The organism is Acidobacteriota bacterium (assembly GCA_040756905.1).
Taxonomy (GTDB): domain Bacteria; phylum Acidobacteriota; class Aminicenantia; order JBFLYD01; family JBFLYD01; genus JBFLYD01.
The window spans coordinates 1-57,671 of record JBFLYD010000023.1; the positions used below are offsets into that span (position 1 = coordinate 1).

Genomic DNA, 57,671 nt, shown 5'->3' on the forward strand with positions numbered 1-57,671 from the left:
CCTAGCCGATAGGTGGTATAAAAGGAATAAGGAGGTACTGCAGGATGAAAAGATTTTTTGGTTGCGATGCTCACAAAAGGTATTCGATGTTTGCCTCGATGAACGAAGCCGGTCATCTCCAAGGATCCATCCGCGTAGAAAACGACCGTTTTTCGTTCCAGAGCTTCTTGCGCAGGTTGCCGCCCAGATCGACGATAGCCATCGAGAGCGTTGGCAATTGGTACTGGATGATTGACGAGATGGAGAGAGCAGGACATATACCTCGCCTGGCCCATGCGGTGAAAGCGAAGCTGATGATGGGACAGATCAACAAGACGGATAAACTGGATGCCCGGGGACTCGCCCTTTTGTTGCGCAACGGAACCCTGCCTTCGGTCTGGATTCCACCAGGAGAACTCCGAGATCAGCGGGAGTTGCCTCGAATGCGCATGACTCTGGTCCACGTCCGGACGATGCTCAAGAACCGCATTCATGCTACCCTGGCTAAATATGCTCTTGACATTCCAGGGGTGAGCAACATCTTTGGTGTCACTGGACGGCTGCTTCTGAGGAATCGCCTGGAGGAGTTGCCCCCTTACACGCGTCGCTCTGTTGAAACTCAACTGGAACTCCTGGATCAAGTCGAAGCCCATATCCAGTGGTGCGAAAAACAGATCAAAGAAGTTGTGGCCACGACGCCTGCGATGAAGCTGTTGATGACTCTTCCTGGGGTGGGCCCTATCCTCGGCGTGGTGATAGCCATGGAGATCGGCGACATCAACAGATTTCCCAGTCCTCACCATCTGGCCAGCTATGCCGGAACCGTCCCCCGCATTAAGTCGAGTGGAGGGAAGACATTTTTTGGAAAAGTCCGGCCGGATGTGAATCGCTATTTGAAATGGGCCCTGGTTGAGGCGGCTAATGTCGTCACCATCCATTACCGCCGATGGCCGGGCGTTCACGTGGCCCAGCTCTACAGGCGAATCATGCAGCGCAAGGGCCATGCTAAAGCCGTTGTCGCTGTAGCTCGGCACTTGGCGGAAGCAGCATATTGGGTGTTGAAAAGGAATGAATCTTATAAGCAGCCTCAAGGGAATAAACCGATTTCGTCCACCCGGAAGTAAACGCGACAAACGCATGAGTCTGAAAGACTCGTTTATTGACTGCGGAACTTCACGGGGGAGATGCTCATGCCGCAGAGACGGCGTATACATGCATCCGACGAAAAGGTGTTTGAGCCCAGGAGACGAAATGTTTCCTTTTAGAAATAAAGGAGAAAACATGGGATAATAACTATTTAAAGCTCTTGACATAGGCAGCGCTTTCATACATGCGTTTGTATTATAGTGAACCGCATAAATAAGTTGACATTTTCTTCGTAGGGCAACCCTTTAGAGCCTGCCCCAAACCTTGCCCTGAATTTGTTTCATGGGTTGATTCGGGGGTTGCTTTTCGCAAGGCTAAAGCCTTGCCCTACGTCTATTTATTTTAACGTTCACTATGGTATAAACCCGAAATTCTTTCTGCAGTTTCTTTTCCCTTCAAAAAACTTCCTTCCATGTTTAGGTATTCCCAGCTTCCAAACCTTCCTGTTGAATAGATTCCAATACTTTCTAAATAATTTATTATTTGAGGTATGTTTTTTTGCCTTGGCTTATTATAAATAACATAAGCAACAGGAATTTTTAGAATCATTTTTTCCAAAATATCTTTCTCCGTTTGAATTATTTTAAGGTCTATCAATGATTTTGCGATTGAATTTATAAAAGTTTTTTCATCAAATTTATCTTTATGATTTAGGGAAATCTCAACAAAAATTGAAAAATTTCCTTCGGGTGCCATACAGGGAGAGAAATTTGAGTAAAAACCAATTCTGAAAAATGGATATTTTTCTTCTGGAAAATATATCCAGTGAATTTTATCAGAATAATTTCCTTTAATTCCGAGATTTAATACATAAATTGATATATAATCAAGGCTTTCTCCAAGCTTTCTTATTTTTTCTGGGATTTTCTCCAGCATGTTTAGAAATAGTTTGACTGGAATTGTGTTTATAAGGAACTTGTATTTTTCTTTTTGACCATTTTTAAAAAATATTTCTTTTTCTAAAGGGTCAACTTTTACAATTTCTGTGTTTGTTTTAATATTTTTTATACTTTTTAAAATTCCTTTGATAAGGCTTTCAATTCCGCCCTTTTCCGGATAGTGAAATTCAGGGTTATAACCCAGATTTTCAATTTTAATTCCAAGAGAACCTTTTATTATCTGCTCGAGGTCTGGTATAGGAATAGCCCATGAACACCACTCATAGGTCAATTTTTCCAAGTTTCTTCTCCAGAATTTCTTATTGTATGGAAAAAGAAAATGCTCAGCTATCTCTCTTCCGAAATTTTTCAAAATCCATTCTTTGAAATTTTTTGGTGACAGTTTTCTTTCTTCTTTTTTAATAAACCCCAAAACACATTTATAAATCACTTCCTTAGGAAGTCCATAAAGGTTCACCTGAAAAGGAAATGGGATTAATGTATCCATCATGTGTATAAAGGATTTTCTTTTATGGGAGATGATGTTTTCTCCTAAAAATTCTTTAATTTTCTGATTAAAATAGGAATTATTTCCATGGAGAAGATGGCCTCCATGATCGAATGTAAATCCATTCAGATTAAATGATTTTAAAAGCCCCCCAACTCTTTCATCCTTTTCATATATTTTATAATCAAAGCCTTTGAGATGATAGCCAGCTGATAATCCTGTAAGACCTGAACCAATTATTGCAATTTCAGGCATTTCACTCCATTTTAATTTTTGAAAGCATAATGCCAGAAAGTATAAAAATAATTAGAATTATCGAAAGAAGAATAACTGAGGAATTTAGACTTAGATAGTAATTAAAAATTGAGGCTAAGCCAAGAAAAAATGCGATAATGAAGAGGATATTTATTAGCTGCTTTGTGGAAAGATTAAATTTTTTCTTAAGTCTCAGCGGAAAATGGTCTTTACTCCCAATCAGAGGGGATTTTCCTTTTGAAGTCCTGATAAGACTCACAAAGATTATTTCGAAAAGCGGAACTCCAAGAATAAGCAACGGGTTAATAAAACCAAGGAAGTTATATTTTGTATAACTTATGGGAATCATCAATGACCCCAGGATAAACCCGATAAACATTGATCCTGTGTCTCCGAGGTAAATGTTTGCAGGAGGATAGTTATATTTTAGAAATCCTAAGATACTTCCTATAAGAGCTGTACAGAAAATCGCTATTTCAGTTTTCCCATCGATAATTGAAAAGAATAAAAGGAAAAAGGCAGCAATAATAGCTATTCCTGAGGCAAAACCATCGATTATATCGATGAAATTAAAAGCATTTATTGTGCCGATTATCCATAGAAAAGTTATTATGTAATCAAATGGGGCTGGTATAAAGATGATGTTTATGAAAACCCCACTTTTTATCAGAATATAGCCTGCAAGAATCTGGCCAAAAAATTTGATGTAAGGAGTAAGCCCGCCTATATCATCGATAAGTCCGAGAATAATGATTATACTTCCTCCCAGAAGCATTCCGAGTTCTTTTTTATTGAAATCGTAAATCAACAGTAATGGAATCAAAAAGGAAACAAAAACCGAGATTCCGCCAAGGTAGGGAATTGGCTCAGGATGAATTTTTAGAATACCATTTGGCTTATCAAGGATTCCATATCTTATCGAGATATTTCTGATTATAGGTGTTCCATAGATTGAAATTAAAAGTGATAGAAAAAATACTAATGTGCCAAGAATCATTGAATCTCTTTTAGCTTATTTTTTATTTTCTTTCTCTTTTCGATTGCCCTTTTGAATATTTTCCTATTTTTATAAATCATTGCAAAAATTGAGGGCGAAAAAAATAGTAAGTATAAGAAGAGTAAAATATCAAAGCCCATGATAAAAGGCAAATACAAGACAAAATCTTTAAGTTTTTCATTTTTTATCAGAGTAAGATAGTGATTTTTTACCACATGAAAGATTATGGGTTTCTCTCTTGAGGCTATTCGAAAGAAATTTCCCAGAATAGTTTTTCTTTTCTGGGTTCCTCCTCGGAAATGGTATGCTACTGCTTCAGGTACATAGTAACCTTTCCATCCGAATAGATTTGCTCTCCATCCTAAATCTATATCCTCCCAGAAAGAGAAAAAGTCTTCATCAAAATATTCTTCATCGATTTTTATTTGATCGAGCATTTCTTTTTTATAGAAGGCACAGGCTCCACAGGATGAAAATACAAATCCTTCTTTTTCAAATTTTCCAATATCTTTTTTACCATATCCCCTTTCTATCACCTTTCTTGTTATCGAAAGGAATTGTCCTGTTGAATCAATGGTTGCTTTATCAAACCTTAATATTTTGCCTGAAACCATGCCTATTTTTTTGTCTTTCCTAAACCCGTTCAAAGCCATTTCGAGAAAATTAGATTCTAAATAAACATCAAAATTAAGAATCAGGATGTATTCTCCTTTTGATTCTTTAATTCCCTGATTGCATGCTTTTGCAAATCCTAAATTTTGTTTGTTTTTTATGATTTTTATTGAAAAACTATTTTTTAAATTTTCAACAATTCTTAATGAATGATCTGAGGAATTGTTGTCGATAAAAATTATTTCAAAATCTTTATAAGTTTGTTTTTTTATAGAATTTAAAAGCTTTTCTAAAAAAGATACGCCGTTATAATTTACAATTATTATTGAAACCATTTGAGAGATTATATTGCATTGAGTTAATCGTAATCAATCGAGAATTTCTTTGTATTTTTCTGGAAAATTCAATATTTTCTGGAAATAATCAATTTCAAACTCCTGACCTTTTATTCTTTCAAGGATTGATTTTACTATTCTCTTTTCTTTCTCTTCACCATGTTTATCTTTTCTGAACTTGTGTATTTCGATTAACCTTAAATGGGCCCCAACAAAGTTTGGCTCTATTTCTATTGCTTTCCTGAAGAAATTTTCAGCTTTTTTATCCTCTCCTGTGACATCTAAAAAGAAATTCCCGAGGGCAAAGGGATAAAAAGGGTATTTTGGGTTGAGTTCCATCGCTTTTGTGTACCATAGAATAGTTTTTTGATAATTTTCTTCTGTTGGAAACATTTTAAACAATGAAAAGTAAAGAAAACCCAGTTCACCAGCTGCCTCATTATATTTAGGATTTAACCTTAGAGCATGCTTAAATTTCTCATCTGCATACGCTAAAATTTCAAGGTTTTTTGTCTGGATAAAAAATGAGCTGTAGATTTTACCTAAATCATAATGAAATCGAGCATTTAAAGGAGTCAAAAATATTGACCTCTTGATGTATTTTGTTGCATTTACTATATCTTTCTCTGCAAGGGCTTTGCCCGTTTTTTCATAGAAATAATAATATGTGGAAGCAGGAAAGGCAGCAGTTATAAGCCAGAGAAATATTAACGAAAACACGAGTGGTAATTTTTTCATTCTAAATTCTTTTCTTATCAACTCGGGTAATAAATTTCTTGTATTTTTAAGTATTAAAGAAAGGAAAATCATTGAATACAGTGGAATTGACGGATGGAAAAAGCAATTTTGAAAGAAAGCATTTATAAAAATTGAAAGAAGAGCCAGATATGACATAAGTATATATCCATTTTGGTCTTTCTTTATCGAGGGAAAAGTTTTTAGAATAAAGTAGACTATTCCGAAAAGAAAAACAAACCCTCCAATTCCCAATTCTGCAAGGATTTCTAAATAATTATTATGGGCCTGTCTTGCAGCGATTCCATAATGGGCGATTAAGTTTTTGTTCGGGAATATATAAGGAGGCATTGCATGGGGGAAATTGTTTGCTCCAACCCCAACTAATAGGTGATCTTTGAACATTTCAAGATCCATAAGCCAAATTTTAATCCTCGCAAAAGCAAATGGGTCGGATTTTGTAAGCTCAAAGAAAAATTTTGAGAATGGGTTTGGAATCAAGAGAAGAAGGGCGATTAAAACAGGGACGAGAACTAAATATTTTTTATTTTTTATGTAAATAAAGAGGAAAAGAAGCACAAAGAAACTCAGGAAGGCAGATCTGGATTTTACAAATAAAAGGGATACTGTCATAAAGAGGGTGAGCAGAGAATGGAGTAGTAAATTTTTCTTCTCATAAAATATTTTTATAATTCCTATGATAATTCCGAATAGCACAATAATTGCAAAATGATTGGGATTTAGAAAATTTGCACTGGCTCTTAATTCATCCTTAATAAAATATTTTAACGTGCTATAAACTGATAATACGAATATTCCGAAGTAAGAGAAATCTACAAAAAATTTTTCCTCTCTTTTATTTAAATAAGAAAAACTCAGATAAGCAATAATTATGAATGTTAAATCAAGGATTCTGATTATCGATGGGTACTTATAGAAAGTAAAAAATGAAGATAGAATAGAGAAAACTAATAAACTTAAAAAAAGTATATGAATTACATTTAACCTAAGTAAAAAGTTTTTCGATTTAATTTTTTTTGAAATGAAAAATAGAATAAGTATTGAATATATAATGAAAGTTACATAGTCATATTTTCTATCGGGGAAGAAAAATACGGCAAGGCAAAATAAAATAATAAAAAAATAACTCATTTCTTTTTAATTTCCTCAATAAGAAATTTTTGTAAGTTTAATCTTTCTTTTTTGAATTCTTCTCTTGATGGAAAGAGTCTTTCAGCTTTATATATATAGAGATAAGCTTCAATCAATTCTTTTCTTTGAAGAGAAAGATTGAAGAAATTTCGGTAGAGGGAAAACGAGTTAGGGTCAAGGTCAATCGCTCTTTTTAAATATTTATATGAATTTTCTAAATCTCCTTTCTGAAACATAATCTCTGCAATTTTATTAAAAGTTTTTGGGTTGTAAGGATTTATTGAGTTCGATGCATTAAGTATACTAAGGGCAGAATCATTATTTCTGTTCATAAGCCTCTCTTCTGCAAGGGAGTTAAGATAATTTGATACATTAATCCATATGGAAAAAACCGATATCAATATGACCAAAAGAATAAAAATTTTTCTGGATAATTTATTTAGTTGAACGTAGTTTTGATTTTTGTTGAGAATCGAGAGAAGAAAAGCTCCTAAAAATCCCATGCCTGGGAAAAAAATTCCGATGTCGATTAAATTGTAAGCTAAAAAAGCAAAAAACGTTGAAAGGTAAAATAGTTCATCTTTTGAGGAATTATTAGAATTTTTTATTTTCGAGAATAACCATGAAAATATAATCCCTATGAAAAGGATGCCCCCTAAAGCTCCTGTTTCTGCAAATATATGTAAAAATACGTTATGGGCATATTTTGAAAAGCTTTCTCCTCCAAGTGTGAATAGAGAAGAACCTATTCCATAGTTTCCCAGCCCGATTCCAAAAAATGGGCTTGAAAGAAAAATCTGTGCTGCAACCCTCCAGTTTGAAAGCCTCAAAAATAATGGTGATTCCTCATGGAAACTTGAAAATCTTTCAATTAAGATGATAAAAGAAATGACAATCACTATAAAAAGAAATAGAATCAGATTTTTATTCTTTCTTTTTTCAGAGAGTATGTAAAAAGCAAAGAGTCCGGTTCCAAGTTCAAAAGCAGCGCCAAAAGATTGGGTGAACATGATAAGTGGGAAAGAGAGAAGAATAATTATAATAGGAAAAAATTTTGAGAGTTTTCTTGTGCTTTGAGAAAAAAGCCTTCCGAGGGATATTAGAATAGTGACGGTAAGAAATGCTGCGAGAGCTGTGGGAAGTGAAAAAGTTGAAAAAACTCTTCCACTTTGAAGTCTGATTAAAGCAGCATTTTTGAAGAATTCATTTAGGTTTTGATTTGAGATAATTTCTTTGATCGCTATGTCGAATAGAAAAAATTTCTGCAAAAAGCCATATATGATGATTGAAATCGCTGTAAATTCAAATACTATCAGAAGGGTTTTTTTCTCCGAGTTTATTAATAGAATGTAAGTTGAAATAATTATCAGAAAATAGGAAAAGAATTCCAGAGAAAAAAAGGTTTTATTATTGAAGAAAAATGAAAAAATTATCAGAGAAAAAAATAAAAATGCTTCTGAAAATTTTGGGATTAATATCTCTTTCTTTAAAATAAAGAAAAAGATGAGAAGAAGAGGTATCAGAATTAATGAAAATGGTTTATTTTCAGGAGGAAAAAGAAGAAAAAAAGCAAAAATTAATGAAATACTTAATATGTTTAACGCATTTTTAAAAATTATCACCTTTTAATCATCAATTTGTTTCAATAATATATTGATCTGCGGTTATTTAAGGAATTAAGATTTTGGCTTTTTTACAAAATCTCCATTTTGAAAAATTATATCTCCTTCGAATTGGGTGGCGGGATAACCATCTGCTATCCCAGCATCTTCTGCACCATTTCTTCCATATGAAAGAATTGTATATGATTCAGGATTAGCAGCATCGCTTGCTTCATAAAGAATTGGGTTTCCCCATCCATCTGTGGCTGGTATTCTGGTGTATAGTGCTAAATCCGCTGCAATATTTGAAATATTACCTAAAGTTGCCTGTCGTGGAGCAAAGTAATAGTCTGTTATATAGGACTCAATAGCAGTTCCGATGCTTCTTATGTTTGCCATCGTCGTTTTTTGTTTGCCTTTTTGTAAGGCATTCATAAATTGAGGAGTGGCAATTGTGACGATTATCCCAATTATAGCAATAACGATTAGAAGTTCAATCAATGTAAAACCTTTTTCTTCCTTCATCCATTCCTCCTCTCAAATTTATTATATTTATATCAACCTATTTATATAAAGTCAACTTATTTTTAAGAGACCTCTGAAAAAGTCCATCTGCTGCGTTGCAGTCTCAGCTTTATCACTCCAACGTACAGAAAGTACGCCTCCGCTCAAAGCTTCACTGCGCCTTGCATCTGGAGCTTTTTAAGAGGTCTCTTCTTTTCTACAGAAGGCAAATTTATCGATTCTCAAAAATTTTTTTTATTAACATAAAATACTTTTTTCAGGCACTCTGCATGTTTAGAATACATTCTCTCTTAAGTATTAAGATGCTCAAGGAGATATCGCTCAGAAGATGGATGGTCTCTCGTTTACATAAAATATTTTTCTCGGTCACCCTTGCTGCTCAAATTTTAAAACCGCATTTTTGGTTTACAATTTAATTTTGTTAAGAATTTTAAAATTCACCGAGGAGCTTTATGAGGGGAAGGTACATCGAAATTACAATGCCTCCTATCAAAATCCCAAGAAATACAATCATCGCAGGCTCTAAAAGAGATACAAGAGTTTGAACAGTTTTTTCAACTTCATCCTCATAGAATTCAGCTACTTTATCGAGCATTTCATCAAGAGCGCCTGTTTGTTCTCCTGCATTTATCATTTGCACTACCATTGGCGGAAATGTTTTGGTAACCTTTAATGAATCACCAAGGGAGTTCCCTTCTGCCACAGACTCTCTTGACTTGTTTACCGAGTCTTCTATTATTGAATTTCCAGCTGTTTTTGATGTGATACTCATAGCTTCGAGCATTGGAACACCACTTGATATAAGAGTTGAAAGAGTTCTTGCGAATCTTGCTAAAGATATTTTTTTAATAAGCTCGCCAAAAACATAAATTTTAAGGATAAATGCATCCACAGTTCTTCTTCCTCGATATGTTTTATAGTATTGTCTGAATCCGAAAATTCCAGCAGTGATTATCAATATAAACAATAAAATATTATTGGCGAAAAAATTGCTTAATGAGATTACAACCTGAGTGAAAAAAGGCAAAGAAGCCCCTAAATCTTGAAATAAATTTTTAAAAGCAGGTATTATTTTCCATAAAATTAGGGAGAGGATGATAATCGCAACTGAAATTACTCCTATCGGGTAAGCCATTGCTGATCTAATCTGTCCCCTTAACTTTACAGATTTCTCCATATATGCAGAGATTCTCTGAAGAATCAAATCCAGATTTCCTGATGCCTCTCCTGATGCGATCATGTTGCAGTACAGTTCATTGAATATTTTTGGAAATTTTTTTAAAGCATTATTAAGAGTTGAACCTTCTTCAACACTTTTTTTGACTTCAAGAATTGCCTCTCTGAAATGCTTGTTGGTCTGCTGGGTTCCCAGGATTTCGAGGGATTGAACTATAGGAAGTCCTGCTGAGAACATTACTGCAAATTGTCTTGAAAGCACTGCTAATTCTCTTAAAGAAACCTTTTTTGGCAGGATGGGTGGGATAGGAAGCACTTTCTTTCTTTCAATGTTTATTGGAACTATTTGATCTCTGTGAAGAAGTTTTGAAACTTCTTCTATTGAAGAAGCAACTCTTTCTCCTTTTACAAATTGTCCGAATCTATTTCTTCCCTGCCAGGTATAAGTAGGCATTGTATCATCCCTTATGGTAAATTTTTAAAAAAATATTTTTTGAATTCCATCTCAGTATTTTTTCGGGTTGTATGAATGAGGAATTGAAGGAGCTTTCTGAACCGTGGTTCCCCTGTTGATTATATCGGATAGTTCATCAGGAAAATTGGATACTGATATAGCTGTTTCAAGGGAAATCAAACCCCTGAAATAAAGATTTGCAAGGGATTGGTTTAATGTTTGCATTCCAGATTTCTCCTGGCCAGTCTGCATAATTCCGTAAATCTGATGAATTTTATCTTCTCTTATTAAATTTCTGATCGCAGAGTTTGGAATGAGAATTTCCATTGCAAGGACTCTACCTTTTCCATCTACCCTCGGAAGAAGTGCTTGGGATAATATCCCTTCTAAAGTTAAAGCTAACTGGGTTCTTACCTGAGCTTGTTGATGGGGAGGGAAGATATCCACTATTCTGTTTATAGTTTGAGCTGCAGAATTTGTATGGAGAGTTGCAAAGGTAAGATGACCTGTCTCTGCAATTCTCAAAGCAGATTCTACTGTTTCCAGGTCTCTCATCTCACCTATCAATACTACATCAGGGTCTTCCCTCAACGCTGATCGAAGGGCATTGGGGAAAGAAAGGGTGTCTGTATTCAATTCTCTTTGATTTACGATTGCCCTTTTATGGGTATGGAGGTATTCGATTGGATCCTCAATCGTAAGAATATGAACAGGCCTTTCAGAATTGATTTTATCGATCATTGCAGCAAGAGTTGTGGATTTTCCTGAACCAGTTGGCCCTGTTACAAGAATCAATCCTCTTGGTTTATCGCAAAGCTTCGCCACATGAGCTGGTATTCCCAGTTGTTCAAAACTCCATATTTCATAGGGTATTCTTCTAAATGCGCCTGAAACAGCTCCTCTCTGATAGAAAATGTTTGCTCTGAATCTCGCAAGGCCCTTTATCCCGAATGAAAAATCTAGTTCCAAATTTTCTTCAAATTTATGCTTCTGAGCATCGTTCAGGATGGCGTAAATCAATTGTTTTGTTTCAACGGCAGTTAACGGAGGATGATCAAGAGACCTTAGATCTCCATGAAGCCTTATCTGGGGAGGAATATTGGGAGTTATATGAAGGTCAGAGGCTCCCATATCAACCATTATCTTTAATAATTCATGCATAGGTGCTGCCATTTTTTAATCCATTATTTTATCAATTTTATAATCATACATTTATTGTCTCCCTTAAAACTTCTTCTATTGATGTAATACCACTCTTAATTTTTTCAAGGCCACTTCTTCTCAAAGAAATCATCCCCTGGGAAATTGCTTTGTTTCTTATTTCTGAAGTGCTTGCCCCTGATATAATCATTTCCCTGAGTTCTTCAGTCAATTCCATTACTTCGAACAGCCCTATTCTTCCTTTGTATCCAGTATCATTACATTCTGGACATCCCCTGGCTTTAAAAATGGTGATTTTTTCAATTTCATCAGGGTAAAATCCAAGGTCTATTAAAGCCTGAGGTGGAACCTGAGTTTCAGTTCTGCATTTTTTACATATCCTTCGAACAAGTCTCTGAGCGACAATCAGATTGACTGATGTTGCTATAAGATAAGGTTCGATACCCATGTTTATTAATCTTGATATCGTTGTTGGAGCATCGTTTGTATGGACTGTGCTTAAAACAAGATGTCCTGTCAGAGCTGCTTTTATTGCGATATCAGCGGTTTCAAAATCTCTTATTTCACCCACTAATATTATGTTTGGATCCTGTCTTAAAAAAGACTTTAGGCAGGTTGCAAATGTCAGCCCAATCTCTTCTTTTATCTGAACTTGATTTATTCCAAAAAGATTGAATTCTATCGGGTTCTCTGCTGTTAAAATGTTTATTTCTGGAGAATTAAGAGTAGAAATTGTAGAATAAAGAGTGTTTGTTTTTCCGCTTCCAGTAGGTCCTGTTACGAGTATTATTCCCCAAGGTTTTTTTATTTGCTTTTCGAATTTTTCAAGGGAACTTAGTTCAAAACCAAGGGAACCAAGGTCGAGTTTTAACTGTTCTCTATCGAGTATTCTGATGGCAATTTTTTCTCCAAACATCGTTGGAAGAGACGAAACTCTCATATCAACTTCTTTTATGTTTTTATTCTGTGTCTTGATTCTAATATTAATTCTTCCATCCTGAGGAAGTCTTTTCTCTGCTATATCCATTTTGGCTAAAATTTTTATTCTTGATATGAATGAATCTTTCATTCGATATGGTGGTGTCATAACAGGATAGAGAATCCCATCTATCCTGTATCTTATCCTGAATTCTTTTTCATAAGGTTCCATATGGATGTCTGAAGCTCCCCGGTTAATGGCCTCTGAGATGATTAAATTAACAAGTTGGACAATTGGGCCTTCCTCAGATATTTTTTCCAAATCCACAAATTCATCTTTTGGTATTTCCTCTACCACTTGAATCTTTGCTGTGTCAAATTTCTTTGCTTTTTCTATCACCTTTTTAACTTCAACTTCATACAAGGAACCGTAATGTTTATCAATGGCTACCTTTAGAGCTGATTCTGGAGCAATAACAGGTTGTACATTTAAATTTGTTATGAATTTTACATCTTCTATCGCTGTAAGATTCGTTGGGTCTGACATTGCGACCGTAAGGATGGTTCCGATTCTGTGAATGGGAAGGATAATGTATTTTCTTGCAACATCTGCAGGAATGAGCTTTATAATTTCTGGTTCTACATCAAATTTAGAAATGTTTATCGCCGGATATCCATATTGTTTACTAAGTACATTTATGATCTCGTCTTCTGTAACAAAACCAAGTTTAAGGAGGGCACTCCCTAATTTTATCCCATTTTTTTTCTGATATTCAAGGGCTATATCAAGCTGCTCTTTTGTTATGAGTTTTTCTTTTAATAAAAAATCCCCTAATTTTACTCCCATCTTTTATAATTATACCAAAGATTCTTTTAAAATAATATTCTTCTCTGAATCTCGAATATTTCTTCAAGCCCTTTTCTGGCAAGACTGGTTAAATCAATTATTTCTTCTATTGTAAAAGGTCTGACCTCTCCTGTTCCCTGAATTTCGACAATCTCTCCAGTTTCTGTTTGAACAACATTAAGGTCAATTTCTGCTCTTGAATCTTCGTTGTAATCCATATCGAGTAATTTATTCCCATCAATGATTCCAACGGAAATGGCAGCCACCAATTTCTTCAGAGGGTTTTGTTGGATCAAATTTTTTTCTACCATTTTTTGAAATGCTAATCCAAGAGCCACGCATGATGCGGTTATCGATGCCGTTCTTGTGCCACCGTCTGCCTGAATGACATCGCAATCTATAAATATCGTTTTTTCAGGAAGAAGATTTAGGTCTACTACAGCTCTTAGAGACCTTCCTATCATTCTCTGTATTTCATGGGTTCTTCCGGATACTCTGCCCTGCGTGCTTTCTCTCACATTTCTTTTTTCAGTGGACCTTGGAAGCATTGAATATTCTGCTGAAATCCAGCTCTTTCCGGTTCCTTTTAAGAATGCGGGGACTTTTTCTTCTACTGAAACCGTAGTTATCACTTTTGTTTCACCAAGTTCAATGTAAGCAGAGCCCTCAGCAAATTTTAGGTAATTAGGTACTATATTTATAGGTCTAATTTTATCGAATGGTCTTCCATTTTGCCTCATTCAGATTATTCTTCCTTCTTCAGAACTTTTATTTCTGATTTACAATGTTTTTTGAATGTTTCCACATCATCGTAGTTTCCTATAATTGAACCCCAGTGCATTGGAATTGCTATTTTTGGTGATATCGCATTGCATGCTTCTGCGGCTTCTAAGGCATCCATGGTATAAGTGCCACCGACAGGGAAAAAAGCTATGTCAATTTTTTCAATTTTTTTCATCTCTGGAATAAAATCAGTGTCTCCTGTATGATAGAGTGTTATATTGTCGAGTGTTATTATATAACCTACCCAGTTGTTAGCCTTTGGGTGAAATTTTTTGTTGATGTTATAGGCAGGGATACCTTTTATTTTAACATTCATCACTTCTATTTCAGTATCAGGAGCGATTTCTTTTTTTTCACCTTTGTATTGGGATATTACATCTTTAGGACCCACAAGGATAGTTCCCTGTTTTTTTATTTTTTCAATATCTTCCACGGAGAAATGGTCGTAATGAGGATGGGTCACAAGAATTAAATCAGCTTTTTCTAAATTTTTAGGTAAGTTCCATGGGTCAATGTAGATTATTCTTTCCCATTTGATCATGAAGGAATCATGACCATACCAGTGAATTGAATTTAAGAAATTTTGAATTCTCTCCATGTTAGTCTCTCCATTTATATAAAATAGTGTTGTGCCACTTAAATGATTTTCGTCTCTTCCCCATATCCCTTCAGGGTGCTTTGTGAGAAATTGTTTATATGCGAAAATATTTATAGGAAAGCACATTAAACTTAATAAAAAAATTAAAATAAAAATGTTAAGAGAAATCTTCATAAAGACTCCTTTCTCCTTTCGGCCTTGTTTTCCATCTTTTATGAAACCAAAACCAAAAAGCTGGGTTCTCTTTAACTTCTTTCTCAATAATTTTAGTGCAAAACTGAGTTATTTTCAACTGATTTTTTATTGAAGGATCATAATTCTCAAATTGAATTGGAGGATATAATTTCACATAGTATTTATAGTTTGAATCGGGAACACAAAACATTGGGATAATGGGTGCTCCAGTTCTTAAATGAAATATGGCAAGAAAAGGAGTGGTTGAGGCTTTTTCTCCTAAAAAATCCACAAAAAGACCTTCTTTCTCTAAAATATTTTGATCTATAAGGATTCCGATAATGGTGTTCTTTCTTAAGTGAGAGAGCACTTCTCTTGTAGCATTTTTTTTATAAATAATCTTACTGCCGAACGATTGCCTTACTTTTGAAATAATATTCTCCAGATATGGATTATCCATTTTTCTTGCGAGCCAGCATATTGCATCATGCTCCAGAGCTAACCTTAATACAGCTATTTCCCAGTTTCCATAATGGGCTGAGAAAAGGAGGACTCCTTTTTTGTTTCTCAGAGCATTTTCTAAATTTTCTATCCCATTTATTTCTACTATTTTTAATAATTCTTCTTTTTTTATGTAAAGAGATTTAAAGATATCAGCGATTACTTTTCCGAAATGAATGAAAGTATTTTTTGCTATCTCATTTAATTCTTTTTCTGATTTTTCATTTTTGAATGCAATATAGAGATTCTTTAGAACTGTTTTTCTGTGAGCTCTATCCAAAAAATATAGAATTTTCCCTATTTGACCTCCAATTTTTAATGCGATGTATCTGGGAAAAAAATTTATTATCGTTTTTACGAGCAATATAAAAACAAATTCAATTTTAAATTTGGGCTTCATTTTGGATAAAAAGAGGTATGCATGTATTTTCGAAGTATTTCAGAAATTTTTCATTGAATTGAGCTTTAATCTTTAAGTAATACATTGGATATCTCGCCTTTAAATTTTTAATTTTAATCATATCTTTTTCTGTGGTTATAAGAAATTCAGCGTTTTTATCGATTAGAATGGATTCCATTTTTTTTATATTCTTTCGGGTATATCTGTGGTGATCGGAGAATCTTACAAAATTTACCACCTCCAATCCGATGGAATTAAGTGTTTCCAGAAATTTGGCAGGGTTTGCGATTCCACAAAAAGCGATGACTTTCTTACCGGATACATTCTCTTTAAGTAAACGATCATTACCATCATAAATTCCAATTGGCTCTATTCTGTATTCATAGATATTTCGATCGAGGAATTTTTTAATAGATTTATCATGTATTCCATTTCTTATCATAATTATATCTGCTCTTTTAAGAGATGATAGACCTTCCCGTCTGGGGGTTCTGTCTTCATGATCAAAAAGGACGATCTCGATGTCTTTTTTTATTTTTCTGTACTGAAATCCATCATCAAGAATAATTATGTTAAATCCAGAATCTTTGGCTTTCTTTATTGAATTTATTCTGTTCTTGCCGATAAAAACCCCTGCAATTTTTAAATTTTTAGCTATCATTACAGCCTCATCCCCGGCTGAATCTTCATCCAAGAGGATGCGTTCTCCATAAGAAAGAATGGCGCCTTTTTTTTCTAATTTTCCTCTATATCCTCTTATTATTACTGCCGGTCGAAAATTATAACTCAACAGAATTTTTACCAATTCAATAGAAACCGGGGTCTTCCCTGTTCCTCCGAAGGAGATATTTCCAACTGAGATGACTGGTACATCAAATTTAACCTGATCGAAAAGTTTAAGTTTATAAAAGATACCCCTTAATCGATTAAAAGTTTTAAAAAATAAACTTATGATAAAATATATAATATTTTTCATTAAATTAAATAAGACTCAGGATTTTATCGATTGTTTTTTCGGTTCCACCTTTAAGCGAGAGATATGTTTTGTATGCCCTTATTCCCATGCTTTTTAATTCTTCAGAATCAATTTTTTTGATAAAATTTACCAAGTCTTTTTCATTCTTTATCAAGATAGATGCTTTTTTCTTTAAAAAAATTTCTGAAATATTCTTAAAATTAGACATATATTTTCCAAAACAGATAGGTTTGGAGTAGAAGGCTGGTTCAAGGATATTATGGCCCCCTTTAGACACAAGGCTTCCTCCAACAAAAACTCCATTTGAAATTGCATAGAATTTGCAAAGCTCTCCTATGGTGTTAAGAAGAAGGACATCATACTCTTTATTCTGGAATGAGGTTCTTGTTTTCATTTTTAATTTATATTTTTTTATTATTCTCTCAACCTCTTCGAATCTATTCGGATGTCTTGGAGCCAGAATAAGTTTCAAATCGTCATTAGCTTTTTTTGCTTTTAAATAAGCCTCAAGGATTGTATTTTCTTCTCCTTTTGAAGTACTCCCTGCAACAAAAATTTTTTTGCCCTTAAGGTTGAATTGACTTTTAAGGATTTCAATTTCATTTTCTGTAAAAAATGGAAATGCAGTGTCAGCTTTGAGGTTTCCAGAGATTTGCAGTTTTTCTTCAGAAATTCCAAGTATTTTATACTTATTGTATGTTTCATTATCCTGAACGAGAAAGTAATCGATTTTGTTTACTATAGGTTTTATGATAGACTTGAAAAAATTAAAATATTTAAAAGTTCTATCACTCATCCTGCCATTTATCAGCAAAATCGGTATATTACGTTTCCTTGTTTCCAAAATAAGAGTTGGCCATATTTCATTTTCTACAAGGATTAGTATATCAGGAGAGATGAAATTTAAATATTTTTTAACAGAGAACCTGATGTCAAGGGGCGAGAAAAAAATTTTTTTTATTCCACTCAATCTTTCCGTTGCTACCTGGTATCCGGTTTGAGTTGTGGTTGTTATATATACGTCAAATTTCCCTAACTCTTTTATTTTTGAAATAATGGGGCTTGTAAGGAGTACTTCTCCGAGAGATACAGCATGAATCCATATTCTTTTTTTTTCTTTTTTGTCTTTTTTTAAATTGAAACCCAGCCTTCTCAAAAAAACTGGAAATTCCTTTTTCTTGAGGATTTTGTTGCACAGGAAATAGGGAAATGAAAGGAATAGTAGCAGGAGATAAATTAATTGCCATAGCATTTCCATCAAGCCTTTTTTATTAAATTTGTAAAGAGATGTCAACAATTTGACGATTTTTAAAAAAAAATTTATAATTAATTTAATTTTTTCTCAGAAGGAGGAAAAAGAACTTTGAAGGAGGATATAGATGTCTTATATTTCAGATGAAGATTCAAAAGAAATTAAAAAGATGTTTGAAAGTCTCAAAGATAAAATTCGAATAAGAATTTTTAGAGATGAAGAAGAAAATTGTCAGTATTGCAAAGAAACTATTGCTTTGATTTCTGAGCTTTCCATGCTTTCAGATAAAATAGAAATGGAGATTTTAAACTTCTCATCGGATAAAGAAATGGTGGAGAAATATTCAATTGAAAGAGTCCCTGCAATAGTACTGGAGAAAGATACTGATTTAGGAATCAGATATTATGGGGTTCCAGCAGGATACGAATTTGCTTCTCTTCTTGGGGATATAATAGATATATCCAAAGGAGATTCCGGTTTGAGCGAAAAAACAAAAGAAGAGTTGAAAAAAATTAATGTTCCAGTTCATATAAAAGTATTTGTAACTCCAAGCTGCCCATATTGTCCATCCGCAGTAAGATTAGCCCATAAAATGGCAATTGAAAACGAGTACATAAGAGCAGATATGATTGAGTCTACAGAATTCCAAGAGCTTTCAATCAATTACAATGTATACAGTGTTCCTAAAGTGGTAATTAATGAAAAAATTCAATTTGAGGGAGCACTTCCTGAACCTTCTTTTTTAAAAAAGGTATTAGAAGTAATCTAATGTACTGTATGGTAAAGGAGGTTTTATGAGGTGGGAAATATTTTTTTTGCTATTCCTTGCATTCTTTTTTGTCCTTGCATTGATATTCCTTCCAAGTCTTGGTTTCAGGATAACTTGTTTTAAATGGAAACTAAAAGGCTCTTCCTCAAAAAAATCCAAAAATGAAACAGAAGTTGATGATTACGGTTTCCGTTTAAAATAAGGCAACCAAAAATGAGAAATTTATTTGCTCCTATAATAATTGTACTATCATTATCGATGCTATTTTCTCAGGAAAAGAAAGATTCGTATTTAAGTTACTACTATTTCCTTCTTTCAAGTCAGGAAATATTTGAGGGGAATTGGGAAAGAGCTGATAAATTGCTCCAGGAATCGCTTAAATACTCTGAAGAGCCATCTGCCATTTATTATTATATTTCTGAGGTTAAAGCTCATCTGGACATGCTCGAAGAATCAGAAAAATATGCGATGAGATCAATAGAACTTGATTCGAATAATTGTGATGCTTATGTATTATTAGCCAAGATAAATCTTTCTTATATATCCAGCAATGAAAAAGAAAATGAAAAATACTTTAGAAAAGCAAAAGATTTTTTAAAAGAATCTTTAAAATGTAACCCATCCAATGTCGAATCATTATTTCTTTTAGGAAATGTATCCATAAATCTTGGCGAGATTCCAGAGGCAAAGGAGAGCCTCAAAAAATTAATCGAGATTTCTCCTTTCTCAATAGAAGGATATCTTAGTCTTGCTGATGTCTACATTCGAGAGAAAAAATATGATGAAGCAGAAAAATTATTGTTGAAAACTCTCGATATAAATCCGTATTATTATAGAGCTTTTTCCGTTCTTGGGGATTTATATGAGCTTCAGAAAAATTTTGATAAAGCAGAAAATTTATATTCAAGGGCTGTTCAAATTTATAAATCTGACTTAAATTTTGAGAAAAGATTGATTAAAATATTGATCAGAAAATCCAAGTATGGAGAAGCCCTTAAAGAAATTGAGCAAGCTCGGAAAAGAGAAAAAATTGACAAAGAGCTTTTAATTTTAAAGGCACAAATTTTAAAACAGATCAAAAAGCTTGAACAGGCAAAAGATGTTTATCAAGAGATCCTAAATCTCTACCCAGGAGATTGGGTACCAAGATATTACTTATCAGAACTCAATCTTGATACTTATTATTATCAGGAGGCGTTAAATGTATTTTTATCCCTTAAAGATGACGAGACAATTCCCCATGGATTAAAGATAACAATCCTGAAAGAGATTGGATATATTTATATAATTATGAAAGACCATGATAATGCTGAGAAGTATTTCCAGGAGGTTAGAAAAATTAACGAAAGGGATCTCCAAGCAAATTCTTATATAGCCTATATCAAAAAAGGAAAAAAGAATTACGAGGATGCATTAAAAATTGTGGATGAGTTTTTGAAGGAAGTTCCTGATGACAAATTTCTTTTTATAACTAAAATTGAAATTTTAAAAGCAGTTAATAAAAGAAACGAAGCGCTCCAGCTTGTCAAAGAAAAAATAAAAGAATACAACCATCTTGAATATTATTCTACAGGAGCATTGATTTATAACAAACAAAAGGACTGGGAAAAAGGGCTAAAATTTTTTAAGAGAGCTGAAAAAGAATTTCCTATGAAAGATGAACTTTTTCTGAGGTGGGGTGCCTATTACGAGGAAAACAATAGAATTTCTGAATCTGAGAAATATTTTAGAAGATGCTTAAGGATTAATCCGAAGAATTCATCTGCCTTAAATTATCTTTCATACATGTGGGCTGAACGAGGTTTAAATTTAAAAGAAGCTCTTGAAATGAGTAAGAAGGCAGTTAATATCGATCCTGAAAATCCTGATTATATCGATACCCTTGGATGGGTATATTTTAAGATGAAAGATTATGAGAAAGCTAAAGATTATCTGGAAAAGGCATATAGGAAAAAGAACTGGGAACCAGAAATAATAGAACATCTGGGAGATCTGTATTTTTCATTGAAAGAATATGATCTGGCCCTTGAGTTCTGGAAGAAAGCGGCAGATTATAACCCGAAGAATAAAAAAGAGTTATACAATAAAATTAAAAATGTAACCAAGATAAAAAAAGAGGGAAATAAATAAAGTTTTGCGACAAGAGAATTTAATTTAAATTTTATGAGCTGGAAAGGTGGCCTAAAACACATATTTAAATTAAGAGGTCAACCATCTTCTGAGCGAAGGGGATGGTTGACCTCTTACTTACTTACGTTTTTTTTAATAAGTTGTTTTCCCCACCATCCTGAATTGAAATTATCCGATAGAATATCCGGCTTCGGAAAATTTTATTATAAAAACAGACAGAAATTAATAAGTTTTAACTTTTTATATTATCTTGATGGATTAAATTCTGTTTTTATTAAAGGTATTCTGCCCTCTGGGAAAAATTTTGTTTCAATCTATATTGAGAATAACTCTACAAAGTTATTTTTTCCTGAAACAAAAGAATTCTGGGAAGGAAGACTCGAGGAGTTATCGGAGAATCTTTTTGGGTGTTTGATGAATGAGGATGAATTGATACAGGATATGAGGGGAATCAGAAGAGTTTCAATTTTCAAAATTAAAAAATATTTTATAGGTACTTCCTTTCCAAAAGAGATGGAATATGTAAAAGAAAATATAGCTATTAAAATAAAAATATTCAATTTTAAAATTCAAAGATTATTTCCCTCTTTTGAATTTGATTATGATATGTACACATCCATTGATATAGATAGAGTTATCAAAATTCTGGAAAGATGAGAAGCATATCGCTCAGGGCATTTGCTAAAATAAACCTGGGACTCGAAGTTCTGGGAATGAGAAAGGATGGCTATCATGAGATAAAAACAATTTTTCAGAGTGTTAATCTGTGGGATTCCATTTATATTGAGGAGATTGAAAAGGGAATTTATTTAGCTGGGAATTCACAAAAAATTCCGTGGGATAGAAGCAACCTTATTTTTAAGGCATGTGAAATATTTCTGGATACTTTCAGGATCAAAAAGGGCGTTAGAATTTATATAAAAAAAAGAATCCCTCCTGGTAAAGGATTGGGAGGTGGCTCAAGTAATGCAGCCTCTGTTCTTGTTGGATTAAAAAAAATGTGGGGTATTCCTGGAGATAATTCAATTTTGTTGCCGATTTCAAAATCCCTGGGTGCTGATGTACCATATTTTTTATGCGGAGGAACTGCCCTGGGAACCGGAACAGGTGCCAGTATAACTCCATTAGAAGATATCAAAAATTTATGGGCTTTTTTAATTTTTCCGGATATATGTTTATCAACAAGCTTTGTTTATTCTAATTTGTTATTGACTTTTCAGACAAAAGAAAGTAATATAAATAGGTTTCTGAGAAATAAGGATTTAAGCTCTTTGGAGAACGATCTCGAGAAAGTTTCATTAGAAATACATCCAGATTTAAAATACATTAAGAAATTTTTAAAAGAAGAAGGAGCTAAATTAGTGTTGATGAGCGGGAGTGGAAGTAGTATTTTTGGTATCTTTAAAGAATATTCTGAAGCTAAAAAAACAGCAAAAAAAATTGAAAATATGGATTTTAAGATAGCAAAATTTATTGAGAGAAAATATTACTGGAAATATTTATGGAATTAATGGGGTGTAGCCAAGCGGTAAGGCACTGGTCTTTGGAACCAGCATCCGGAGGTTCGAATCCTCCCACCCCAGATAGTCTCGTGGCACATAAATTTCTTTTGTTATTCCATTGTGCCACGGCACTCTACTTATGGAGTAAGGTGCCCTTTATGGGAGAGGTTGAGGATAGATGAATAATATAAAAATTTTTTCAGGTTCATCTAACAGGCCCCTTGCAGAGAAAATATGTGAATATTTGAAAATTCCTCTGGGCGAAGCTATTTTAAAAACTTTCAGTGATGGGGAGGTTAATTTTCAGATACTTGAAAATGTTCGTGGCGCAGAGGTTTTTGTAGTTCAGAGCACATCATATGAAGTTAATTTTCATTTTATGGAATTGTTGATAATGGTGGATGCATTTAAAAGAGCTTCTGTGAATTCAATAACAGCAGTAATTCCATATTATGGATATGCAAGGCAGGATAGAAAAGATAGACCAAGGGTTCCAATATCAGCAAGGCTTGTTGCAAACTTATTAGAAACATCTGGTGTGAGCAGGGTCCTCACAATGGATTTACATGCTCCTCAGATTCAGGGTTTTTTTTCAATTCCTGTTGACAATTTATATGCTTTACCGGTTCTTATTTCTTATTTTAATTCTATCAATTTAAAGAAGCCAGTTGTTATTTCTCCAGATGCAGGAGGAGTGGAGAGAGCAAGAATGATGGCAGGACATTTGAGTGCTGATTTAGCAATTGTTTATAAGAGAAGGACGGGGCCTAATGTATCAGAATCGATTTCTATAATCGGAGATGTGGAGAATAAAGATGTAATAATTTTAGATGATATTGTTGATACAGCAGGAACTCTGATTCAAACTGTTAATCTTCTGATAAAACATAGGGCATCCAGAATTTGGGCAGCCTTCACCCATGCTGTATTATCTGGAGAAGCAGTAAAAAGAATAGATAATTCTCCAATTGAGAAAGCTATAATAACGGATACAATAAATGTTAATAAGGATAAAAAATTGGGTGAAAGAATGCAGGTTTTATCCGTTTCACAATTGTTTGGAGAAGCTATAAAGAGAATATATGAACAGAGCTCAGTGAGTTCTTTATTTCAATAGGAGGATATTGTCATGGAAGAAATTTTAATACGAGCAGAAAAAAGAGATAAGGTGGGGAAAGAATATGCAAAGAAGATCAGGAAAATCGGGAAAATTCCCTCTATAATTTATGGAAGTGATGTATCTTCTATACCAGTTACTCTTGAAAAGAAAGATATAATTAAGATTATGAAAATGGGGGAAAATATCATATTTAAAGTTAACGTGGATAAAAAAACTTACAGCGTGATGATGAAGGAATTTCAGATTGATCCGCTTACAACAGAGATACTTCATGTGGATATTTACAAAGTTTTAATGGATAAGCCAGTAAAAGTTAAAGTCCCGATTAGTTTGGTAGGGACACCTATAGGAGTAGCTGAAGAAGGAGGATTTATAGAATTTCTTCACAGAGAATGCGATATAGAATGTCTTCCTAAAGATATTCCTGAAAAAATAGATGTAGAAATTTCTCCTTTGCACATAGGACAATCTTTGAAAATAGAGGATATAAAATTTGATAAAAAAATAAAAATTTTGGATGACCCTGATTCGGTAATACTTACGATTGAAGCTCCAAGGAAAGAAGTAGAAGAAGTAATTGTGGTTCCAGCTGAAGAAGCAGTTGTTGAGCCTGAAGTTATTAAGAAGAAAAAAGAAGAAGAGGAAGAAAAGAAAGAGGAGTAAATTGTGGGTACTGGTTGGATTGGGAAATCCAGGATTTTTATACAGGAATACGAGACATAATGTGGGTTTCATGTGTTTGAAAATGTTCGCAAAAAAATGGAATGTTAGATTGAATGAAAAAAAATATTATAGCTATACAGGAAAGATCAGATTATTTAATGAAGAGGTCTCCCTTGTTCTTCCTCAGACATATATGAACAACAGTGGTATTGCAGTGGAAGCAATTTTAAAGGGAGAAAAGATTCTTCCTGAAAATCTTATAGTAATTTATGATGATATGGATATACAGGTTGGAGAAATAAGAATTAGAAAAAAGGGAAGTGCAGGAGCCCATAAGGGAGTGAAGTCAATAATTGAAAAGATTGGTACTGATGTTTTTTTCAGGGTAAGAATAGGTGTAGGAAAGTCAGAAAAAGAAGCGATAAGATATGTTCTTTCTCCTTTCGGAAAAAAAGAAAAAAAATTGATAAAAAAATCTTTGGAAAAGGCAATTGAAGCAGCTGAACTCATTATCAAAAAAGAGGAAGATTTTGCAATGAATAAATTTAACAAGAGAATAAATCCTTGCTCTTCTTACATTAATGAAGGGCTATGAGCCATAAGGAGGAAAAATGAGCAATTATGAAACGTCTTTCATCATTTCACCAGAGGTAAAAGATGATGAAAGGCAGTTAATAATCAACAATGTGAAAAAAATAATTGAAGATTTTAAAGGAGATTTATTGAAGGAAGACGGATGGGAAAAGAAAAAATTAGCGTATAAGATACGCCAGTTTCAGGAAGGATATTATTGTTTCTTTGCCTACACTGGACCCCCTGGGTTGCCAAAAGAACTGGAGCGGAGATTTAACCAGAATGAAAAAATCATCAGATATCTGACCTTGAAGCTTGATGAATATTTAGAGAAGTCTGAAAAGTTAAAGCGGGAAAGAGAGAAAAAAGCGAGAAAAAAAGAAGGAATAAAATCATCGGCTGATGAAGATATAGAATTTGCCGAACAAGGTAAATGAGAGAAAAAGAATATGACAGATAAAAAAGAATCATCAGTAATAACAAGAAGATATTTTGCGCCAAAAAAGAAATACTGCAAATTTTGTTTCGAAAAAATAGACTATATTGATTTCAAAAATGTAAATTTGATAGAGGTATTCTTACAAGATCGGGGAAAAATTCTTTCAAGAAGAATTACTGGGATATGTGCATATCATCAGAGAGAACTGGCTAAAGCAATAAAAAGAGCAAGACACATGGCTCTTCTTCCATTTCTTCCCGAGTAATATTAAAATTTTATACAAAAGGGGCTCTTATGAAGGTAATGTTAAAAGAAGATATAGAAAATTTAGGAAAAAAAGGTGATGTGTTAGAGGTAAAGGCAGGTTATGGAAGAAATTATTTAATTCCAAAAAAATTAGCCATTGAAATTACAGATTCGAATATGGCTTTAATTGAATCCGAAAAAAAGAAAATTCAGAAGAGAATCGAGATGGAAAAAATTAATGCGATTGGATTAGCAGAAAAGCTGAATAATATAAATTTAAAGATATATAAAAAGGGTGGAGAAAGGGATATGATTTTCGGCTCTGTTACTGTCTCAGACATAAAAAATTCTCTTGAAGAGCAGGGAATTGAAATTGACAGGAAAAAAATAATTTTACTGGAACCAATAAAAAGAATCGGAATTTACTCAATTCCCATTAAAATTTTACCTGAGATTAAAGCTGAAATTAAGTTAGAAGTGTTAAGGGAGGAATGATTTTTATGGATGAGATTTTTTCAATTCCACGAAAACCTTTACCTCACACTGTGGAAGCTGAGAGAGCTGTAATTGGGGGAGTGGTAATTGAGAATTCTCATTTGTATACAGTTCTTTCCATAATTTCTCCTGAGGATTTCTATCTTGACTCTCACAGGAAAATAATGAAAAGGATCATGGGAATGTCAGAAAAAGGGAAAGTCGTTGACCTCCTAACCCTTTCTGAGGAGCTCGAAAGAAATGGAGAGCTTCAAGAAATTGGAGGAGCAGGATATTTAGCTTCGTTGTTAGATGGTGTCCCAAGAAGTTTAAATGTTGAATATTACGCTGAAATAATCAAAGAAAAATCTCTCATGAGAAAGCTCATTATTTCCAGCTCTAAGATAATTCAGACTACATTTGAGGGAAGGGAAGATCCGGGTGAAATCCTCGATAAAGCTCAAGATTGGATATTTGAGATAGCGGGTAAGAGAATAAAACAGGGGTTTGTTGAAATGAGAGAAATTACAAGCGAAACCTTAGAAGCAATTGAAGCTCTTTCAAAGAGAGGAGAAAGGATACTGGGAATTCCGACAGGATTTATTGATTTTGATATAAAGACCTCAGGATTGAAAAACTCAGAGTTTATAGTGATTGCAGGAAGACCCTCTATGGGAAAAACTGCTTTTGTTCTAAATACTGCTATCAATATTGCGATAAAATTAGAAAAGAAAGTAGGAATATTTTCTCTTGAAATGTCAAAAGAAAACTTAGGGCTGAGATTTTTAGGAACAGAAGCAAAAGTGGATATTCAGAAAATTCAAAGCGGATACATAAGTCAGAATGAATGGAGCAGAATACTCATGGCATCAAATGTTATCGCAAAAGCACCCATTTTTATAGATGAAAGCGCATCTCTTTCCATTCTTGAAATGAAAGCAAAAGCAAGAAGACTTAAATTGGAAAAAGGACTTGATATGTTAATCATAGACTATCTTCAGCTTATGAGAGGGGGAGGGAAATATGAAAACAGAAATCAGGAAATTTCTGCAATATCCAGAGCTATGAAAGAGTTAGCAAAAGAAATTTCAATTCCAGTTGTTGCCGTATCTCAATTGAGTCGTGCACCTGAAAAGAGAGAAAGAAGAGCTGCAAGACCTCAATTATCAGACTTAAGAGAGTCAGGCGCAATTGAACAAGATGCTGATCTTGTAGCCATGTTATACAGAGAAGAGTTTTACAATCCTAACACCCCAAAGAAAGGAATAACAGAAATTATTATCGCAAAGCAGAGAAATGGTCCAACAGGAACAGTGGAACTGGCTTTTTTAAACAAATTTGCCCGGTTTGAAAATTTAGAAAAAAGAGAGGAAATACATTGAAATTTTTTTTAAACAATCGAACATTAAAGCTTTACCAAGCCTTCGAAAATACATTGATAGATATCGGAGAGATTACACTTTTATTTTTTAAGAGCATGAACACAATTTTAAAAAGGCCATTTGAGAATAAAGTTTTTTTCAATCAGATGAAAGAGATAGGAATTAGATCAATGCCAGTTGTCACTCTTACATGTCTTTTTACTGGAATGGTGTTTTCATTACAAAGTTACATAGGATTTAAAAGATTTGGAGCTGAGATTTATACTGGGTCTATAGTTGGAATAGGTCTTACAAAAGAGTTAATCCCGGTTCTCACAGCCCTTATGATTGCAGGAAGAGTTGGTTCTGCAATGGCAGCGGAAATTGGAACAATGAAAGTAACAGAACAAATCGATGCTCTGTTAACTCTTGGAACAAATCCAATTAAATACCTTATCGTTCCAAGAATTCTTGCTGCAACAATTATGACCCCGATACTTACAATTTATGGAGATGCGATAGGGTTAATAGGAGCATATTTTGTTGCTGTATACCTTATGGGTTTAAATCCAATTGTTTATAATGAATTTCAACTTGCGTACATGGAAGTGTGGGATATTTTATCTGGTTTGATTAAATCTTTTTCTTTTGGAGTGATTATTTCTTTAATCGGTTGTTATAAGGGATTAAAGACTGAAGGAGGCGCTGAAGGCGTTGGTAAGTCCACTACATCTGCTGTTGTTCTTGCGAGTATTCTAATATTGATTACAAATTTCTTCTGGGGAAAACTTCTGCCTTTTACTTTAAAAAAATGATAAAAATAGTAGATTTATACAAAAGTTTCGATGGAAATGCTGTTTTGAAAGGGGTCAACATTGATATTTTTGATAATGAGGTAATGGTAATTCTTGGAGGGAGTGGAGCTGGAAAAACTGTGTTAGTAAAACATATTCTTGGCCTTCTTAAGCCAGACAGGGGAAAAATTTTTGTAGATGGAGTGGATATTACTGCTATAGGTGATGATGAGCTGTTGAAAATTATTAGGAAATTTGGAATGGTTTTCCAAGGCGCTGCCCTTTTTGACTCAATGAATGTATATGAAAATATTCAATTTGGATTAAAAAGATGCACTGATTTATCCCATAAAGAAATTGATAAAAGAATAAAAGATAGTTTACACAGGGTTGGCTTAAAAGGGATGGAAAGAATGATGCCTTCCCAGTTGAGCGGTGGAATGAAGAAAAGAGTGGGTCTTGCAAGAGCGATTGCCCTTGAACCTAAATTTCTCATTTATGATGAACCTACCACTGGTTTAGATCCAATAATGGCAGATGTAATTAACAATTTAATCTTAAAAACGAAAAATGAACTCTCAATAACATCAATTATTATTACCCATGATATTAAGAGTGCTTATAAAGTCGGCGATCGTCTTTCAATGCTTTACGATGGAAGAATCATTGAAATCGGGGTCCCTGAGGAATTTAAAAATTCTTCTAATCCAATAGTCCAACAATTTATTAAAGGAGAATCCTCAGGCCCTATAGAAGTTATGTGAGGTGAGGGAAATGAAATTAGAAATGAAGGTGGGTATTTTTATAACATTGGCTCTTGTCATTCTGGCTTATTTAATAATAAAAGTGGGCTCAATCACTTTTTTAATTCAGAAAGAAGGGTATGAGCTCTATGCAACTTTTAGTTCAATAGCTGGGCTTGAGAAAAGAGCTTCTGTTAAGCTGGCAGGAATTAAAATTGGAAGCGTTGAAGATATTTCTTTGAAAGGAGGAGCTGCTGAAGTTCGCATGAAAATTAATAAAGAGGTAAAGATAAGAAAAGGTTCAAAAGCTACGGTGAGTTCTTTAGGAATGATGGGAGAAAAATACATTGAAATTTTTCCTGGTCCTCCAGCTGCTCCTTTTGTTGAATCTGGTTCATATTTGGAAGGAATTCAGCCTCTTTCCGTTGATCAGCTGGGTCAGACATTTTATTCCATTGGAGAGGATCTGAAATCTCTTGGAGAGACTTTTAAAGAAGCCATATTAACTGAAAGAGGCGGAAATCGACTTCAGATGATACTGCAGGATATTCAGGTTTTTACGGGAGTTTTAAAAGAAATTTCGACTGAGAACAGAACTCTTCTGAAAGAAACTGTTTATGATTCAAGAATGGTTGTATCAAGATTAAATGATGCTGTGGAAAATTTTTCAAAAATTCTTAACAGCGTATCTTCTCAGATGGAAAGTCTTATAAAGGAAAATAGAGGTGATTTAAAGGAGAGTATTAAGAATCTGAAAGAAATATCTGACAGGACTAAATCCATGATGAATGACATAGATAGCATAATAAACAACATCAACTCAAATGATAGTACTATCGGAAGATTGATAAAGGATAGAGAAATGTATGGACGATTGAAAGATAACCTTGATCAATTAAAAATCAGTCTGGAAAAAACAGATGATGTTATTTCTCAGTTTGATTTTCCCGATTTTAAGCTTGGCATTCGTGCTGAATATCTAAACAGAGATATACTCGGAAGAGGCTATTTTTCAATATTCATCAATCCCAGGGGAAATAGATTTTTTGTTGGAGAAATCTTAAAAAATCCATGGGAGAATAAAATTAAGTTTTCTGCTGAGGGAGGAATAAAAACAGGAGATTTCGGTTTCAGAACAGGATTCATTGAATCTGAGTTTGGTTTTGGATTGGATTATTCTTTATGGAATGGAAACATTAAATTTACTTTAGAAAGTTTTGATTTCAACAGAAGACCGAGGCCAGTGTATAGATTCTCAACAAAATTTTCAATAGGTAAAAATCTCTTTATTGTAGGAGGATATGAAGATTTTGCCTTGAAGGCAAAAAGACAAGTATTCTTTGGCTTGGGAGTTGGAGAAAAGTGAAATTAGATAGTAATTATGTATGTCAAAGCTGTGGCTATGTATCCACAAAATGGCTGGGGAAGTGTCCGAATTGTTCAAGCTGGAATTCATTTCTTATAGAAACATCAGATAGAGCTGGAGAAATCATCTCATCTCCATCAGAACCAGTTCTTTTATCAGAGATACCATCAAATACAATGGAGAGGATAAAAACCGATATAAATGAGTTTGATAGATGTCTTGGTGGAGGAATTGTAAGGGGGTCTATTGTATTGATCGGAGGTGAACCCGGGATAGGGAAATCAACTCTTGCATTACAGATTTCTAATTTGCTGGATAATTTAGGGTTCAAAGTTATTTATGTCTCAGGAGAGGAATCCCAGGCTCAGATAAGAATAAGAGGAGAGAGACTTGAAATTAAGCCAAGAAATTTATTTATTTTGTGTGAAACCCTATGGGAGAATATAAAAAATAAGATAAAAGAAGTTAAACCCGATTTTCTGATTTTTGATTCCATCCAGACAATTTATTCAAAGAATATATCTTCTCTTCCCGGAACAATATCCCAGGTTAGAGAAGTTACTGGAAAAATTTTTTATCTTTCAAAAACAGAAAATATTACTTCTTTTCTGATTGGTCATATTACAAAAGATGGAAGTCTGGCAGGGCCAAAATCATTGGAGCACTTAGTTGATGTAGTGCTTTATTTTGAGGGTGAAAAATATCAGAATAGCAGAATATTGAGAGCAGCAAAGAATAGATTCGGACCTGTTTCAGAGATAGGGCTTTTTAACATGGAAGAAAAGGGATTGGTTCCAGTTCAGAATCTCTCGGAATTTTTCATTCAGTATAAGGAAGAAAGAGAATCTGGTGTAGCGGTATTCTGTGCTCTCGAAGGCTCAAGGCCGCTTTTACTCGAGATTCAGGCCCTTGTAACACCCTCACCCTATTTAGGAAATCCAAGAAGAATTACTCTTGGGCTTGATTATCTGAGGACATCGATGATAATTGCCATTATCGAAAAAAGAATGGGGTTGAGTTTTTCTGGAGAAGATATATTCGTAAATGTTGCTGGTGGCATTAACATTGAAGAGCCTTCCTCTGACCTTGCCCTTGTTTCTGCTTTGATTTCAAGTAAAAAGAACAAACCCATATCTCCTCATACAGTTTTTTTTGGAGAAATAGGGCTTGGAGGTGAGGTTAGACCTGTGAGGAATTCTGTAGCAAGAATTAAAGAAGCAAAGTCGTTAGGTTTTAAAAAAATAATCTTTCCACACAGTAATGTTTCAAAAGATAGAATAGATGGGGTCGAAATTCATGGCATAAAAAAAATTAAAGAATTAATAAATTATATCTAACAATTTTAAGGAGAATTAAAATGGGACTTATGCTATTGAGAGTGGCTTTTGTATTTTTAATGGGATTCATCGGGTTCCAGTTCCCTCCATATTTTTTTAGTGGAAATAATTTTTTTGGAGCTGGATTTGCGATGTTTCTTGCTCTTGTTGCTCTTTATGTTGAGCATCAGATAAAGAAGACTCAGTTTACAGTTATCTGGGGAGCAACGATGGGAACGATAATTGGAGTATTTCTTGGATATCTATTTTCTTTAATTTTTAGAATTCTTGCCATTGAAGGGGATAAACATACAATTGATTTTATAAATTATTTCTTTTTGATAATAATGCCTTACATGGGATTTGTGGTCGGTTCTAAAAAGTCAGAATGGTTTAACCCGGCAACTCTTTTTACTTTTTTTAAAGAAAAAAGTGCTGGAAGAAGTTATAAGATACTCGATACATCGGTTATAATAGATGGTAGAATTTCTGATATATGTGATACAGAATTTATTGAAGGAACTTTGATTATTCCCCAGTTTGTTTTGAAAGAACTTCAGCTTGTGGCTGATTCCAGTGATAATCTGAAAAGACAGAGAGGGAGGAGAGGCCTTGATATATTACAAAGATTACAGAAGACCTCAGGAATTTCAGTTGTTATATCCGAGCTTGATTTTCCAGAAAAGAAAGATGTGGATGCAAAATTGATTGAACTGGCCAAGACCCTTGATGCTAAAATAATAACAAATGATTTTAATTTGAATAAGATTGCGCAGCTCCAGGGAATTCGTGTATTGAACATTAATGAGCTTGCAAATTCTTTAAAACCTGTGGTTCTTCCTGGTGAAACGATGAAAGTATTCATCCTGAAAGAAGGAAAGGAGAAAGACCAGGGAGTTGCTTATCTTGACGATGGAACAATGGTTGTGGTCGATAATTCAAGAAAAATGATAGGCAAAAATATTGAAATCACCGTTACATCTGTTCTACAAACCACAGCCGGAAAAATGATATTTGGAAGATATAATGAGTAAAGTGATAACAATAATTGTAGCTGCAGGTGAGGGTAAGAGATTTGGTATGGAAATCCCAAAGCAATTTACCTTTCTAAAAGGAAAGCCAATTATAGAATGGAGCGTGGAGGCATTTGAAAAGAATTCAAGAGTAAAAGAAATAGTTGTTGTATTGAATAGCCTTAACTGGGGAGAGCCTTTAAAGGAAAAATTTAAGAAAGTTAAAAAAATCGTCCTGGGAGGAAAAAGAAGGGCGGATTCTGTTTTCAATGGCCTCAGGGAAATTAGAGCAAAAAATGATGATATAATATTAATTCATGATGGAGTAAGACCGATTATTGATGATAAGATTATAAATAATGTAATAAAAAAAACTGAAAAATATGGAGCTGTGGTGCCAGCAATTCCAGTTAAGGATACGGTAAAACAGGGAAAGGGAAATTATGTAATTAGAACTTTAGATAGAAAGAAAGTATTCAGAATTCAAACTCCCCAGGGTTTTAAATTCAGATGGTTAATTGATGCCTTTAATGCTCGACTAAAAAGAATAAAGAGAATAACCGATGATTCTTATCTTCTGGAAAGGATAGGGAAAAAAGTTTATATGATACAGGGCTCAGAAGAGAATATAAAAATTACAGAACCTATCGATTTAAAATTTGCTGAGGTTATAATTGAAAATAAGAGTTGGAATAGGATTTGATATACATCCTCTTGTTGGGGGAAGGGAGCTTATTCTCGGGGGGAAAAAAATTGATTTTGAAAAGGGACTTCTGGGGCACTCTGATGGGGATGTTCTGATTCATTCTGTCATAGATTCAATCCTTGGTGCCGTGGGTGAAAAAAACATAGGAGAGTTTTTTCCTGATTCTGACCCAAAATACAGAGGAATTAGTTCCTTAAAACTCCTTCAAAAAATAGCTAAGTTGCTTAAAAGAAAAAATTCATCGGTTATGAACATTGATTCTGTAATTATTGCCCAGAAGCCAGAAATTACACCCCATGTAAAAGATATGAAAAAAAATATATCAAAAGTCCTTGGCATTTCAGAGCAATTTATCGGAATAAAGGCTAAATCTCATGAAGGAATTGGAGAGATTGGAAGAGGTGAAGCAATTTCCTGTTATTCTGTTGTTTTAGTGAAAGAAAAGAAAAAATGAAAAAAATAAGAGTGAGGTTTGCTCCTTCACCCACTGGATTTATTCATGTTGGCAATGCTCGAACCGCGCTTTTTAACTGGCTTTTTTCAAGGAAGGAAAATGGAGTATTCATTTTAAGAATAGAAGATACGGATGTGGAAAGATCCACAGTAGAATCTGAAATTTCTTTAACCCAAGATTTAAAATGGCTTGGAATCGATTGGGATGAAGGTCCTGATGGGGGAGGAACCCATGGGCCATATCGTCAATCGGAACGCCTTGAAAAATATAAATACTTTGCTGATACATTACTGGATAAAGGATCTGCTTATTATTGTTTTTGTGCTCCCCAAGAACTTGAAAGGGAAAGAGAGGAAGCTTTAATAGAAAAGAGAATGCCCAAATACTCTGGAAAATGCAGAGAATTGGAACTTAGCGGGTCAATTGAAAGAGTTAGAAGGGGTGAGAAAGGTGCTTTAAGATTAAAAGTTCCTGCCGGAGAGGAAATAATTTTCAATGACCTTGTAAGGGGTGAGATAAGATTTCAAACTGATTTCATTGAAGACTTTGTCCTTATAAGGTCGAACGGCCTTCCCTCTTATAACTATGCCTGTGTTATAGATGATAGGCTTATGGAGATTACCCATGTGATAAGGGGTGAAGATCATATTCCCAATACTCCAAAGCAAATCATGGTTTATAGGGCTCTGGGATGGGAGATACCTCTGTTTGCCCATTTATCGATGGTAATGGGAAAGGATAATACACGATTGAGCAAGAGACATGGAGCAACTTCCCTCGATCAATTTAGAGAGCAAGGTTATCTACCAGAAGCGCTTTTTAACTACTTAGCGCTCCTTGGCTGGGCTCCTCCTGAGGGAAGAGAAGTTCTGACAAAAGAAGAGATGGTATCAATGTTTCAACTTGAAAAAGTTGGAAAAGCATCAGCAATATTTGATTATGATAAGTTAAATTGGATGAACAGACAATACATAAGATCAGTTCCATCTGAAAATCTTGTGAGAATGGCAATTCCATTCTTAAAGAGAGATGGTATCATTCATGGGGATATAACAGAGCTTCATTTTTTATGGCTTATCAAGGCAATTAATAGTATAATCTCAAACATTTCCATTTTGAGTGAAATACCAAAGGAACTCGATATTTTCTTTTCATTTCCCATTTCTGAAATGGATAAGGAAAGCAAGAAAATTTTAATGGATGAAACCTCAAAGAGAGTGATACTTCAGTTTGAAGAAGAATTACTTAAATATGAAAGGATAAACTGGGAAATTTTCATAGAAATTACAGAATCCATCAAAGGAAAACTCGGTGTCAAGGGCAAATCCCTTTTTCATCCGTTAAGAGTAGCAATCACTGCAAGGTCATCCGGCTTAGAACTTCAAAAGTTTGTTCCTATTGTTGAGGAAGGCGCAAATCTGAATTTTCCCAGAAAAATAAAAAGTATAAGGGAAAGAATTTCTGAAATACTGGAATTTATTACTAATTAGTGTGCTGTCCCATAAATATCTTTGCATGCAAAAGATCTCTAAGAAAGCACACTGAAGGGTTATAAGGAAGGAACTTGAGGCTGTCTAAAAAGTATGGACAGCCTCTCTTAAAGGGGACTTAAAATACCCCCTTTATAACCCCAAAAGAAAATTAAATTCTTTATCTTCATACTCAAATTTTATCTTTGGAGAGTTTGAGAGGAAATCCTCTCAAAGGAGGGGGTGTTTCCTTCTTAGACAGCCCCTCTGCTCAGCGAAGCGTCTAAGGGGCCTTGCCCCCATAGGGAAAGTATCATGTCAAAATAATATAACAAAAGATATTTAAGTGACATGATACTAACACAAACGCAATATATAATTTGTAGGGCAACCCTTTAGGGTTGCTTGATGCAAGGCTAAAGCCTTGCCCTACATGTAAAAATATTTTGTGCGTTTGTATTAGATTACTGGGATATTATCTTTTTCTTTCGTTTGTTTTTTATTCTTCCGATAAAATAGATAATTACTCCGATGCCGAATAAAATTGAGCCAAAAAACCTTGAAAAATAGTGAAAAATTGCGATGGCGCTCAATATTATTAAAATTCCTATTCCCTGAATATTTTTTCCTGATTTTAAATTCTGGTATATTATTCTATCAGCTTCAGTGAGCTGATGTCCACATTTTCTGCAATAATTAAAATCTATATCTAACTTCTGAATGTTTCCGCATTTTTTGCATTGAACCAGTGTCATGTCACTTAAAAACTTTTCGTTGTTTTGATGTGACACGACACTTTCCCTCTGGGGGCAAGCCCCCCTTAGACGCTTCGCTGAGCACCCCTTCCGAGCCATTGGTCTCGGGAGGAAGCTTCTTCCCAATACCCCTTCAGTGTGCTTTTTAAGAAATTATTCACCTTTGAAGATATATCTTGGATCGCACACTCCCATCTAATAAAATGCCGAGGAGGGGACTCGAACCCCTACGAGTTTTCACTCACTGACACCTCAAATCAGCGTGTCTACCAGTTCCACCACCCCGGCTCATTTTTTTAATTTTTGGGTAAATTCTTTTGAGGACTGGGAATACTCTGGGTTTGAGAAACCTTTTCCCCTTTCACAACTGATTCAGGTCCCCTTGCAGAAAATATCCATAGACTTAAAGAACTAATCATAAAAAGAACTGCCAGTACAGTGGTAATTTTAGATAATAGAGTGGCTGCACCTCTGGGACCAAAAAAAGTTTGACTTCCAACACCACCAAAAGCACCTGCAAGATCTGCACTCTTTCCTGATTGAAGTAGCACTGCAATTATAAGTAATATACTGATTATTATATGGAATACAGTAATCAAAACTACCAAGTCTTTCCCTCCTTTTCTCTTTGAGCTTCAATTGCTTTACGTACTATTTCACAGAAGGAATTGGATTTTAGGGATGCTCCTCCGACCAATACTCCATCAACATCCTTTTGAATTATCAATGGGTAAATATTGTCTTCCTTCACTGAACCACCGTAAATTATTATAGCACAGGATGAAGTTTCATTTCCATATCTTTTTTCAAGATTTTTTCTTATAAATAGATGCATTTCTTCTGCTTGTTCAGGGGTTGCATTTACTCCTGTTCCTATTGCCCATATTGGTTCGTATGCGATTATAATTTTCTGGATGTCTTCCCCTGTTAAATTCTTCAATGAATCTTCAATTTGGCACTCAATTTTTTCGTATAATAACCCTTTTTCTCTTTCTTCAAGAGTTTCGCCAATGCATACGATGGGTATAAGATTATTTCTTATACACGAGATAATTTTTTTATTTACTAGATCATCATCTTCTTTAAGAATAGTCCTTCTTTCTGAATGTCCTACAATAGAAAATTCACATCCTGCATCTTTTATCATCAGAGGTGATATTTCTCCTGTAAATGGCCCCCATTCATAACAGAAAACATCCTGGGCTCCAAGTTTTATGTTTCGATTCAGTATAATTTTTTCTACCTCATATAAACTTGTAAAAGGAGGTATTAATATAATAAGAGCATCTTCAACTTCTTTAAGAGATTCTGATATTTCTTTTGAAAGAGAGATGGATTCAGAAATTGTATTATGCATCTTCCAGTTTCCAGCGATTATCGGTTTTTTCATTGTTTCTCCTTGAGAACTTTTATACCAGGTAGCTCAATTCCAGAAAGGAATTCAAGGGAGGCTCCTCCTCCTGTGGATACATGGGAAATTTTTTCAGCTACCCTTGCTTTGGATATGGCAGAAACTGTATCTCCTCCTCCAACGATTGAAAAAGCAGTGGAAAATGCAATTGCTTTTGCTATTTCTGTTGTCCCTCTTGAAAAAATGTCTTTCTCAAAAACTCCCATTGGACCATTCCAGATAATCGTCTTACCCTGCTTTATCTCTTCAGAAAAATTTTTTAGTGTTTCATCTCCAATATCAAATCCCATGTATCCTTCAGGTATTGGGGTTTTAGTTTCAATTATTTCATTATCATCGATTCCTTTTGCAACTATATGGTCTATTGGAAGAAGAAATTTAATTCCTCTCTTCCTCACCAATTCAAGGATTTTACTGATATTTCCGAATTGGTCTTCTTCTACAATTGATTTTCCAACTTCTTCACCTTTAAATTTCAAAAAGCTATATGCCATAGCTCCGCCAATGATTATAGAATCAGAAAAATTAATTAAATTTTTTAACACGGGAATTTTATCTTTTATTTTGGCACCACCAAGTATTGTAACTAAGGGTTTCTCAGGCGAGACTATAGCTTTACTCAGATTGGAGATCTCTTTTTCCATCAGGAATCCAATTGCCAGCTCGGAAACAAATTTTGGTATACCCACGATTGAGGCGTGGGCTCTATGAGAAGCAGAAAAAGCATCGTTAACATAAATATCGATGTTTTTTGAAAGGTCTCTTGAAAAGTCTTCATCATTATCTGTTTCCTGTTTATAAAATCTGAGATTTTCAAGGAGTAGTATTTCTCCATTTTTTAATTTTGCTTTTTCTTCATCAACCTTAATTCCGATTACATCAGGAACAAATTTAATCTTATCTCCATAAATTTCCTTGAGTCTGTTAAAAACTGGTTTAAGTGAGAATTCATCTTTAAATATTCCTTCTGGTCTTCCAAGATGGGAGCCTACTATGATTTTAACTTGATTGTTCAGAAGATAATCAATTGTTGGAATAGATTCTCTTATCCTTGTATCATCGGTAATCATTTTTTTTTCGTCGATTGGAACATTAAAATCCACTCTAAGGAATACTCTCTTTCCAGAAATAACAATATCTTTTATTGATTTTATCATGAGTGCTCCTTTATAAATTTTTTGAAATTAAAATAACCAGATCTCTTACTCTGCAGGAATATCCCCATTCATTGTCATACCAGGCCAGAACTTTAATGAGGGTTTTATCCAGAACTTTTGTGAAAAGGCCATCAACTATTGATGAATGGGAATTTTTCATAAAATCTACTGAGACTAAAGGTTCCTCTGTGTACTGGAGGATACCTTTGAGTTCATTTTCTGCAGAGTTTTTAAAACAATCGTTAACTTCTTCCTGAGATGTTTCTTTTTCTACGAGAACAACAAGGTCAATTAATGAAACATTTGGAACAGGGACCCTTACTGCCATTCCATCAAGTTTGCCCTTTAACTCCGGCAGAACTAATCCAACAGCTTTTGCAGCACCTGTAGTTGTTGGTATCATTGATACAGCACCAGCTCGAGCTCTTCTTAAATCCTTGTGAGGCAGGTCTAAAATTCTCTGATCATTTGTATAGGCATGAATTGTAGTCATGTTTCCCTTCAAAATTTTGAAATTCTGGTGGAGAACTTTTGCTACAGGAGCCACACAATTTGTTGTACATGATGCATTTGAGATGATGTGATGGGATTTAGAGTCATATTCTTTTTCATTTACCCCAATCACAACAGTGATGTCCGGGTTGGTCGCAGGTGCTGTTATTATAACTTTTTTTGCTCCTCCTCTCAGGTGTTTTTCTACATCCTCTTTTTTTGTAAATAGCCCCGTTGATTCAATTACTAAATCCACTCCTAAATCCTTCCAAGGAATATTTGCAGGGTCTTTTTGCGAGAGGACTTTTATTTCTTTCCCATCTATTTTAATTTTTTCATTTTCAGCTTTGACATTTGCTTCAAACATTCCCAGGACTGAATCATACTTTAGAAGATGGGAAAGAGTTTTTGAATCAGTAATATCATTTACTGCTACAAATTCAATTTCCTTATTCAAATAGGAAGCTCTCAGAAGATTCCTTCCTATTCTACCAAATCCATTAATGCCAATCTTTATTGTCATATCATTACCTCCTGAATTTTTAAATTTTTAACATATAAAAGAATCATTGTAAAGAGGTTAGTCTCTTATTTTTCTTATCTAATAACTTCTTTTTTTAATTGATTTTGATATAATTTTGATATTATGAAAATATTGAACTCAGAACAGATGAGAGAAATTGACAGGAAAGCAATTGAGGAAATTGGAATACCTGGGGTAGTTTTAATGGAAAACGCGGGAAGGAATACATATCATGAAATTGTAAAAAGGATTCCTCATATCCAGAAAAAGAAGGTTTCAATCCTATGCGGGAAGGGAAACAATGGTGGAGATGGATTTGTTATATGCAGGTATTTATTGAAATCGGGTAATTCACCGAGAGTGTACCTGTTCGCTAAAAAAGAAGAATTAAGAGGAGATGCAAAAATAAACTTTGAAATTATCGATAAAATGCGCGCAAACATAATAGAAATTATAGATAAAAATCAATGGAGAAAAGAGAAAGATATTATTTTCAACTCTGATGTAATAATAGATGCTCTTTTTGGAACTGGGCTTAAAAGTGAATTGGGAAATTTCTGGAGAGAAGTTTTTGATTGTTTAAAAGATTCACCGGCTTTTAAAGTCTCAGTGGATATCCCATCAGGCTTATCATCGGATACTTTTTTACTTCAAGGACCATGCTTTAAAGCTGACCTTACAGTGACAATGGCAGCTTTAAAAATTCCCCATGTATTCTCACCTGCCTCTGAATATGCAGGAGAGGTTGTTGTAGCAGATATCGGTGTACCTGATTTTCTATTCGATAAAGAAGATTATTTTTTAGAGCTAACAGATCTAAATGCAATAAAAAGAGGAAAATTATTTTTAAAGCGTAAAATGAATTCTCATAAAGGAGATTATGGTCATCTTCTAATCGTTGCTGGATCGCTTGGGAAAACAGGAGCTGCAGTAATGGCAGGGAGGTCTGCATTAAAAATTGGGGCTGGACTTGTAACAATAGCTGCTCCCAAAAGCTGCATTCCAATAATTGCATCATCTTGTGAAGAAATAATGACCTATCCAGCAGAGGAAACTGAGGAAGGCACTATTTCAGAAAATTCTTTTGAAAACATTTTAGAGTTTTCTAAAGATAAAGATGTTTGTGTAATTGGTCCGGGTCTTTCAACAAATCCGTCTACATGCAGTTTAGTATTAAAATTGTTAGAGAAAATCGAAACCCCTCTCATTGTTGATGCTGATGGCCTGAACTGTCTTTCTTTAAAAATGCAGGAACTGAAGAACAGAAAAAGTGCAACAGTTTTAACTCCCCACCCTGGAGAGATGGCAAGGATTCTTAAATTGAGTGCAAAAAAGATTTTAGATAACAGAATAAGTATTGTGAGAGATTACTGTTTGCAAAATAGACTTTATTTAGTATTAAAAGGCTGGAGAACTCTAATTGGTTCAAACGATGGAAAAGTTTATGTCAATCCCACCGGAAATCCAGGGATGGCAACTGCAGGCTCCGGGGATGTTCTTTCAGGGATAATAGGAGGCATTCTAGCCCAGGGTGAGGATATTCTTAATGCATTGATAAAAGGTGTATACATTCATGGGTTATGCGGAGACCTTGCAGCAAAAAAATTCGGGGAAAAATCCCTCATTGCAGGAGATATAATAGACTGTATTCCTGAAGCCATAAAAGAAATTGAAAGCTGAAACCTATTTATCCTGGTCAGAAGAAGAAACAATTAAAATTGGTGAAAAAGTTGCATCTTCCCTCAAAGGAGATGAGGTAGTTTTTCTCCAGGGAGAACTTGGATGTGGAAAGACTGTTTTTGTAAAAGGTATTGCTAAAGGATTGGGTTTTAAAAAAATTGATTTTGTAACAAGTCCATCGTATGTTTTATTGAATATATACGATGCAAAATATCCAATATATCATTTTGACCTTTACAGGCTGGAGAGAAGCAGAGATATAGCAGGTTTAGATTGGGAAGATTACATCGGGAAAGGCATTGTAGTGGTGGAGTGGTCTGAAAAGATAGAATTTAAATTGAGACAGAAAATACTCCTTATAAAATTTTTCATGGAAGATGAGGTGAGGAAAATTACAATAAAAACTATTAAAGGCTGAGTGTCGTGTCACCTAAATTCTCTCAGGTTTTTGGTTTCTTCTATTATTTTCAGTAATTCTTTCGTTGCTTTATAAGGTTCTGAAGAAGCCATAATAGCAGATACAACAGCTACTCCATCAACCCCTCTTTTTATTACTTCTCTAACATTTTCTCTGTTTATCCCTCCTATCGCTATAAGAGGAGCCTTGACATATCTCCTCATTTTTTCAAGTCCATCGAGCCCGATTGGAGTTCTTATATCAACTTTTGTTGGAGTGAAGAATATTGGACCTGCTGCGATGTAATCAGCACCTTTGTTCTGAGCTTCGATTGCTTCTTCCACATTGTTTGCCGATACTCCTATTATCTTCCTTTTTCCGAGAATTTTTCTTGCATATTCAATCGGCAAATCATTCTGACCCAGATGAACTCCTTCAGCATTAACTGCAGAAGCTATATCACATCTATTGTTAATTATAAGAGGGATATTTTTTGCTGAAAGAATCTCTTTCAGTTTATTCGCTTTCGCGATAAATTCTCTATCCGAAATATTTATTTCTCTCAATTGAACGATTGTTACTCCAGCTTCTACAGCTTCTTTTATTACTTCAAAAAAATCTCTCTCCCCAATTATAGTATTGTCTGTTACCAGATAAAGGAAGAAATTTGCTTTTATTTTTCTCAAGATTATTCTAATTTAATCTCTTCCATAAAAATTTTTTCATCAAAAATTTTTTAGATGTGTATTTTAAAACATAATTCATTTTTTTCCAATTGCTCAATGAATTTATTTGACTTGGGTTAGCTTATAATTTACACTTGTATGAAGCAGGAGGAAAAATGAGTAAAGATTCAGAGGTTAAGATAAATGGAAAAGAAATTGACGTTAATGAAATCATGGATACGATAAGGAAAAGAATTGAAGAGAGAAAAGCAAAAGGAGTAATGGTTGAAAAAGATTTGGAAAAAATTGAAGAAGCAGAATTGAAGCCATGGGCTGATCATATGGAGATAATGAGTTTTTATGAACAACACATTTTTCCAGAATTTGAAAAAGAAACAGAAGAGGATACATCATTGACCGAAGTTCCTGAACCAGAATCCGGTGAGATTGAAGCTTCGAAAAGAATGGAGGAAGAAGAAAGAGTTGAAACCCAGATACCTGAGACAAGAGGAATAAAAAGTTTAATAAAAAAATTTTTTAGAATACCATCTCCACTTATTAGCCATTTTTTCATGTTTTACATGAGGCCTTATTTTCTTTCTCTCCAGCATGGGATTGAATCTTTGCAATCTGCTTTACAGGATAATGTTAACTCAATTATTAACAATATTAATTCTATAAATCGTTCAATTGAATACATAAGAAGAAATTCTCAGAGGTCTGTGGAATATATCAAATTATTACACAATCTTTCGAACAACCTGGTTGTTGAAATAAGTAAGCTAAAAGTAGAGGTTGATTCATTGAGAAATAGAATAATTACCCTTGAGAACAAAGTGGAACTCGTGGAAAAAAGAGAAAGGATTCTTGAGGATAAGATAAGAGATTAAGAGAATTTACTATTACGTAAAAATATTTAGAATGTTTCTTAAAGGCATACCAGTATTTAAGGCTTTTATTATACTAAAGAGTTAAGGTTAATAACCGATGAGAAATAAATGAGAGCAGATGAGTAAGTTGCAGGTTGCTTTTGCTGTTCAGAGGTATGGGTTGGAAGTAAATGGAGGAGCTGAACTTCATGCCAGACTTGTAGCCGAACATATGAATAGACACTGGGAGATACAAGTTTTAACATCCTGCGCCCTTGACTATATCACATGGAGAGATTTTTATAAAAAAGGCATTGATAGGGTTAATTCGATTAAAATTTTAAGATTCCCGGTGAGAAAAGAGAGAAACCTTGAGAGATTTGCTCGAATCCAGGAAAAAATATTTCAGAACGAACACAGTGTTTCTGATGAAATAGACTGGATAAACGAAAATGGTCCCTACTGTCCAGATCTCATAAAATGGCTGGAAAAACACAGAAATGATTTTAATTATTTTATTTTTTTTAGTTACAGATATTATCATTCATACTGGGGGATAAACTCTATTCCTGAGAAAAGTATTCTGGTTCCAACGGCAGAGCATGATGAGGTTCTTTACATGAGGGTTTTCAGGGATATTTTCAAAAATGCGAGAGGGATTATTTACAATTCATTAGAAGAAAAAGAATTGATAAACAATATTTCTAAAAATTTTGATGTTCCTTCTGACATAGTAGGTTTAGGAATAAACAAGTTTGCTGATATAAATCCTGAAAGATTCAGAAAAAAATACAGGATAGAGGATGAGTTTATCGTATATGTAGGAAGGATTGATGAGAATAAGGGATGCAAAGAACTTTTCGAATATTTTTTAGAATATAAAAAAAGAAAAAAAGGTAATGTAAAATTAATCTTAATTGGAAGTCCTGTGATGAGAATTCCCCAGAACAAAGATTTAATCTATTTAGGTTTTATTCCAGAAGAGGATAAATGGGATGCTCTTGCAGCTTCTTCGTTTTTAATAATGCCTTCATTCTATGAAAGTCTATCGATTGTAACATTAGAAGCATGGGCAGCAGAAAAACCTGTTCTTGTTAATGGTAAATGTGAAGTTTTAAAAGGGCAGGCTTTAAGGTCAAATGCTGGCCTCTTTTATACAAATTATGAGGAATTCGAAGAATGTATGGAATTTTTATTGAAAAATAGAGACTTTAACATTTCCATGGGGAAAAACGGGAAGGAATATTATGAGAATAATTACAGATGGGAAATCATAGAGTCCAAGTATTTGAAACTGATTGAAAGAATAACGGAGACTTGAATTTGAAAGGTATTCATCAGATATTAACCTCTCTTACGTATGGAGATGCAATTTCAGATGAAGCATTGGAAATAATGAGAATAGTTAAAGAACAGGGCCTCCAGTCATACATATTTTCTTACTATTTCCATCCTAAAATGGCCCATCTGCGATATAGAAAAGAGGATTTTTTTGGTATGGTGTCTTCTGATGACATCTTAGTATTCCATTTTTCAATAGGTTCTCCCATTTCCTCTCTTTATCTTTTCTCTCGCCAAAAAAAGATTCTAATCTATCATAATATAACCCCCTATGAATATTTTATAGATTATCAAAGGGATTTAGCTAAATTTACATACCTTGGAAGAAAAGAACTGGAAAAGTTCGCTCCTGTTACTGACCTTGGTCTTGGAGATTCTTCATTTAACAGAGAGGAACTCGAGGCCTCTGGATACAGAAAAACAGGTGTTCTTCCTGTGATAAGAGATTTTTCAAAGTTTGATAAGGCTGAAAATGTTTCAATTGAAAAAATCTATAGGAATAAGAAAACAACTATTATTTTTGTAGGAAGAATTATACCGAATAAAAAATTCGAAGATTTAATAAGAGTTTTTTATCTTTATAAGAAAATGTATAACCAGAATTCCCAGCTAATACTTATCGGAGAGCATGGTGGCTTTGAGAGATATTATTATTCTCTTCTAAATTTAATCGAAGAATTAAAATTAAAGGATGTAATTTTTCCAGGACATGTTACTTTTGATGAATTGAGCTCATTCTACAGGATTTCAGATTTGTTTCTCTGTCTGAGTGAACATGAAGGATTTTGTGTGCCAATTCTTGAGGCTTTCTATCATAGAATTCCAGTTATTGCATTCAATTCAAGTGCTGTTTCTGAGACGATGAATGGTGGTGGGACTTTAATTGAAAATAAAGATTATGAATTCATCGCTTGTCTAATCGATGTAATTATAAATAACGAAGAATTAAGGGATAAGATAATCAAATCTCAGGATGAGGCGATGGAAAAGTATAAAATGGAAAAATTAAAAAATGTATTTCTTGGTTATATAGATATAGTAGAAAATACATGATTATAAATCAATTACTACCTGCACTTCATAAAGGAGATGCTATTGGTGATGAAGCATTTTATCTAAAAGATTTTTTTAAAAGTAATGGGTATCAATCAGAAATTTATGCTATTGATATTGATTCTGAGATTTTATATCTGGGGAAGTCGGTCAAATCATTTCCCGATCCATCAGAAAGAGATACAACAATTCTTCATTACGCAATCCCCTCCCCTTTAAATGAGTTAATCAAAAGGGTAAAAGGAAAGAAAGTAATTATCTATCACAATGTAACTCCGGAAGAATTCTTTGTCGATTTTTCTAAAGAAATGGTTAACATAGCGATAGAAGGAAAAAAACAATTGAAATCATTAATGAATTATATCGATTTAGTTTTTGCAGACTCTTTTTATAATAAAATTGAGTTGGAAAATGTAGGATTTAAAAATGTTCAATTGTTGCCTCTTTTTATAAATTGGGAAAAATATGAATTAAAGCCGGATGAAAATATTATCGAGTTATTTTCTGATGAATTTGCCAACATTCTTTTTGTAGGAAGAGTTGTTCCAAACAAGAAAATAGAAGATTTGATGAAAGTGGTGGCTTATTATAAGAAGTTTATCTCACCCCTTGCCAGACTTTTTGTTGTGGGAAAAATTCACTCCTGCAGAGAATATTATTATTCTCTTCTGAATTTAATGGGAAAATTGGAATTGACCAGAGATAATCTGATCTTTTTTGATCATGTCCCTGATAATGAGCTTTTCGCCTTATATCAAATTTCTGATGTATTTCTCTCAATGAGTGAGCATGAGGGATTCTGTCTTCCGTTGATTGAGAGCATGATTTTTGATTTGCCTGTTATTTCCTATGACTCTACAGCCATTCCATATACATTAAATGGAGCTGGTATTTTATTCAATCAAAAGAATACACAGGTTGTAGCAGAACTATGCAATTTAGCTATTGAGAATATGGAATTAAGAGAGAAAATCCTGAAAACCGAGAGGGAGAGGCTAAATGAATTTAAAAAGTTAAATATTGGAGAAATAATTTTAAACAAATTTAGAGAAATTTTATGAGAGTGGCTTTTATAATTCAAAGGTATGGGAAAGAAGTACTGGGCGGCTCAGAATCTCTCTGCAGGGCAGTGGCTGAAAATTTATACAGGAGAGGAGTTGACATAGAAGTTTTTACCACCACTGCAAAAGATTACATTAGCTGGAAAAGATTCTATAAAGAAGGGGAGAGTGTATTAAATGGAGTATTAATTAAAAGATTTAACCCCGAAAGAGAGAGGAAAATAGGAGAGTTTAACAGATTCAGTGACTGGATATTTTCCAATCCGCATAGCGTTGAAGATGAAATTAGATGGCTGGAAGAGCAAGGCCCTGTAGTACCAGAATTGATAAAAAATTTAAAAGATGAGGAGTCCAATTTTGATTTAATAGTTTTCTTTACCTATCTATACTATCCAACATATTGGGGGTTGAAAAATATAGGGAGAAAGAAAGCTCTTGTTTCAACTGCCCATGATGAGCCTCCATTATATTTAGAAATCATGAAAGATGTGTTTAAAATTCCTGATGGATTTATTTTTCTTACTGAAGCTGAAAAAAATTTAGTTAATGAAAAATTTATCTTGAGCAATAAACTAAATGATGTAATCGGGATGGGAATTTCTGTATCAAAGAATATAAACCACCTCCACTTCAGAAAGAAATATTTTATTTTTTCCCCCTTTATCCTTTATTCAGGGCGTATTGATAAGGGAAAAGGTCTTGGAGAGCTTTTTGATTATTTTATAAAATTCAAAAAGAAATACTATCCGATAACTCTTGCATTGATTGGGAATCTTTCAATGAAATTACCTAATGATCCTGATATAAGATATTTAGGTTTTCTCTCTGAGGAGGATAAATTAAATGCGATTGCTTCATCAGTATTGACGATACATCCATCTCATTTAGAAAGTTTTTCAATATCCGCTCTTGAATCTTTAAGCCTCGGAATCCCTATTGTAGTTCAGGAGAGAACCAAGCCTCTTGTGGAGCATTGTAAAAAGAGTAATGGAGGGTTATGGTATTCTGATTATGAAGATTTCGAAGAAGTTCTCAATTTATTGTTGAAAGAACATAAACTAAGGAACACCCTCGGTGAAAACGGGAAAAAATACATAACAGAAAATTTTTCCTGGGAAAAAGTTTGTTCAAAATGGAAAGAGATTTTTAGAAAAATTTAATATTGGATTTCGATGTTGTTCTTTCCCACGATATTTTCAATTTCTTTAACAAAATTTGGTAGTGGGTCCACGAAGGGAAACAAGTTAGATTTGAACAAAATTTTATATGGTGGGTAGAGGACATTTAAATAAAGAGGCGTATCTCCAGGATATTCTGAAATTATATTTTTAATTCTTGATATATTGGTTTCGTTCATTAAATCTACAGTTAGTTTAATAAAAATTTTCTTTGCTAATTTTTGCGTGGCTTCATCCAATAGAAGTCCTTTTGACATTCTCATTCTTTTTATTTCTCCCTCTTCGTTTATTCTTCCAGAAATCCAGATAATTTTATCTTCCTGGAGAAGATGAGGATGTTCTTTGTAAACATCAGGAAACGCAATTACCTCTATCCTTCCAGTCAGATCCTCAAGAATAAATGTAACATATTTCTCGCCTTTTTTATTTTTTTTATTTTTTAAAGATGTTATGACTCCTGCAATGGATACCTCATTGCTTATCTCTTCTCTTTCGAAAATATCTTGGATGGAGACAGATGTAAGTTTTTTTATCTGGTTTTCGTAATTTTTTAAGGGATGACCCGTGATATAGAATCCGAGTGTTTCTTTTTCATATTGTTGGAGTGTTGATTCATCCCATTCTTTTAAAACTCTTACATCATTCATAATTGTTTCTATTTCTGATAATTTGCTTTGTTCAAAAAGGGATTTCATTTGAAAAATTTCTTTCCTGCTCTCTCTATGGGCAAGGTCTAGTATTTTATCTATGGAATGATACAATTGGGACCTTTTGATGTTCAAAGAGTCCATCGCACCAGATTTGATTAAACTCTCTAACACTTTTCTATTCACAATTCTCAAGTCCACCTCATTGATAAAGTCTCTTATACTTTTAAATTTCCCGATTTTTTCTCTTGCTTCTAATATGGATTTCACAGCAATCTCTCCAACGTTTTTTATTGCGCTCAATCCAAACCTTATTCCTTCTTTTACCACTGTAAAATAGTAATCACTTTCGTTTATATCAGGAGGAAGAATTTTTATCCCCATTTCTTTGCATTCATTGATATATTTAACTACATTATCCTGAGCTCCTCTTTCTGATTCATTAGTAAGGAGAGAGGCCATGAATGGGATAGGATAGTGAGCTTTTAAGTAGGCTGTTTTATATGCTAAGTATGCATATGCTGTTGAATGACTTTTGTTGAATCCATATCCTGCAAAATATTCCATCTGATCGAAAATTTTTTGAGCTAATTCCTTTTTCACATCTTTTTTTGTTGCTTTTTCAACAAAATTTTTTCTCTGCTCTTTCATGATTTCCGGGACTTTTTTCCCCATAGCTTTTCTTAGTAAATCAGCATCTCCCATTGTAAACCCTGCGATCTCGTTGGCTATATTCATAACCTGTTCCTGATACACGATGATTCCATATGTTTCCTCGAGAATTTTTTCCATCTGGGGAAGAGGATAGTTTATAAGAGAGGGATTGTTTTTTCGATTTACAAAGTCATCTACAATCCCGCTCATTAAAGGCCCTGGTCTGTGAAGAGCATTTAGAGCTATTAAATCTTTTAGATTGGATGGCTTAAATTTTTTTAAAATTTCCTTCATTCCGATACTTTCAAACTGGAAGACACCGTCTGTATTCCCTGAGCAGAAGAGGCTGAATGTTTGGGGATCGTCCAGAGGGATGTTATCGATGTCTATTTTTTCGCCGTAATATTTTTCAATTATTTTTATGGCATCGTCTATGATTGTCAGGTTTCTGAGGCCAAGAAAATCCATTTTTAAAAGCCCTATTTTTTCAACCTCTCCCATTGCAAATTGAGTTGTTATTTCATTTTTATTCGTGAGATAAAGAGGCATGAATTCTGTTAGAGGTTTTGGTGCAATAACAATACCAGCTGCATGAGTTGATGTATGTCTGACGAGCCCTTCAAGTTTTTTTGAAATTTCTATCATGTTGATAAACCTGGAATCACTTTCTATTTTATTCTTCAATTCCTGGGTCGAATTTATAGCTTCATCGATTGAAGTATTTCCAAAGGGAATCATTTTAGCAATTCTATCTACTTCTGCAAGGGGAACCTCCATTACCCTTCCCACATCTCTTACAACTGCTCTTGCTGCCATTGTTCCAAAGGTGATAATTTGAGCAACATTTTCCTTCCCATATTTTTCTCTAACATAGTCGATTATCTCCTGTCTTCTTCTCCCGCAGAAATCCATATCTATGTCTGGCATTGAAATTCTTTCCGGGTTAAGAAATCTTTCAAAAAGGAGGTTATATTCAATCGGATCGATATCTGTAATCTCAAGGGCGTATGCGACAAGAGAACTTACTACAGAGCCTCTGCCAGGGCCTACCGGGATCTTCTTCTTTTTTGCAAATTGGATTATATCCCATACAATCAGAAAATATCCAGAAAAGCCCATCTTTTTGATTAGGTTTAATTCATACTGGAGTCTTTCCTGATAAGCTCCTTGATTAAAATCTTTTTTTCTTTCTTTTAAAAGGCTTATTCTTTTTTCAAAATTTTCTTTTACCACTTTCTCAAAGTATTCATCTTCTTCAATTAAATCAGGGGTCTTAAATTTTGGGAGAAAATATCCTTTTTTTGGAAACCCGAAATCACACATACCTGCAATAGTTAAGGTATTATTTAGGGCATCTGGATAGTCGCCAAAAAGTCTATACATCTCCTCGGTGGACTTGAAATAGAATTCATCGCTTCCAAATTTTAGCCTATCCTGATCACTAATTTTTTTATTTGTTTGAATACACAATAGGACATCTTGAGATTGAGCATCAGATTTTTTTAAGTAGTGAATATCATTTGTCACAACAAGAGGAATATCAAGATTTTTGGCAATTTCTACGAGTAGAGGATTAATTTTTTTCTGTTCAGGAAGATTATGGTATTGGAGCTCTAAGAAGAAATTTTCTTTACTAAATATTTCTTTATATTCTCCTGCAGTTCTTGTTGCTTCAGGTATAAGGTCTTTTATCAAAAGGGAGGGTATTTCTCCCTTTAAGCAAGAGGATAAGCCTATTAATCCTTCACTACATTCCTGAAGGAGTTCCTTATCGATTCTTGGCTTATAGTAGAATCCTTCAAGATACGATTTTGTTAACAAGTTAACAAGGTTTTTATAACCTTTTTCATTCTTGACGAGTAATATGAGATGATAAGAGGTGACTTCTTCCTCTTTTCCTTTTTTTTCAAATCGAGAAGATGGAGCTATGTAAACTTCAGCCCCTATTATTGGTTTAATATTTTTTTCTAAAGCCTTATGATAGAAAGATACTGTTCCGAATATGTTTCCGTGGTCTGTAATTGCTACTGCAGGCATGTGGTATTTAGCAGCAGCTTCTACCAATGAATCAATTTTTATTGCACCATCCAGTATTGAATATTCTGAATGGTTGTGTAAGTGAACAAATGGCTTCTGCATCTTTATGTTATCCTATATTTTCTTTTTCCATCATATGGAGCTTCTTTTCTTCATCATTCCCATTCTATCGTTCCTGGAGGTTTTGTTGTTATATCATAGAGTACTCGATTTACACCTTTTACCTCGTTAACTATTCTTGAAGAAATTTTTGAAAGAAGGGGATAATCGATTCTATACCAGTTAGCAGTCATCCCGTCAATGCTTTCTACCATTCTAAGAACAACCGCCTGTTGGTAAGTTCTCTGATCTCCCATTACTCCTACTGATCTAACAGGGAGAAGTACTGAAAATGCCTGCCAGAGATTATTGTAGATATTTGATTTTTTTATTTCCTCTAAGAGAATTTCGTCGACTTCCCTTAAAATTCTTAACCTTTCAGGGGTGATTTTCCCGACAATTCTAACAGCAAGTCCAGGGCCTGGAAAAGGATGTCTTGAAATTATTTCTTCATCAATCCCTAATTTTCTTCCTATCTCTCTTACCTCATCTTTGAATAATTCTTTTAGAGGCTCGAGCAATTTAAAACCGATATTTTTAGGAAGTCCTCCTACATTGTGATGGCTTTTTATTACTGCGGAAGGTCCTTTGACTGATGAGCTCTCAATCACATCGGGGTAAGTCGTTCCTTGGGCAAAAAATTTAATACCGCCCATATTTTTTGCCGAATCTTTGAAAATATCGATGAATAACTTTCCTATAATTTTTCGCTTTTTTTCAGGATTTACTATTCCCCTCAATGCCTCGAGAAATTTTCTTGAAGCATCTACTCCAATGACTTTCAATTTTAAATTTCTAAATGTATCCAAAAAATACTCAAATTCTCCTTTTCTTAAAAATCCCGTGTTTACAAATATGGAGATAAGACTTTTATCTACAGCTTTATTAATCAACATAGCTGTGACTGTTGAATCAACCCCACCGCTTAAAGCGCATAATACTTTTTCCTGTTTGACCGTATTTCTTATTTTTTTAATTGAATCCTCTATGAATGATTCTATACTCCATGATGGAGATATATGACAGATATTGAATATAAAATTCTGGAGGATTTTTTTACCCTGCTGGGTATGGACAACTTCAGGATGAAACTGGACGCCATAGATATATTTTTTTCTGTTTTCAATTGCGGCAACTCTTGAATTTTCAGTGGAGGCAGTTATTTTAAATTCATCAGGAAGTTCATATACTTCATCTCCATGACTCATCCACACCTGAGATTTTTCCGGTAAATCTTTAAAAAGTCCATCAAAATCTTTTACAAAAAGTTCGGCGAAACCATATTCTCTTTTTTTTGCCTTTACTACCTTACCTCCTAACAGGTGTGATATAAGTTGAAGACCATAACATATTCCGAAAACAGGGATTTCTAAGTTGAAAACTTCTTTAGATATTTTTGGAGAATCCTTTTCCCATACACTGCTTGGGCCTCCGGAGAGAATTATTGCTCTGGGATTTTCTGTTTTTATTTTACTGAGTGATAGGTCATATCTATGGATTTCAGAATAGACTCCTAATTCTCTTATTTTTCGAGCAATAAGTTGTGTATATTGAGATCCAAAATCTAAAATTATAATCTTTTCCATCAGATTTTCTCAGAAATGTCTTTCAAAAGAAATTTTATCAGATATTTTTGATAATTTAAACATAGAATTTAAAAATGATTTAAAATTTTCTCATGAAATGAGCAAAATTCCGTAGGAGATTTCAATTGACATTCTATCATTTCTTCCTGCCAGTGAGCATTGAATAGCCTGCAATGTCTATTTTTACAGAAGGGGTTTCCTAAGAGATAATAGAATAACGCTTGCATCACATATCCTTTTACTATTTCATTGATAGCAGGATCTCCATAATCAATGAATCTGCCTTTAAACCTTTCTTTTAATTCTTTCATCCTGTCTTCGTTGTACAATGCCTGCTTTAAGATATAATATTCTCTTGGCTTTGCGGGCGCTTCCACGATGCCTGTCAGCGAGATTATCGAAGGGAAACCATAAACACTTGTTCTCAAATGATATCTTCTATCCCTGTAGTCCCATGTTACTATAAGCTGGTTTGTAAAAATCACATGGAGATAGTTAAGATTTCTCTCTTTTTCAGGGATAAGTTCATGGAAAAAAGATTGAAGTTTAAACCCCTCATAAAGCAACCCTGAAATTTTTTTAGATGTTTCTTTTATATTTTTTATCTCAAATCTGATTTCTTGAAGAAGAGGCTCAGTTTCTTCATGAAGTCTTTCAATGTTTGAAACCCTCAGACTTGCCATTTTTTTAGAGAGAAAATCAATCATATTTTCTTTTTTTGATTGGAAATTTTTGGAAAGAATGTTATCGAAAAAATCTGGTCTTTTTTCTATAGATTTTGACGTTTTTCTTTTTAGATACTGAAATATCTCTTCAATATTGAATTCTTTACAACTTTTCTCATCGTAGAGGATTATAAATTTCGGATTCAGGATAATATCATTTATCATCCTTTTTCTAAAATTTCCATTATCATCTCAGCGCATCTTTTTCCAGAGAGAAGCATGGCTCCAAAAGTGGGACCCATTCTTGGTAACCCATAAGTGGTGGTTACCGCCATTCCACATACTACAAGTCCTGGATAGGCTTCGCCTGTATGTTCTACTACAAGGTCTTCTGATCTTTCTACCCACATGGCTCCGAACCCTTTTGTTTTGAAGAATCCCCTCTCTTCTAATTTTTTTACTACCACAGCATCGTGACCTGAGGCATCAACAACTATTTTTGCTTCAAGACCTACAGGGTCAACGCATGTTATTTCTCTCGGAAGAGCAGTAATAGGTGTCCAGTTTACCACGACTCCACCAACCTTCCCATTTTCTTTTAGAATAATGTCATCAAATATTGTCATATTGGCAAATTTAACTCCTGCATCGCAGGTAGAAGCGATTAGTTTTGAACAAGCATGGGGGCCATCTGCCACATACAGCCCTTCAGAAGCTTTATCAAAAGGAATTCCCAGTGCTTTGAGAATTTCCTCGCCAGGTGCCCTTACAGTAACTTTATTCATTAGGTATCCACCAATCCAGAATCCTCCACCAAGATAGTTATTTCTTTCAATTATTAGCACTTTAATTTTCCGGGAGGAAAGCTCCTTACCGGCCATGAGACCCGAGGGACCTCCTCCTACAATAATGACATCACTTTCAACATATTCTGTAAATTGTTTAAGAAAGCTCTCAGTTATTGCCCTTGTTACTTCTTTCTCTCCCACGGGAAAGAATTTTATTTTTTCCATTATGTTTTCTCCTCTCCTGAAACAAATATTGAACGGAAGGCTCGCCCCAATCCCGCTCCTTCAGGGGCGGGTCAAGGCGAGCAATATTAATGATAAAATACCTTTCCGTCGAAGAATCCCCACCATTTATAGCGGGGATTCTTCAAACTTATTATAAAAAGATTTACCACAATATTCAACCAGAGTTACACAAATAGATCTTTTTATTTGACAAATATACATATTTTTTATTTTATTTTTGGAAAGGAGGGAATATGGAAAATGAAGAATTATTGAGGGAGTTGTCAATTAAAAATGATAAAAAAATTGTTCTTTTGATCATCGATGGTGTTGGAGGAATTCCTTTGAATGGTGCTACTGAGCTTGAATCTGCTCACAAACCAAATTTGGATAAACTTGCTGAAATGAGCTCATGTGGAACAATAATTCCAGTAGAAATAGGAATAACCCCTGGCTCTGGTCCAGCTCATCTGGCTATTTTTGGATACGACCCATTGAAATACCACATAGGAAGAGGAATTTTAGAAGCCCTGGGAATTGGTATTTTAGTTGAAAAAAATGATCTGGCTGTTCGGGGAAATTTTGCTACTATAAATGAAAAAGGAATCATTGTGGACCGAAGGGCAGGAAGGATTTCAACTGAAAAAAACATAGAAATATGTAAATACCTTTCTGATAGGATAAGACAAATTGATGATGTTAAAGTAGAGATTTTTCCAGGAAAAGAGCATAGATTTGTGGTGCTTTTAAAAGGAGATAATCTAAGGGATGAGTTGTCAGATGCAGATCCTCAGAAGGATGGCTTACCATTGAAATATGCGTCCGCTTTGGTAAAAGAAGCAAAAAATACAGAGATTGTTGTCAATAAGTTCATCAACATGGCAAATGAAAACCTGGAGAAATATTTCCCCGCAAATTCAGTTCTGTTGAGAGGCTTTTCTAAACATCCTGATATTCCCAGTATGGGTGAGCTTTTCAAACTGAATCCAGCTGCGATTGCTCAGTATCCTATGTACAGAGGATTGGCTCAGATTGTTGGGATGAAGATTCTCGATGTAGGAGCTGAGATTGGGGAGATTTTTGAATGCTTGGAAAACAATTGGAAAAACTATGATTTTTTTTACATTCACATAAAAAAGACAGATAGCTTTGGAGAGGATGGAGATTTTAAGGAAAAAGTTAAGATGATAGAAAAGCTGGATAAATTTATCCCTGAAATACTAAAATTAAATCCAGATGTATTTGCCGTAACTTCTGATCATTCAACCCCATCTTCTATGAAAGCTCACTCATGGCATCCTAACCCATTTTTGCTTTATTCTCCTTATGAAATTAGGGACGAAATAAAAAGGTTTACTGAAAGGGAGTGCGCAAAAGGAATCCTGGGAAGATTTTATTCAAAGGATGTCATGCGCCTTCTCCTTGCAAATGCCTTAAAGCTTAAAAAATTTGGAGCCTAAAAAGGAAGAAATTAAATTCTTGTGGTAGGTAAAAATTTGAAAAATTTATGTCATGGATAATAAAATAGTTGTTGACAAGGAGAAAAAAAAGATATAAAAAATAGATAAAATGAAAAAGATAATATTTATAGGATTTATTATTTTGATTTTTAATTTACCGATTGTTTCAGATGATGAAATATCTCCTACCGTATATGCTGAAAAAGTTCCTACAAAGAAACCAAAATTTGATTTTTTAAGCATCGCGTATAGCCAGGAAACACCATTAGGATTTAAAAAATTGATTGAAGAGGAAAAAGAAAAGGAAAAGGCTAAGGAAAATTTAAAATGGGTTTTAAGAGCAAATAGAAAAAATATTCTCGATAAAAAGAAGGAAAGCTTTTTTGGTTCAAAGGAGAAATTTAAAAAGAATTATCTTCCTGAGGTTTTTAATACCAGAATAAGAATGATTGTTTCCCCCTATTATGTAAGTGGAATTGGTAATTTCCATAATTCAGAGTCAGAAAAAATCAGTAATTTTATTTTTAGTGGAAAAAGAGGAGAAAACATTAGCTGGAGCATTAATTCCCAGATATATTCATCCACTCATTATATATTTAGATTATCAGGGGGTGTTAGCTTAAAAAATTTTAATGGACATAATTTAGATTTCATACTCGGATATAAAGGTAAATCTCTAACCGGCCTTAATCAAAGAAATCTTCTTAGTGATTTTACTGGATCTTTGTTGTTAGCTGAGAATTGGGCCTTTAACTCCAATTTGAATCTTATTGTAAGATTAAAATATGACTATAACGAATATTTTTCAATTCACTCAAATTTTTTAAGCCCTGATGTTTATATCAGCTGGGAATTTCTTCCAAAATGGAGGTTCTTAGGCGGGTTTTCCATTGACTGGAATTTTCCTGGTGAGGAAATATTTAATAACGAAAATTTAATTTTTGATGAATTTTCAAAGGAATTCATTTTCCATGGATATGAACCCGAGAATGTTCTAAGATATTCTTTGAATTTAGAAAGAGAAATTGGTTCCAATGGCCTTATAACATTTTTATTTTATTATGAGAACGTTAACAATCCTCTATTGAAATTTCCAGTTGAGAGGGCTAATAATGTATTTTTACCTGAAGTTTCTTATCTGATATTGAATCAGAGTAACAATGAAGAAAAGGGATTCAATGTATCTTTTTATAAAGAAATAAATCCTTTCATAAAAAGTAACATATCTTATAAATTAATGGATACTATCTCTCTAATTGATGCAAAGAAATTTTCTATCGAGGATGTTTATGCGGGTAAAGCATTTCAAAGGAGTTATGTTTCAATCCTTTCTTCTTTTATAGAGGCAAGGATACCTTTTATAAACACAATTTTTAATGTAGATTATAAATGGATGTCATCTGTACCAGTAAGAGGACTTTTGATTTATCCATATTACAAATCAAGAATTTCTTTAACTCAGGGGATTCCTTACTTAAATTTTGGAGGGCACTGGACAGTATTTCTGGATCTGAGAAATATAACAGAAAATTTAAGATTTAGTTTGGGAAAGAATGATTATGATGAGATATGGGTGATAATTCCATTTCCGATAAAAATTTTAGGCGGAATAGAATTTAATTTTTAAAATATTTTTTTGGATTTTTAATCCAAATAATTGAATTTTGGATTTAAAAAATTGATTGGAACAATGAAGAATGGTCTTTAATAAAAAAAATTAAAAAATGGCATGGAAATTGATACAAACTTTTTGAAATGAAGAAGATATTTTTCATAGGTTTGGCTTTATTTTTGTCCCTTTCGCTAATAAACATCATACATAAGATT

At 33.9% G+C, this 57,671-nt stretch carries 55 protein-coding genes and 2 tRNA genes (1 of these 57 running past the window's edge); 32 read left to right on the forward strand and 25 right to left on the reverse strand.

Annotation, left to right across the window (positions count from 1 at the left end; genetic code table 11):
• Window positions 1-44: 44 nt before the first annotated feature.
• Window positions 45-1,103, forward strand: a complete 1,059-nt coding sequence (locus AB1410_03290) for an IS110 family transposase (protein ID MEW6455724.1) — start codon at window positions 45-47, stop codon at window positions 1,101-1,103.
• Window positions 1,104-1,467: 364 nt separating this feature from the next.
• Here the strand turns inward: AB1410_03290 and AB1410_03295 are convergent, their stop codons facing one another.
• The 14 genes from AB1410_03295 to AB1410_03360 all read right to left on the reverse strand — a co-directional run bounded on the left by AB1410_03295 (window position 1,468) and on the right by AB1410_03360 (window position 17,969).
• Window positions 1,468-2,766: an FAD-dependent oxidoreductase gene (locus tag AB1410_03295; protein ID MEW6455725.1), complete on the reverse strand. Its 1,299-nt coding sequence runs from the start codon at window positions 2,764-2,766 to the stop codon at window positions 1,468-1,470.
• A gap of 1 nt (window position 2,767) precedes the next feature.
• A complete protein-coding gene (locus AB1410_03300) occupies window positions 2,768-3,763 on the reverse strand; it encodes an MraY family glycosyltransferase (protein ID MEW6455726.1) in 996 nt (331 codons plus the stop codon).
• Window positions 3,760-4,710 carry a glycosyltransferase family 2 protein gene (locus tag AB1410_03305; protein ID MEW6455727.1) on the reverse strand — a complete coding sequence of 317 codons (951 nt, stop codon included), beginning with the start codon at window positions 4,708-4,710 and terminating at the stop codon, window positions 3,760-3,762. The genes AB1410_03300 and AB1410_03305 overlap by 4 nt, the downstream gene beginning before the upstream one ends.
• 33 nt (window positions 4,711-4,743) lie before the next feature.
• Window positions 4,744-6,597: an O-antigen ligase family protein gene (locus AB1410_03310; protein MEW6455728.1), complete on the reverse strand. Its 1,854-nt coding sequence runs from the start codon at window positions 6,595-6,597 to the stop codon at window positions 4,744-4,746.
• Window positions 6,594-8,219: an O-antigen ligase family protein gene (locus AB1410_03315; protein ID MEW6455729.1), complete on the reverse strand. Its 1,626-nt coding sequence runs from the start codon at window positions 8,217-8,219 to the stop codon at window positions 6,594-6,596. Before AB1410_03315 ends, AB1410_03310 begins: the two co-directional genes overlap by 4 nt.
• A 54-nt stretch (window positions 8,220-8,273) precedes the next feature.
• The gene (locus tag AB1410_03320; GenBank protein MEW6455730.1) at window positions 8,274-8,723 is read right to left on the reverse strand and encodes a prepilin-type N-terminal cleavage/methylation domain-containing protein; all 450 of its coding nucleotides are present in this window, start codon (window positions 8,721-8,723) and stop codon (window positions 8,274-8,276) included.
• A 430-nt stretch (window positions 8,724-9,153) separates the two neighbouring features.
• On the reverse strand, window positions 9,154-10,353 hold the full coding sequence (locus AB1410_03325) for a type II secretion system F family protein (GenBank protein MEW6455731.1): 1,200 nt from the start codon (window positions 10,351-10,353) through the stop codon (window positions 9,154-9,156).
• A 51-nt stretch (window positions 10,354-10,404) separates the two neighbouring features.
• Window positions 10,405-11,526, reverse strand: a complete 1,122-nt coding sequence (locus tag AB1410_03330; GenBank protein ID MEW6455732.1) for a type IV pilus twitching motility protein PilT — start codon at window positions 11,524-11,526, stop codon at window positions 10,405-10,407.
• Window positions 11,527-11,557: 31 nt separating this feature from the next.
• Entirely contained in the window at window positions 11,558-13,279 is a 1,722-nt protein-coding gene (gene pilB / locus AB1410_03335; GenBank protein MEW6455733.1) for a type IV-A pilus assembly ATPase PilB, read from the reverse strand.
• Between the two features lie 26 nt (window positions 13,280-13,305).
• The gene (rph, locus tag AB1410_03340) at window positions 13,306-14,019 is read right to left on the reverse strand and encodes a ribonuclease PH (GenBank protein ID MEW6455734.1); all 714 of its coding nucleotides are present in this window, start codon (window positions 14,017-14,019) and stop codon (window positions 13,306-13,308) included.
• Between the two features lie 5 nt (window positions 14,020-14,024).
• The gene (locus AB1410_03345) at window positions 14,025-14,660 is read right to left on the reverse strand and encodes an MBL fold metallo-hydrolase (GenBank protein ID MEW6455735.1); all 636 of its coding nucleotides are present in this window, start codon (window positions 14,658-14,660) and stop codon (window positions 14,025-14,027) included.
• A gap of 157 nt (window positions 14,661-14,817) precedes the next feature.
• Window positions 14,818-15,735: a lysophospholipid acyltransferase family protein gene (locus AB1410_03350; GenBank protein ID MEW6455736.1), complete on the reverse strand. Its 918-nt coding sequence runs from the start codon at window positions 15,733-15,735 to the stop codon at window positions 14,818-14,820.
• Entirely contained in the window at window positions 15,719-16,711 is a 993-nt protein-coding gene (gene lpxK, locus AB1410_03355; protein MEW6455737.1) for a tetraacyldisaccharide 4'-kinase, read from the reverse strand. The genes AB1410_03350 and lpxK overlap by 17 nt, the downstream gene beginning before the upstream one ends.
• A gap of 4 nt (window positions 16,712-16,715) precedes the next feature.
• Window positions 16,716-17,969: a glycosyltransferase N-terminal domain-containing protein gene (locus tag AB1410_03360; GenBank protein MEW6455738.1), complete on the reverse strand. Its 1,254-nt coding sequence runs from the start codon at window positions 17,967-17,969 to the stop codon at window positions 16,716-16,718.
• Between the two features lie 121 nt (window positions 17,970-18,090).
• On the opposite strand from AB1410_03360, the gene AB1410_03365 reads away from it, so the two are divergent.
• The 21 genes from AB1410_03365 to gltX all read left to right on the forward strand — a co-directional run bounded on the left by AB1410_03365 (window position 18,091) and on the right by gltX (window position 35,122).
• A complete protein-coding gene (locus tag AB1410_03365; protein MEW6455739.1) occupies window positions 18,091-18,732 on the forward strand; it encodes a thioredoxin family protein in 642 nt (213 codons plus the stop codon).
• Between the two features lie 25 nt (window positions 18,733-18,757).
• Complete coding sequence (locus tag AB1410_03370; GenBank protein MEW6455740.1) at window positions 18,758-18,934, forward strand: hypothetical protein; 177 nt, start codon at window positions 18,758-18,760, stop codon at window positions 18,932-18,934.
• Between the two features lie 11 nt (window positions 18,935-18,945).
• On the forward strand, window positions 18,946-20,862 hold the full coding sequence (locus AB1410_03375; protein MEW6455741.1) for a tetratricopeptide repeat protein: 1,917 nt from the start codon (window positions 18,946-18,948) through the stop codon (window positions 20,860-20,862).
• A gap of 33 nt (window positions 20,863-20,895) precedes the next feature.
• Window positions 20,896-21,519: a hypothetical protein gene (locus AB1410_03380; protein MEW6455742.1), complete on the forward strand. Its 624-nt coding sequence runs from the start codon at window positions 20,896-20,898 to the stop codon at window positions 21,517-21,519.
• Window positions 21,516-22,373 carry a 4-(cytidine 5'-diphospho)-2-C-methyl-D-erythritol kinase gene (gene ispE / locus AB1410_03385; protein MEW6455743.1) on the forward strand — a complete coding sequence of 286 codons (858 nt, stop codon included), beginning with the start codon at window positions 21,516-21,518 and terminating at the stop codon, window positions 22,371-22,373. The genes AB1410_03380 and ispE overlap by 4 nt, the downstream gene beginning before the upstream one ends.
• A tRNA-Gln gene (locus AB1410_03390) sits at window positions 22,374-22,445 on the forward strand. It abuts the gene before it with no gap.
• A gap of 97 nt (window positions 22,446-22,542) precedes the next feature.
• On the forward strand, window positions 22,543-23,481 hold the full coding sequence (locus AB1410_03395) for a ribose-phosphate pyrophosphokinase (protein MEW6455744.1): 939 nt from the start codon (window positions 22,543-22,545) through the stop codon (window positions 23,479-23,481).
• Window positions 23,482-23,493: 12 nt separating this feature from the next.
• Window positions 23,494-24,147, forward strand: a complete 654-nt coding sequence (locus AB1410_03400; GenBank protein ID MEW6455745.1) for a 50S ribosomal protein L25 — start codon at window positions 23,494-23,496, stop codon at window positions 24,145-24,147.
• Between the two features lies 1 nt (window position 24,148).
• Window positions 24,149-24,742, forward strand: a complete 594-nt coding sequence (pth, locus tag AB1410_03405) for an aminoacyl-tRNA hydrolase (GenBank protein ID MEW6455746.1) — start codon at window positions 24,149-24,151, stop codon at window positions 24,740-24,742.
• Between the two features lie 16 nt (window positions 24,743-24,758).
• The gene (rpsF, locus tag AB1410_03410) at window positions 24,759-25,157 is read left to right on the forward strand and encodes a 30S ribosomal protein S6 (protein MEW6455747.1); all 399 of its coding nucleotides are present in this window, start codon (window positions 24,759-24,761) and stop codon (window positions 25,155-25,157) included.
• 12 nt (window positions 25,158-25,169) lie between these two features.
• Window positions 25,170-25,424 carry a 30S ribosomal protein S18 gene (rpsR, locus tag AB1410_03415; protein MEW6455748.1) on the forward strand — a complete coding sequence of 85 codons (255 nt, stop codon included), beginning with the start codon at window positions 25,170-25,172 and terminating at the stop codon, window positions 25,422-25,424.
• A gap of 38 nt (window positions 25,425-25,462) precedes the next feature.
• Window positions 25,463-25,900 carry a 50S ribosomal protein L9 gene (rplI, locus tag AB1410_03420; GenBank protein MEW6455749.1) on the forward strand — a complete coding sequence of 146 codons (438 nt, stop codon included), beginning with the start codon at window positions 25,463-25,465 and terminating at the stop codon, window positions 25,898-25,900.
• Window positions 25,901-25,905: 5 nt separating this feature from the next.
• The gene (dnaB, locus tag AB1410_03425; GenBank protein ID MEW6455750.1) at window positions 25,906-27,261 is read left to right on the forward strand and encodes a replicative DNA helicase; all 1,356 of its coding nucleotides are present in this window, start codon (window positions 25,906-25,908) and stop codon (window positions 27,259-27,261) included.
• Complete coding sequence (locus AB1410_03430) at window positions 27,258-28,055, forward strand: ABC transporter permease (protein ID MEW6455751.1); 798 nt, start codon at window positions 27,258-27,260, stop codon at window positions 28,053-28,055. The genes dnaB and AB1410_03430 overlap by 4 nt, the downstream gene beginning before the upstream one ends.
• The gene (locus AB1410_03435) at window positions 28,052-28,798 is read left to right on the forward strand and encodes an ABC transporter ATP-binding protein (GenBank protein MEW6455752.1); all 747 of its coding nucleotides are present in this window, start codon (window positions 28,052-28,054) and stop codon (window positions 28,796-28,798) included. Before AB1410_03430 ends, AB1410_03435 begins: the two co-directional genes overlap by 4 nt.
• A 10-nt stretch (window positions 28,799-28,808) precedes the next feature.
• On the forward strand, window positions 28,809-30,143 hold the full coding sequence (locus tag AB1410_03440) for an MlaD family protein (GenBank protein MEW6455753.1): 1,335 nt from the start codon (window positions 28,809-28,811) through the stop codon (window positions 30,141-30,143).
• Window positions 30,140-31,480 carry a DNA repair protein RadA gene (gene radA / locus AB1410_03445; GenBank protein ID MEW6455754.1) on the forward strand — a complete coding sequence of 447 codons (1,341 nt, stop codon included), beginning with the start codon at window positions 30,140-30,142 and terminating at the stop codon, window positions 31,478-31,480. Before AB1410_03440 ends, radA begins: the two co-directional genes overlap by 4 nt.
• Window positions 31,481-31,500: 20 nt before the next feature.
• Window positions 31,501-32,493, forward strand: a complete 993-nt coding sequence (locus tag AB1410_03450; protein MEW6455755.1) for a PIN domain-containing protein — start codon at window positions 31,501-31,503, stop codon at window positions 32,491-32,493.
• The gene (ispD, locus tag AB1410_03455) at window positions 32,486-33,175 is read left to right on the forward strand and encodes a 2-C-methyl-D-erythritol 4-phosphate cytidylyltransferase (protein ID MEW6455756.1); all 690 of its coding nucleotides are present in this window, start codon (window positions 32,486-32,488) and stop codon (window positions 33,173-33,175) included. Before AB1410_03450 ends, ispD begins: the two co-directional genes overlap by 8 nt.
• Window positions 33,153-33,632: a 2-C-methyl-D-erythritol 2,4-cyclodiphosphate synthase gene (gene ispF / locus AB1410_03460; GenBank protein MEW6455757.1), complete on the forward strand. Its 480-nt coding sequence runs from the start codon at window positions 33,153-33,155 to the stop codon at window positions 33,630-33,632. Before ispD ends, ispF begins: the two co-directional genes overlap by 23 nt.
• Window positions 33,629-35,122 (forward strand): glutamate--tRNA ligase, encoded by a 1,494-nt coding sequence (gene gltX, locus AB1410_03465; GenBank protein ID MEW6455758.1) that lies wholly within the window; start codon window positions 33,629-33,631, stop codon window positions 35,120-35,122. The genes ispF and gltX overlap by 4 nt, the downstream gene beginning before the upstream one ends.
• A gap of 443 nt (window positions 35,123-35,565) precedes the next feature.
• On the opposite strand, the gene AB1410_03470 is transcribed toward gltX, so the two are convergent.
• The 6 genes from AB1410_03470 to gap all read right to left on the reverse strand — a co-directional run bounded on the left by AB1410_03470 (window position 35,566) and on the right by gap (window position 39,439).
• Window positions 35,566-35,892 (reverse strand): hypothetical protein, encoded by a 327-nt coding sequence (locus tag AB1410_03470; GenBank protein ID MEW6455759.1) that lies wholly within the window; start codon window positions 35,890-35,892, stop codon window positions 35,566-35,568.
• 168 nt (window positions 35,893-36,060) lie between these two features.
• A tRNA-Leu gene (locus tag AB1410_03475) sits at window positions 36,061-36,144 on the reverse strand.
• Window positions 36,145-36,152: 8 nt separating this feature from the next.
• Window positions 36,153-36,464, reverse strand: a complete 312-nt coding sequence (secG, locus tag AB1410_03480) for a preprotein translocase subunit SecG (protein ID MEW6455760.1) — start codon at window positions 36,462-36,464, stop codon at window positions 36,153-36,155.
• Window positions 36,458-37,246: a triose-phosphate isomerase gene (gene tpiA / locus AB1410_03485; GenBank protein MEW6455761.1), complete on the reverse strand. Its 789-nt coding sequence runs from the start codon at window positions 37,244-37,246 to the stop codon at window positions 36,458-36,460. Before tpiA ends, secG begins: the two co-directional genes overlap by 7 nt.
• A complete protein-coding gene (locus AB1410_03490; protein ID MEW6455762.1) occupies window positions 37,243-38,424 on the reverse strand; it encodes a phosphoglycerate kinase in 1,182 nt (393 codons plus the stop codon). The genes tpiA and AB1410_03490 overlap by 4 nt, the downstream gene beginning before the upstream one ends.
• Window positions 38,425-38,434: 10 nt before the next feature.
• On the reverse strand, window positions 38,435-39,439 hold the full coding sequence (gene gap, locus AB1410_03495) for a type I glyceraldehyde-3-phosphate dehydrogenase (GenBank protein ID MEW6455763.1): 1,005 nt from the start codon (window positions 39,437-39,439) through the stop codon (window positions 38,435-38,437).
• A 123-nt stretch (window positions 39,440-39,562) separates the two neighbouring features.
• Here gap and AB1410_03500 point away from each other — a divergent pair, with 123 nt between their 5' ends.
• Both AB1410_03500 and tsaE read left to right on the forward strand, forming a co-directional pair.
• Entirely contained in the window at window positions 39,563-41,119 is a 1,557-nt protein-coding gene (locus tag AB1410_03500; protein MEW6455764.1) for an NAD(P)H-hydrate dehydratase, read from the forward strand.
• Window positions 41,109-41,537, forward strand: coding sequence for a tRNA (adenosine(37)-N6)-threonylcarbamoyltransferase complex ATPase subunit type 1 TsaE (gene tsaE, locus AB1410_03505; protein MEW6455765.1), 429 nt, complete (start codon window positions 41,109-41,111; stop codon window positions 41,535-41,537). Before AB1410_03500 ends, tsaE begins: the two co-directional genes overlap by 11 nt.
• An 8-nt stretch (window positions 41,538-41,545) precedes the next feature.
• Here tsaE and thiE read toward each other — a convergent pair whose 3' ends face one another.
• Window positions 41,546-42,202: a thiamine phosphate synthase gene (gene thiE / locus AB1410_03510; protein MEW6455766.1), complete on the reverse strand. Its 657-nt coding sequence runs from the start codon at window positions 42,200-42,202 to the stop codon at window positions 41,546-41,548.
• Window positions 42,203-42,357: 155 nt separating this feature from the next.
• On the opposite strand from thiE, the gene AB1410_03515 reads away from it, so the two are divergent.
• The 5 genes from AB1410_03515 (at window position 42,358) to AB1410_03535 (ending at window position 47,665) form a co-directional block, all read left to right on the forward strand.
• Window positions 42,358-43,071, forward strand: a complete 714-nt coding sequence (locus AB1410_03515) for a hypothetical protein (GenBank protein MEW6455767.1) — start codon at window positions 42,358-42,360, stop codon at window positions 43,069-43,071.
• Between the two features lie 118 nt (window positions 43,072-43,189).
• On the forward strand, window positions 43,190-44,371 hold the full coding sequence (locus AB1410_03520) for a glycosyltransferase family 4 protein (GenBank protein MEW6455768.1): 1,182 nt from the start codon (window positions 43,190-43,192) through the stop codon (window positions 44,369-44,371).
• Window positions 44,372-44,373: 2 nt separating this feature from the next.
• Complete coding sequence (locus AB1410_03525; protein MEW6455769.1) at window positions 44,374-45,444, forward strand: glycosyltransferase family 4 protein; 1,071 nt, start codon at window positions 44,374-44,376, stop codon at window positions 45,442-45,444.
• On the forward strand, window positions 45,441-46,505 hold the full coding sequence (locus AB1410_03530; protein ID MEW6455770.1) for a glycosyltransferase: 1,065 nt from the start codon (window positions 45,441-45,443) through the stop codon (window positions 46,503-46,505). The genes AB1410_03525 and AB1410_03530 overlap by 4 nt, the downstream gene beginning before the upstream one ends.
• Entirely contained in the window at window positions 46,502-47,665 is a 1,164-nt protein-coding gene (locus AB1410_03535) for a glycosyltransferase family 4 protein (GenBank protein ID MEW6455771.1), read from the forward strand. Before AB1410_03530 ends, AB1410_03535 begins: the two co-directional genes overlap by 4 nt.
• Here AB1410_03535 and AB1410_03540 read toward each other — a convergent pair.
• The 4 genes from AB1410_03540 to AB1410_03555 all read right to left on the reverse strand — a co-directional run bounded on the left by AB1410_03540 (window position 47,662) and on the right by AB1410_03555 (window position 54,384).
• Window positions 47,662-51,123: a DNA polymerase III subunit alpha gene (locus tag AB1410_03540; GenBank protein MEW6455772.1), complete on the reverse strand. Its 3,462-nt coding sequence runs from the start codon at window positions 51,121-51,123 to the stop codon at window positions 47,662-47,664. The two genes, AB1410_03535 and AB1410_03540, sit on opposite strands and share 4 nt — an antisense overlap.
• Window positions 51,124-51,176: 53 nt before the next feature.
• Window positions 51,177-52,706 (reverse strand): glutamine-hydrolyzing GMP synthase, encoded by a 1,530-nt coding sequence (guaA, locus tag AB1410_03545; protein ID MEW6455773.1) that lies wholly within the window; start codon window positions 52,704-52,706, stop codon window positions 51,177-51,179.
• A 68-nt stretch (window positions 52,707-52,774) separates the two neighbouring features.
• A complete protein-coding gene (locus tag AB1410_03550) occupies window positions 52,775-53,596 on the reverse strand; it encodes a DUF6775 family putative metallopeptidase (GenBank protein MEW6455774.1) in 822 nt (273 codons plus the stop codon).
• Entirely contained in the window at window positions 53,593-54,384 is a 792-nt protein-coding gene (locus AB1410_03555) for a sulfide-dependent adenosine diphosphate thiazole synthase (protein MEW6455775.1), read from the reverse strand. The genes AB1410_03550 and AB1410_03555 overlap by 4 nt, the downstream gene beginning before the upstream one ends.
• A 254-nt stretch (window positions 54,385-54,638) precedes the next feature.
• Between AB1410_03555 and AB1410_03560 the strand changes: the two genes are divergently transcribed.
• The 3 genes from AB1410_03560 to AB1410_03570 form a co-directional block, all read left to right on the forward strand.
• Window positions 54,639-55,844 carry a 2,3-bisphosphoglycerate-independent phosphoglycerate mutase gene (locus AB1410_03560; protein ID MEW6455776.1) on the forward strand — a complete coding sequence of 402 codons (1,206 nt, stop codon included), beginning with the start codon at window positions 54,639-54,641 and terminating at the stop codon, window positions 55,842-55,844.
• Between the two features lie 109 nt (window positions 55,845-55,953).
• The gene (locus AB1410_03565; GenBank protein ID MEW6455777.1) at window positions 55,954-57,471 is read left to right on the forward strand and encodes a hypothetical protein; all 1,518 of its coding nucleotides are present in this window, start codon (window positions 55,954-55,956) and stop codon (window positions 57,469-57,471) included.
• 128 nt (window positions 57,472-57,599) lie between these two features.
• Window positions 57,600-57,671 carry the 5' portion of an ATP-binding protein gene (locus tag AB1410_03570; GenBank protein MEW6455778.1) on the forward strand. Its footprint extends 2,757 nt past the window's final position, so 72 of the gene's 2,829 nt are visible here — the first part of the coding sequence; it begins with the start codon at window positions 57,600-57,602; the stop codon falls past the right edge of the window.

What these genes read in the sequence shown, in the direction of transcription:
- AB1410_03290 (MEW6455724.1), top strand. Translation starts at nt 45, where the DNA reads ATGAAAAGATTTTTTGGTTGCGATGCTCACAAAAGGTATTCGATGTTT.
- AB1410_03295 (MEW6455725.1), bottom strand. Translation starts at nt 2,766, where the DNA reads ATGCCTGAAATTGCAATAATTGGTTCAGGTCTTACAGGATTATCAGCT.
- AB1410_03300 (MEW6455726.1), bottom strand. Translation starts at nt 3,763, where the DNA reads ATGATTCTTGGCACATTAGTATTTTTTCTATCACTTTTAATTTCAATC.
- AB1410_03305 (MEW6455727.1), bottom strand. Translation starts at nt 4,710, where the DNA reads ATGGTTTCAATAATAATTGTAAATTATAACGGCGTATCTTTTTTAGAA.
- AB1410_03310 (MEW6455728.1), bottom strand. Translation starts at nt 6,597, where the DNA reads ATGAGTTATTTTTTTATTATTTTATTTTGCCTTGCCGTATTTTTCTTC.
- AB1410_03320 (MEW6455730.1), bottom strand. Translation starts at nt 8,723, where the DNA reads ATGAAGGAAGAAAAAGGTTTTACATTGATTGAACTTCTAATCGTTATT.
- AB1410_03325 (MEW6455731.1), bottom strand. Translation starts at nt 10,353, where the DNA reads ATGCCTACTTATACCTGGCAGGGAAGAAATAGATTCGGACAATTTGTA.
- AB1410_03330 (MEW6455732.1), bottom strand. Translation starts at nt 11,526, where the DNA reads ATGGCAGCACCTATGCATGAATTATTAAAGATAATGGTTGATATGGGA.
- pilB (MEW6455733.1), bottom strand. Translation starts at nt 13,279, where the DNA reads ATGGGAGTAAAATTAGGGGATTTTTTATTAAAAGAAAAACTCATAACA.
- rph (MEW6455734.1), bottom strand. Translation starts at nt 14,019, where the DNA reads ATGAGGCAAAATGGAAGACCATTCGATAAAATTAGACCTATAAATATA.
- AB1410_03345 (MEW6455735.1), bottom strand. Translation starts at nt 14,660, where the DNA reads ATGGAGAGAATTCAAAATTTCTTAAATTCAATTCACTGGTATGGTCAT.
- AB1410_03350 (MEW6455736.1), bottom strand. Translation starts at nt 15,735, where the DNA reads ATGAAGCCCAAATTTAAAATTGAATTTGTTTTTATATTGCTCGTAAAA.
- lpxK (MEW6455737.1), bottom strand. Translation starts at nt 16,711, where the DNA reads ATGAAAAATATTATATATTTTATCATAAGTTTATTTTTTAAAACTTTT.
- AB1410_03360 (MEW6455738.1), bottom strand. Translation starts at nt 17,969, where the DNA reads ATGGAAATGCTATGGCAATTAATTTATCTCCTGCTACTATTCCTTTCA.
- AB1410_03365 (MEW6455739.1), top strand. Translation starts at nt 18,091, where the DNA reads ATGTCTTATATTTCAGATGAAGATTCAAAAGAAATTAAAAAGATGTTT.
- AB1410_03370 (MEW6455740.1), top strand. Translation starts at nt 18,758, where the DNA reads ATGAGGTGGGAAATATTTTTTTTGCTATTCCTTGCATTCTTTTTTGTC.
- AB1410_03375 (MEW6455741.1), top strand. Translation starts at nt 18,946, where the DNA reads ATGAGAAATTTATTTGCTCCTATAATAATTGTACTATCATTATCGATG.
- AB1410_03380 (MEW6455742.1), top strand. Translation starts at nt 20,896, where the DNA reads ATGAGCTGGAAAGGTGGCCTAAAACACATATTTAAATTAAGAGGTCAA.
- ispE (MEW6455743.1), top strand. Translation starts at nt 21,516, where the DNA reads ATGAGAAGCATATCGCTCAGGGCATTTGCTAAAATAAACCTGGGACTC.
- AB1410_03395 (MEW6455744.1), top strand. Translation starts at nt 22,543, where the DNA reads ATGAATAATATAAAAATTTTTTCAGGTTCATCTAACAGGCCCCTTGCA.
- AB1410_03400 (MEW6455745.1), top strand. Translation starts at nt 23,494, where the DNA reads ATGGAAGAAATTTTAATACGAGCAGAAAAAAGAGATAAGGTGGGGAAA.
- rpsF (MEW6455747.1), top strand. Translation starts at nt 24,759, where the DNA reads ATGAGCAATTATGAAACGTCTTTCATCATTTCACCAGAGGTAAAAGAT.
- rpsR (MEW6455748.1), top strand. Translation starts at nt 25,170, where the DNA reads ATGACAGATAAAAAAGAATCATCAGTAATAACAAGAAGATATTTTGCG.
- rplI (MEW6455749.1), top strand. Translation starts at nt 25,463, where the DNA reads ATGTTAAAAGAAGATATAGAAAATTTAGGAAAAAAAGGTGATGTGTTA.
- dnaB (MEW6455750.1), top strand. Translation starts at nt 25,906, where the DNA reads ATGGATGAGATTTTTTCAATTCCACGAAAACCTTTACCTCACACTGTG.
- AB1410_03435 (MEW6455752.1), top strand. Translation starts at nt 28,052, where the DNA reads ATGATAAAAATAGTAGATTTATACAAAAGTTTCGATGGAAATGCTGTT.
- AB1410_03440 (MEW6455753.1), top strand. Translation starts at nt 28,809, where the DNA reads ATGAAATTAGAAATGAAGGTGGGTATTTTTATAACATTGGCTCTTGTC.
- AB1410_03450 (MEW6455755.1), top strand. Translation starts at nt 31,501, where the DNA reads ATGGGACTTATGCTATTGAGAGTGGCTTTTGTATTTTTAATGGGATTC.
- ispD (MEW6455756.1), top strand. Translation starts at nt 32,486, where the DNA reads ATGAGTAAAGTGATAACAATAATTGTAGCTGCAGGTGAGGGTAAGAGA.
- gltX (MEW6455758.1), top strand. Translation starts at nt 33,629, where the DNA reads ATGAAAAAAATAAGAGTGAGGTTTGCTCCTTCACCCACTGGATTTATT.
- tpiA (MEW6455761.1), bottom strand. Translation starts at nt 37,246, where the DNA reads ATGAAAAAACCGATAATCGCTGGAAACTGGAAGATGCATAATACAATT.
- AB1410_03490 (MEW6455762.1), bottom strand. Translation starts at nt 38,424, where the DNA reads ATGATAAAATCAATAAAAGATATTGTTATTTCTGGAAAGAGAGTATTC.
- gap (MEW6455763.1), bottom strand. Translation starts at nt 39,439, where the DNA reads ATGACAATAAAGATTGGCATTAATGGATTTGGTAGAATAGGAAGGAAT.
- AB1410_03500 (MEW6455764.1), top strand. Translation starts at nt 39,563, where the DNA reads ATGAAAATATTGAACTCAGAACAGATGAGAGAAATTGACAGGAAAGCA.
- AB1410_03515 (MEW6455767.1), top strand. Translation starts at nt 42,358, where the DNA reads ATGAGTAAAGATTCAGAGGTTAAGATAAATGGAAAAGAAATTGACGTT.
- AB1410_03520 (MEW6455768.1), top strand. Translation starts at nt 43,190, where the DNA reads ATGAGTAAGTTGCAGGTTGCTTTTGCTGTTCAGAGGTATGGGTTGGAA.
- AB1410_03530 (MEW6455770.1), top strand. Translation starts at nt 45,441, where the DNA reads ATGATTATAAATCAATTACTACCTGCACTTCATAAAGGAGATGCTATT.
- AB1410_03535 (MEW6455771.1), top strand. Translation starts at nt 46,502, where the DNA reads ATGAGAGTGGCTTTTATAATTCAAAGGTATGGGAAAGAAGTACTGGGC.
- AB1410_03540 (MEW6455772.1), bottom strand. Translation starts at nt 51,123, where the DNA reads ATGCAGAAGCCATTTGTTCACTTACACAACCATTCAGAATATTCAATA.
- guaA (MEW6455773.1), bottom strand. Translation starts at nt 52,706, where the DNA reads ATGGAAAAGATTATAATTTTAGATTTTGGATCTCAATATACACAACTT.
- AB1410_03550 (MEW6455774.1), bottom strand. Translation starts at nt 53,596, where the DNA reads ATGATAAATGATATTATCCTGAATCCGAAATTTATAATCCTCTACGAT.
- AB1410_03555 (MEW6455775.1), bottom strand. Translation starts at nt 54,384, where the DNA reads ATGGAAAAAATAAAATTCTTTCCCGTGGGAGAGAAAGAAGTAACAAGG.
- AB1410_03560 (MEW6455776.1), top strand. Translation starts at nt 54,639, where the DNA reads ATGGAAAATGAAGAATTATTGAGGGAGTTGTCAATTAAAAATGATAAA.
- AB1410_03565 (MEW6455777.1), top strand. Translation starts at nt 55,954, where the DNA reads ATGAAAAAGATAATATTTATAGGATTTATTATTTTGATTTTTAATTTA.